The sequence below is a fragment of the Roseomonas elaeocarpi genome (genome assembly GCF_042433915.1).
Classification (GTDB): Bacteria; Pseudomonadota; Alphaproteobacteria; order Acetobacterales; family Acetobacteraceae; genus Roseomonas; species Roseomonas elaeocarpi.
On record NZ_JBHLUN010000036.1, the window covers coordinates 1 to 49,567 of the forward strand.

Here is a 49,567-nt window from a genome sequence, read left to right on the forward strand (position 1 = left end):
CCGCGTCGCGGGCGGCACGCTGGCGCTGACGGGTCAGGGCAGCATCGCGACCTCCGACCGGGTGGTGGCGGATGCGACCTTCGACATCTCCGGCACCGACACCGGCGCGTCGATCAACAGCCTGGCCGGCTCCGGCTCGGTGGTGCTGGGCGATCGCGTGCTCACGGTCACCGGCGGCCACGACAGCTTCGCCGGCAACATCTCCGGCAACGGCGTGCTGGCGGTGAGCGGCGGCGTGCAGGCGATCAACGGCACCAACAGCTACACCGGCGAGACCCGTGTCGCGGGTGGCACGCTGGCGCTGACGGGTCAGGGCAGCATCGCGACCTCCGACCGGGTGGTGGCGGATGCGACCTTCGACATCTCCGGCACCGACACCGGCGCGTCGATCAACAGCCTGGCGGGCTCCGGCTCGGTGGTGCTGGGCGATCGCGTGCTCACGGTCACCGGCGGCCATGACAGCTTCGCCGGCAACATCTCCGGCAACGGCACCTTCGCCGTCAGCGGCGGTGTTCAGGAACTCACCGGCATCAATACCCAGGCCGGCGGTACGCTGATCAACGGCGGCACGCTGGTGGTGGGCACGGACTCGGCGCTGGGTGCTTCCTCCGGCCGCCTTGCCATGAGCAACGGCACGCTGGTCACCACCGCGCCGCTGAGCACGGCTCGGTCGATCGGGCTGAGCGGTGTCAACACGCTCAACACCAACAGCCAGGCCGTGGCTTTGTCGGGCACCGTCAGCGGCTCCGGCGCGCTGGTGGCGGACGGCGGCGGCACGCTGACGCTGTCGGGTCAGAACACCTATTCCGGTGGCACGCTGGTTACCGGCAAGACCACCCTCGCCGTGGCGGCCGACTCGGCACTGGGCGATCCGTCCGGTGCGCTGGTGATCGACAGCGGCAAGCTGCTGGCGCTCGACAGCTTCTCGAGCAATCGCGCCATCTCGGTGCATGTTGATGGCGTGATCGACAGCAACGGCTACGTCCTGGACCTCAACGGCCCCATCACACAGCAGATGAGCGCCACCTCCGCCACGGAAACGATGGTGTTCGACGGCACCGCCAAGGTGAACGGTTCCCTCACCCTCAACAACAGCGGCCTGACGGTGGAGCGCAACGCCAGCCTGCGGGGTACCGGCACGGTTTACCGGCCGACGCTGGTGCTGGGCACGCTGGCGCCGGGCAACAGCCCGGGCACGCTGGTCTTCACTGCGCCGGTGACCATGGCCGAAGGGTCGATGCTCTCGCTCGACATCGACGGCACCGGGACGGAGAAGGGTGCCGGCAACTTCAGCCGCGTGCTGGTGCAGGGCACTGACTCGTCCTTCACCGCCGACGGCACGCTGCGCCCGCACCTGCGTGGCATCACCGGCAATGCCAGCAACACCTACACCCCGCCCGTGGGCCAGGGCTTCCGGGTGGTGGAAGCGGAGGGCGGCGTCGAGGGCAGCTTCGCGACGCTGGAGCAGCCGACCGACGCGCTGCTGCCGGGCAGCCGCTTCGACGTGCTCTACACGCCGAACACGGTGGATCTGTACGTCACGCCGCAGAGCTACACCGACCTCACGCCCTTCGGCGTCGGGCTGACCGCCAACCAGACGGCGGTGGCGCGCGGCCTCGACGCCCTGCGCCCCGTGGATGCGGAGCGCGTGAGTGCCGCGGCGACCGCGGTGCTGGGTACGCTGTACTCGCAGGTGCCACAGGCCCTGCCCCAGGTGATGAACACGCTGGGCGGCACGGTTTACGGCGACGCGCTGATGGCCGGCCTGTCGCGGGACCGCGCCTTCGGTGCCGCGATCGCCGACCAGGCCTCGCTGCGCCGCAGCGACCGCGCGGCGGAGGCGCGGACCTACACCCCCTGGATCAGCGGGCTGGGCGAGCAGCTGCACGTGGGTGCCAGCGGCAACACCGGCTACCGCTCCTCCGCGGGCGGCTTCGCGGCGGGTGCCGACATGCGCCTGGGGGCCGGTCTGCTGGCGGGCCTCGCGGTCGGCTACAGCGAGGGCAAGGTCACCGCTTCCGACACGGGCGGGCAGACGCGGCTGGGCATGCTCCACCTCGCGGCCTACGGTTCCTGGAACCGGGACCGCTTCTTCGTCGACGCACAGGGCGGACTGAACAACACCGACGCCAAGACCAAGCGCGACCTGCCGACCTTCGGGCTGGTGGCACGCGGGCGGGACAGTTCCTGGGGCGGCAGCGCCGCGGTGGAAACCGGCGGCCGGTTCGAGTTCGCGAACTGGCGCGTGCAGCCGGGCGTGGGCCTGCGGGTCGACACGATCGACCGCGACGCGCTGACGGAGCGCGGCGCCAGCGTGCTGTCGCTGCGGGTGGGCGACGACAGCGCCACCAGCCTGCGCGGCACCGTGGGCTTCCGGGCCGAGGCGCGGCTGCGGCTGGCGGAGGGCTACGACTTCCTGCCCAACATCCGCGCGCACTACGCCCATGACTTCGCCGACGTGACGACCACCACGAGCGCGGCCTTCACCGGCGCGCCCGATACCGGCATCCGCCTCGCCTCGGCGCGGACCGGGCGTGACGGCGCACTGCTGGGCGCTGGCTTCGCGGTGTCGCTGCCGGTGGGGGCGAGCCTGTATGCCAACTACAGCGCCGACCTGCGCTCCAACGCTTCGGCGCAGTCGGTCACCGGCGGCCTGCGGTGGTCCTGGTGAGGCGCGGGCGGATCGGGAGCGCGCCGGTGCGCGCCCTCCTCGCCCGGCCCGGCCGAAAGGGCTGGGTCGCCCTCGCCGCGGTGGCGCTGCTGGGCGCCGCGGTGCCGCCGCTGGCGGGCTCGGCGGGAACCCTGCCGCTGCCGCCACCCCCGGCGCCCGGGATGCCGGCGGCGGCCGGCATGGCCCCGGGAACGGCGGCCGGCACGGCTGCTGCGGCATCCCCGGCGGCCCTGCAGTTGGCGGCCGCGAACCCCGCGGTCGTCGGCCCAGCGCCGGGGGCTTCGTCTCAGGCTGCATCGTCCCCGGGAACAGCGGCCAAAACCGCGGCATCCGCGGGGGCAACGGCCCAGGCCGCCGCCGCCCAGGCGGCGGCGCAGCGGACCGCGACGCCGTTCGGCGACTGGTCGCTGATCTGCACCGCCCGTCCGGCCGGGGGGCGCGGCTGCGAGGCCGCCGCCGCCGTGGTGACCAAGGAAGGAAAGCCGCTGGTGCTGGCGGCGCTGGGACGCTCGGAACCCAAGGCGCCGCTGCGCCTGGTGCTGCAGGTCCCGGTCAACGCCCGGGTGGATCAGCCCCTGCGCCTCCTGCCGGCGCAGGGCGAGGCCTCGCTGCTGCCCTTCCGCTCCTGCAATGCCCTGGGTTGCTTCGCGGAGATCACGCTGGAGCAGGGTGGGCTGCCCGCCGGGCTGCGCGCTCAGACCGCGGAACAGCCGCTGCGGGTCGAGTGGCAGGATGCGGCCGGCAACCGGGTGGCGCTGCCGCTGTCCTGGCGCGGCTTCAACGCCGCGGCCGAGGCGCTGGAGCGTTCCGGCACCTGAGCCTCACGGGGGCGGCCGGTGCCGCCCCTGCTTTCCTGCCGCACTGCACATTGCTAAAACGTCATCTCCTGCCCGGAGATGATCTTTGCCCTGGCGCGACACGCCCCTTCGCTACGGCCTCGTCAGCCGTGCCCTGCACTGGTCCATGGCGCTGCTGTTCGCTTGGCAATTTGCCGGCATGGCCATCCGCCTCACGGTCGGCCGCTCACCGCTGACGGCGTTCATGGTTGGCACCCACGCCCCGCTCGGCACGCTGCTGCTTCTGCTGGTGTTGCTTCGCGGGGCCTGGGGGTTGCTGAACCTCGGCCGCCGGCCGGGGCACGGTCCCGGCGCGGTGGGGCGCCTCGCCAACCTCGGCCACCTCGCGCTCTACGGGCTGATGCTGGTTGTGCCGTTGCTGGCGCTGCTGCGGCAATACGGCTCGGGCCGCGCCTTCGCCCCTTTCGGCGTTCCGCTGATGCCGGGCTTCGAGGGGCGGATCGAGGCGCTGGTGGCGCCCGCCAACGCCGCGCACGGGCTGCTGGCCTGGACACTGCTGGCGCTGGTGGGCGGGCACGTCCTGATGGTGCTGGTGCATCGCTTCCTTTGGCGCGACGACGTGCTGTCGCGCATGGCCGGGCGCGCCGGGGGTGAGTCCCGCGCGGCGCCCCTGCCCCAGCGGGCGCCGCTCCCCGCCGGGGCGGAAACGGCATCGTCCTGATCCGCCGGCTGGGTGAGACCCATGCGTCGCCTTTGCCCCAGCGGGCGCGACCCGGTGGCGCCGCCGACGCGGAAGCGGCGCCGTCGTGATCCGCCAACCGGTTGACCACCCCGGATGATCGCACCGGCCCGGCGGCCGCCCGGCCTCCGGGCCGGGGCCGCCGGGATGTGCCCCGTTCTCCGGCTCAGCCGGCCGGGTCCTCCCAGCCGATCGCCTGCCGCAGGAAGCGCATGCCCAGCGCCGAGAAGGTCGCGATCTCGGTGCTGTCCTTGCCGTAGCCGTGGCCGCCGGCCGCCGGCTCGTAGAAACCGGCGTCGTAGCCCAGGGCCTGGAGGCGGGCCGCCATCTTGCGCGCGTGCGCCGGGTGCACCCGGTCGTCGCGCCTGGCGGTGGCGAGCAGGATCGGCGGGTAGGGACGCCCGGCCTCGACGTGGTGATAGGCGGAAATCTCGCCCAGGAATGCCCAGTCCTCGGGCTTGTCCGGGTCGCCGTACTCGGCCACCCAGCTCGCGCCCGCCAGCAGCTTGGTGTAGCGGCGCATGTCCACCAGCGGGATGGTGCAGAACAGCGCCCCGAAGCGCTCCGGGTAGCGCGTCAGCATGTTGGCGATCAGCAGGCCGCCGTTGGAGCCGCCTTCCGCCGCGATCCGCCCCGGCCGCGTCACGCCACGCTCCACGAGGTCCTTGGCCACCGCCGCGAAGTCGTCGTGCGACAGCCGCTTGCGCGCCAGGCGCCCAGCCTCGTGCCAGCGGGTGCCGAACTCGCCGCCGCCGCGCAGGTGGGTGATCACGCCGGTGCCGCCGCGCTCGAGCCAGAGCTGCCCCAGGCGCGCCGAGTAGTAGGGCTGCACCGAAACCTGGAAGCCGCCGTAGCCGGTCATGTGAACCGGCGCCTCACCCGTGGTGTCGGCGGGGCCGATCTGGACGTAGGGGATGCGCTCACCGTCGGTGGACACCGCCTCGTGCCGCGACACCACCAGCCCCGTGGCGTCGAACAGCGCCGGGGACTGGCGCAGCGGCTCGGGCACCGCCTGGCCTTCGCGCGTGAGAAGCAGCGTCGGCGGGGTGATCGGGTCCTGCACGCTGGCCAGCAGCGTGCCGTCGGTCTCGTCCGGTTCGGCATCGAGGGGCCAGACCGACACCACGCCGATCTCCGGCAGGCCGGCGAGGCGGCTTTCGCGCCATCCCTCGGCCGGGACGCGCACGGTGACCACCGGCCGCAGGTCGTCCAGCACCGAGAGCAGCAGCCGGTCGCCGTACCAGCGGAAGCTTTGCAGCGCCCGGCGCGGCGCCGGCTCGAAGAGCGGCACCAGCGCGCGGCCGCCGCCGAGGAAATCCTCGAAGCCGATGCCCAGCACCGTGTCGGCGGCCCAGACCGTGCCCGCCACCGTCCAGTCGGTGCGCGGCTGCAGCACCAGCCAGCCGTGCGACCAGTCCGCGCGCATGTCGGTGGGCAGGTCGAGCACGCGCCGCATCCCGGCCGCGTCGCCCAGGTGCAGGCGCACGTCGAAGAAGCCCAGCTGTTCGCGCACCACGACCTCGCCCCGGTCGCGGTCCCAGCCGCCCCAGGCGCCCATGTTGCCGGGGGCGGTGCGGAAGATCTCGGCCGCCGCCTCGGGTGCCGTGCCGCGCCGCCACACGCGCACCGTGGCGGGGTAGCCGCTGTCGGTCACCATCCCCTCGCCCAGCGCGGCCGAGAGCAGGATCGTGTCCCGGTCGATCCAGTCCACGCCGCCCTTGCATTCGGGCAGGTCGAAGCCGCCCGGAACGAAGGTGCGGGTGGCGAGGTCGAATTCGCGGATCACGTGCGCGTCGCCGCCGCCGCGCGACAGGCTCAGCATGGCGCGCTCATGCGCCGGCGCCAGCGTGTCGGCGCCGTGCCAGACCCAGTCCTCGCCCTCGGTGGTCGCCAGCGCGTCGAGGTCGAGCAGCACCTCCCAGGCCGTGGCCTCGGGTGCGTCGCGGTAGCTGTCCAGCGTGGTGCGGCGCCACAGCCCGCGCGGGTGCTCCGCGTCCTGCCAGAAGTTGTAGAGCAGCCCGCCCCGCCGGGTGACGTGGGGGATGCGGTCGGGCCGGTCCATCGCGGATTTCAGCGCGTCGCGGTCGCGCTCGAAGCCCGGGCCGCTCAGGCGCGCCAGCGTGTCGCGGTTGCGCGCCTCCACCCAGTCCAGCGCCCGCTCGCCATCGACCTCCTCCAGCCAGATCCACGGGTCCTCGTCCGGATGCGCCAGGCTGGGGCGGCTGGGGTCGGGATGGGTGCGGTCAGCATGGGCGGCGTCGGCCGGGGTGGGGGCAGGCTGGGTGGGGTCGGAATGGGCGGGGTCGCTGGCCGTCATGCGGGTGCTGTCCTGCGGGCTGGGTCGGGCAGGACGATAGCGGCTGCCCGCCGGCGCGGCGAGCGGGGCCGCCCGGCCACCCCGGACCCGCCACGGGCGGTGCGGGCGGCGATGCCCGCCGTCGCGACGCGGCCCCGGCGGCCTCCGGCCGCGACACGGGCCCCGGCGGCCGGGCCGCCCGCCACGGGCCGGTGCGGCGCGAGGTCCGGCCGTCTCGCCGCCCGCGGCCGGGGGCGACGCAGGGCCCGGCAACGGCCGCCGCGGGCGCGGCGTTGAGTCCCGGAGTGCTTCGCGGCCGCCCCCTGCCGTATCGTTGCGGGAGGGAGATGCGCGCGGCCCCGATCGTGCCTATATTACACCCATGTCAGATTCCATCCGGGAAGGAACCCCCATGCGTCGTTCCCCGCAGCGAGCCGCCCGCTGCCTCGCCGCCGTGGCCGCGCTGGCCCTTGCCCTGGCACCAGCCCTCGCCCCCATCCCAGCCGAGGCCCGGCCGGGCGGCGGGTTTTCCTCGGGCAGCCGCGGCAGCCGCACCTACAGCGCGCCGCCGATGACGCGCACCGCGCCGGGCGGCAGCACCGGCACCTTCGACCGCACCGAAACCCCGCGCGGCACCTACGGCAACCCGGGTGCTGCCACGCCGGGCTACGGCCAGGCGGCGCCCACCTATCGCCCGGCACCGGCCGGCGGCGGTCTGGGCGGCGGCTTCATGAGCGGGCTGATGGGCGGTCTGCTGGGCGCCGGTATTGCCGGGATGCTGTTCGGCCATGGCGGCTTCGGCGGCATGTCGGGCGGCGCGGGCTTCCTGGGCTTCCTGCTGCAGATCGGGCTGCTGGCGCTCATCGCCATGTTCGTGGTGCGCTTCCTGCGCCGTCGTGCCCTCGGCGGCGCTTCGGGCGGCATGATGGGCGGGGCGAGGCCCGCGATGGCCGGCGGCGTCGCGGGGGGCAACGGCTATGCCCGCGCGATGGACAACGGCAACGGCGCCCAGCGGGGTCCCGCCGGCGGCCGTGCGCCGGTTGGCACGCCGATCGAGGTCGGCGCGGCGGATTTCGACCAGTTCGGCCGCTCGCTGCTCGAGATCAACGCGGCCTGGTCGCGCGGTGACCGCGCCGCGCTGACCCGCCTCACGACGCCGGAGATGGCGCGCTACTTCACCGGCGACCTCGACGACCTCGCCGCGCGCGGCTGGCGCAACGAGACGCGCGACGTGCAGCTGGAGTCGGGCGACCTCGCGGAAGCCTGGCGCGAGAACGGCACCGACTACGCCACGGCCGCCATGCGCTTCAGCCTGGTGGACGTGACCCGCGACGCCTCTGGCCGCGTGGTGGAGGGCGACCCGCAGGCGCGGCAGGTGGTGACCGAGCTCTGGACCTTCGCGCGCCGCAACAACGGCCCCTGGCTGCTGTCGGCGATCCAGCAGGCGCGCTGAGGCAGGCCAGGTCGGGCGGAACCGGGATGGTTCCGCCCGAAGGCCCGTGTTTCCAACAGTTGTTCTTCCAAAGGTTGGTTTTTCCCGGGCGGGGTTCTCCGCCCCCTGGTTTGGGCCCTGCCCCGAGCGTCGCAGGCTCAACTCGATCACGGCGCCGCCCCTGAGCGGCCGGCGCTGCCGCCGGAAGGTGAAGGCGCGGCGGGTTCCGACCATGCCCCGCCGGCGCCTGCCGGAACGGTGATCCCTCGCAGGCTTCCTTCGTGGCGCCTGCCCCCGTGCCGTTTGCTTGCGTGGCGACCGGCGCCGCCGACCGGCACCTCGACCTCTCAGTCCTCCGCGAAGGCGGTGCCGTCGGGCTGCGAGCCGGTGGGGATATCGTGGCTGTTCGGATCGTCGCCGCGACCGTTCAGGTTGTTCCCGGACGCCCGCCAGTCCCTTCGCACATCGCCGGATCGCCCCGGCGCAGGGGGAGGCGCGGAGAGATCCGGCGCTGCGGTGCGGCGTGGAAGCTATTTGACAGGCTTTCGCCGGGGGAATTAGCTGCTCACCAACGGGTGCGAAAACCCGACAGGTGGGATGGATGCGGCACCGAGAACCTGCGCCCGGCGGCCTCGACCCGACGAGCGCGCCCGGCTCCGTGGCGGAGCGCTAGCGCTTGCGGCGCGTGCTGATCACCGGCGCCGCGGGCCGCATCGGACGATCCTTGTGCGACCTCCTGCCCCGGACGGGGCGGCAGCTGCGCCTCTTCGACCTTCATCCCCCTGCTCCGGTGGCGCCGGATGACGAGGCGGTCACCGGCGACATGCTCGACCCCGCGACGCTGGCGGCGGCGATGGCCGGCTGCGACGCGGTGGTGCACCTCGCCGGCGACAAGCGCGCCTTCGACGACGATCATGCCTCGGTGCTGCGGCTGAACTGCGAGGGTGCGCAGGCGGTGTTCGAGGCCGCACGGCGCGCCGGGGTGCGCCGCTTCGTCTACGCCTCCAGCCACTACGCGATGGGGGAATACCCGATCGGCAGCCCCGTGCCGCCCGACGCGCCGCCGCGGCCCGACGGCCTCTACGGCGCCAGCAAGGTCTTCGGCGAGGCGCTGGGGCAGTTCCACGCGGATGTCCATGGCATGGCGGTGGTGTCGATCCGCATCGGCGCCTTTCAGGACCGGCCGTCCACGCCGCGGCAGCTCGTGGTCTGGATCAGCCCGCGCGACATGGCAGCGCTGGTGGACCGGGCGCTCAGCGCGGAGATCACCGGCCACCTGGCGGTCTACGGCTACTCGAACAATCCGGCGAACCCGACGCGGGACCCGGGCTGGGCGAGGCTCGGCTACGCGCCGCAGGACTCCGCGGCGTCGGACGATCTCGTGCCGCCCGCGCCGGCAACGCGGCTGGGCGGGAGGGCGCCACCCTAGCGGCGCGCCAGCACGGAACTGCCTCGGGAGGAAAGGAAGAACATGAAAATCGAGAGCATCGGGGTCCGCGTCTTCACCCATACCGTCAAGACGATGCGCGACATCGACGGCCACACGCATCCGGGCCCGGCGCGGCAAACGCGCTCGGCATTGCTGACGATCACCGCCGATGACGGCACGGAAGGACACGTCGTCGGCTCGGCCGAGCTGCTGCGGCCCCACCTGCTCGACGGCTTCATCCGCCCGACCCTGATCGGGCAGGACCCCTTCCTGCGCGAGAAGCTGTGGCTGGAGCTGACGCACTGGCAGCGCGGCAGCACCGGGCAGCTGACGGACCGCACCGTGGCGCTGGTAGAGCTGGCGCTGTGGGACCTCGCCGGTCGTGCCCTGGGTCAGCCCGTGTGGAAGCTGATCGGCGGTTATCGCGACAAGGTCGCGGCCTATGGCAGCACCATGTGCGGCGACGAAATCCCCGGCGGTCTCGCCACGCCCGAGGATTACGGCCGCTTCGGCGAGCAGCTGATCGCCAAGGGCTACAAGGCCATCAAGCTGCACACCTGGATGCCGCCGGTCAGCTTCGCGCCCTCCGTCGCCATGGACATCAAGGCCTGCGCCGCGGTGCGCGAGGCGGTGGGGCCGGACGTGCCGCTGATGCTGGACGCCAACCACTGGTACAGCCGCACGGAGGCGCTGGAGCTCGGCCGCGCCCTGCAGAAGCTGAACTACTACTGGTTCGAGGAGCCGATGGAGGAAAGCTCCATGTCCTCCTACGCCTGGCTGGCGCGGGAGCTCGAGATTCCGGTGATCGGGCCGGAAAGCGCGGCCGGGCGCGGCCATGTGCGCGGCGAGTGGATCAAGGCGGATGCCTGCGACATCCTGCGCACGGGCGTGCACGACGTGGGCGGCATCACCCCGGCGCTGAAGAACTGCCACCTTGCGGAGTCCTTCAACATGGACTGCGAGATCCATGGCGGCGGCGCCGGCAACCTGACGCTGGCGGCCTGCATCAGCAACGGCCGCTGGTACGAGCGCGGGCTGCTGCACCCGCATTTCGACTATGACGAGGTGCCGGAATACCTCCATAGCCTGTCCGACCCGATGGACGAGGAAGGCTTCGTGCACCTGTCCGCCAAGCCCGGCATCGGCGAGGACGTGAACCTCGACTGGGTGACGGAGCACACGGTGTCCCAGCACTGAGGCCCGACGGTGGCGCGCCGCCCCGGTGCGCCACCGAAAGAAGTTGACCGCACGGCACGCCAGCCGCCATTTTGTCTGACAAGTAAAAGATAAAGAATATAACAAGCCGGAGGCGCGGCGAACGCACCCCGGCGGGAGGAATACGGGGATGCGCACCAGGAGGGATTTCCTCGGGGTTGCCGGCGCGACGCTGCTCGTTTCCACGTCTCTGCGAGCACAGACCGCCCCCACGGGGTCGCCAGCGGCATCGAAGGAAGCGCCCGCCCTCGCGGCGCGGGTCGGCCGCGGCGAGCTGCCGCCGGTGGCCGAGCGCGTCGGCGCGGAGCCGCTGGTGATCACGCCGCATGACGGCGTGGCGCGCTATGGCGGGACGCTGCGCAGCGCGCTGCGTGGCGGCGGCGACCACAACGCCATCCTGCGCCTGGTCGGCAACCAGGGGCTGGTGCGCTGGAACCTCGCGATGTCCGAGGTCGAGCCCTGCGTCGCCAAGTCCTGGACCGTCAGCGACGATGCCACGACCTATACCTTCACCCTGCGTCGCGGCATGCGCTGGTCGGACGGCACGCCGTTTACCGCCGACGACGTGCTGTTCTCCTGCAACGACCTCCTGTTCAACCGCGAGTTCATGCCTTCCGTGCCGGCGCGCTACGTCAATGCCGGGCAGCCGATGAAGGTGGAGAAGCTGGACGACACCACGGTGCGGATGACCTTCGCCGCGCCGAACGGACGCTTCCTTCAGGAACTGGCGACGCCGCTGGGGCAGCATCCCGTGCTCTACCAGAAGCGCTACGGCTCGCAGTTCCACCCGGCCTACACGGAGGCGGCGAAGCTGCAGGCGCTGATCGCGCAGTCCGGGGTGAACGACTGGCCGGGCCTCCTGCGGCAGCGCTGCGGCGACATCGAGATCCCCGCCCGCTGGCAGAACCCGGCGCGGCCGACGCTGGACCCCTGGACCACGGTGGAGCCCTATACCGGCGGCGTCACGCGCGTGACGCTGCAGCGCAACCCGTATTTCTGGCAGGTGGATGGGAACGGCAACCAGCTGCCCTACATCGACGGGCTGGTGTTTCCCATCATCTCCGACATCGAGACCATCCTCTTGCGCGCCATGGGCGGCGAGCTGGACCTGCAGCTGCGCCATATCGTGCAGGTGCAGAACCGCCCCATCATGGAGGAGAACAAGGCCCGCGGCCGCTACGAGATCGTGGACCTGCTCAGCACCCAGTCCAACGTTTGCGCCCTCTGGTTCAACCAGACGGCCAAGGATGGGCGGCTGCGCGAGCTGTTCCGCAACAAGGATTTCCGCATCGCCGTCAGCCACGCGCTGAACCGCGAGGAGATCATCGAGAGCGTGTATCTCGGCCAGGCCGAGCCCTACCAGGTTGGGCCGGTGCCGCAGCACCCGCTCTACAACGAGCAGCTCGGCACGCAGTACCTCGAATACGACAAGGCCCAGGCGGCGAAGATGCTCGACGCGATCGGGCTGACGCGCAAGGACGCGCAGGGCTTCCGCCTTTGGCCGGACGGCCGGCGCGTCTTCTTCACCGCCGATGCCTCCGTGTCGGACCCGGCGCGCATCGACGCGGCCAACCTGATCAAGCGCGACCTCGCCGCGGTCGGGCTGGACATGGGCATCAACACCATGGAGCGCTCGCTCTACTACGAGCGCGCCCAGCGCAACGAGCACGAGATCTGCATCGACGCCGTGCCGGGCGGGCTGGACGTGCTGCAGGAGCTGCGCGCGGTGGTGGCCGAACATTCGCTGGACAGCCGCCAAAGCCTGGAATGGCAGAAGTGGTACGAGTCCGGCGGCAAGCTCGGCGAGGAGCCGACGGAAAGCATGAAGCGCCGTTTCGTGCTGCTCACCAAGTGGCGGGAAACCGGCAAGGCGGATGAGCAGGAAAAGCTGTTCCGCCAGCTGTTGCAGGAAGCGGCGGACGCCTTCGAGATCGTGGGCATCGGCCGGCCGCTCGGCGTGCCCGGAATCCGCGCCGCGCGGCTGCGCAACGTGCCCAGCCCGATGATCGATTCCTGGAGCTACCCGACGCCCGGGGCGACCCTGCCGCAGCAGTATTCCTACCAGTCCTGACCAGGGGGATCGCCGTGCTCCGCTTCATCGGCCGCCGACTGCTCGCGATGATCCCCTTCCTGGCGCTGACCTCGGTGACGGTCTTCGCGCTGATCCAGCTGCCGCCCGGCGACTACCTGTCGAACTACGCGGCGCAGCTGGCCGAAAGCTCCGAGACCATCGACAAGGCGGCGCTCGACAACCTGCGCGAACGCTACGGGTTGGGGCAGCCGCTGCCGGTGCAGTACGTCAAGTGGATGGGCGGCGTGCTGCGCGGTGATTTCGGCCAGTCCTTCGAATGGCAGCAGCCGGTCTGGCCGCTGATCCGCGAGCGGCTTGGGCTGACGCTGCTGGTGACGCTGTCCTCGCTGCTGTTCACCTGGGCGGTGGCGCTGCCGATCGGCATCTACTCGGCGGTGCGGAAGTATTCCGTCGCCGACTACGTCTTCACCTTCCTGGGCTTCATCGGCCTCGCCGTGCCGGGCTTCCTGCTGGGGCTGGCGGTGATGTACGTCGCGGTGACCTGGTTCGGGCAGAGCGTCGGCGGCCTGTTTTCCGAAGGCTACGAGGGCGCGCCCTGGAGCCTGGGCAAGGTGCTCGACCTCCTCTCGCATCTCTGGATCCCCATGGTGGTGATCGGGTTGTCCGGCACGGCCAGCCTGATCCGCGTGATGCGCGCCAACCTGCTGGACGAGTTGAACAAGCCCTACGTCGAGACCGCGCGCGCCAAGGGGCTGCCGGAATGGAAGCTGCTGCTGCGCTATCCCGTGCGCGCGGCGCTGAACCCCTTCGTCAGCACGCTGGGCTGGATCCTGCCGCACCTCATCTCGGGCTCGGTGATCGTGGCGGTGGTGCTCAACCTGCCCATCGCCGGGCCGCTGCTGCTGCAGTCGCTGTTGTCGCAGGACATGTTCCTGGCCGGCGCCTTCCTGCTGCTGCTGTGCTGCCTGACGGTGCTGGGCACGCTGCTCTCCGACATCCTGCTGGCGCTGCTCGATCCGCGCGTCCGCTTCGACTGAGGCCGCCGTGAGCACCACCACCGCCACCGAAGCCCCCGTCATCCTCGCGCCGCGCGACCTGACGCCGCGGCAGCTGATGTGGCTGCGCTTCCGCCGCCACCACCTGGCCATGGCAGGCCTCGCGATCGTGGTGCTGATCTACCTCCTCGCCGCCTTTGCCGAGTTCCTCTCACCCATGGACCCGGAGCGCGCGTCCTCGCGCTACGCGCTGCATCCGCCGCAATCCGTCACCTGGTTCGAGAGCGACGATGCCGGCTGGCGCTTCCGGCCTTCCGTGCAGGCCTTCCGGCTGGAGCGCGACCGCCGCACGCTGCAGGCGCGCTTCGTGCCCGATCCGGGCCGGCGGACCTACCTGCGCTTCTTCGCCGAGGGCGACCCGTATCGCTTCTGGGGACTGTTCCCGGGCAGCCGGCACCTGCTGGCGCCGGAAAGGCCGGGCGATCCGGTGTTTCTGGTGGGCGCCGACCGCCTCGGGCGCGACATGCTGTCGCGCACGCTTTACGGCGCGCGCATCTCCATGACGGTGGGGCTGGTGGGCGTGGCGCTCAGCCTGATCCTCGGCATCGGCATCGGCGGGGTGGCCGGCTACTACGGCGGGCGGGTGGACTGGGTGGTGCAGCGGCTGACGGAATACGTCATCTCCCTGCCCACCATCCCCGTCTGGATGGCGCTGGCCGCCGCCGTCCCGCGCGACTGGCCGCCGCTGACCATCTACTTCCTGATCACCCTGATCGTGTCGCTGATCGGCTGGACGGAGCTGGCGCGCGTGGTGCGCGGCCGCTTCCTGAGCCTCAGGACGGAGGATTTCGTCACCGCCGCGCGCATCGACGGCTGTTCCGAGGGCCGGGTGATCTTCCGGCACATGCTGCCTTCCTTCGCCTCGCACATCATCGCCTCGGTGACGCTGGCGATCCCGCTGATGATCCTGGCGGAAACCTCGCTCTCCTTCCTGGGCCTCGGCCTGCAGCCGCCCACCATCTCCTGGGGCGTGCTGCTGAAGGAAGCGCAGAACGTCCGCTCCATCGCCGCCGCGCCCTGGCTCTTCCTGCCCGGTGCGGCGGTGGTGCTGGCGGTGCTGGCGCTGAACTTCCTGGGGGACGGCCTGCGCGACGCCGCCGACCCGCATGCCTGAGGGTGTGGCGACCGGCAGCGCCCCGGGCGCGCTGCTCCGGCTCCCGGTGCTGGAGGTGCGCAACCTCACGGTGAGCTTTCCGCTGCGCCACGCCGTGCTGCGCGCCGTGGACGGGGTGGATTTCGACCTCCATGCCGGCCGGACCCTGTGCCTGGTGGGCGAGAGCGGCAGCGGCAAGAGCGCCACGGCGCGCGCCATCCTGCGCATCATCCCCCGCCCGGGCCGGCTGGAGCCCGGCTCCAGCATGATCTATCGCGGCGGCGGCGGGGAGCTGGACATCGCCTCGCTGGACCCGGCCGGGCGACAGGCCCGGGCGATCCGCGGCGGCGAGATCGCGATGATCTTCCAGGAGCCGATGACCAGCCTGTCACCGATGCACACCATCGGCTTCCAGATCGTCGAGGCGATCCGGCTGCACACCCCGATGGACCGCCGCGCCGCGCGGCGTCGGGCGATCGAGCTGCTCAACCGCGTCGAGGTGCCGGGCGCCGAGGCCGCCTTCGACAAGTACCCCTTCGAATATTCCGGCGGCATGCGCCAGCGCGCGATGATCGCCATGGCCCTGGCCTGCAACCCCAAGGTCCTGATCGCCGACGAGCCGACCACGGCGCTCGACGTCACCACCCAGGCCGAGATCCTGGACCTCCTGCGCGAGCTGCAGCGCGACTTCGGCATGGCGGTGCTGTTCATCACCCACGACATGGGCGTGGTGGCCGAGATCGCCGACGAAGTGGCGGTGATGCACCGCGGCAAGCTGGTGGAACGCGGCCCGGTGGAGGAAATCTTTCTCCGCCCGCAGGCGCCCTATTCGCGCATGCTGATCCGGTCGGTGCAGCAGCTGGAACAGCCGGCGCCGCAGCGGCGCGACCGCGAACGCACCCTGGCCGATGCCCCCGTGCTGCTGCGGGTGGAAGGGCTCAGCAAGGTCTTCGCGCCGCGCAAGGGAATGTTCCGGCGTGGCGGCAGCGCGGTGCAGGCGGTGGCCGGGGTGGCGCTGGATCTGCGCGAAGGGGAAACGCTGGGCATCGTGGGCGAGAGCGGTTCGGGCAAGACCACGCTCGGCCGCTGCATCATGCGCATCCTGGAGCCCGACGGCGGCAGCATCCGGCTGCGCCGCCGCGACGGCACGGTGAGCGAGCTGACCGCGCTGGACCGCGCCGGGATGCGGCAGGCCTGGCGCGACATGCGGATGATCTTTCAGGACCCCTACGGCTCGCTCAACCCGCGCATGACGGTGGGTGAGGTGGTGGGCGAGCCGCTGCTGGTGAACGGGCTCTTGTCGGGCGAGGCGCTGCGCCGCCGGGTGGCGGAGCTGCTGGAGATGGTGGGCATGCCCGCCGGCGCCGCCGAGCGCTACCCGCACGCCTTTTCCGGCGGGCAGCGGCAGCGCATCAGCATCGCCCGCGCCGTGGCGCTGGAGCCGCGGCTGATCGTGGCGGACGAGGCGACCTCGGCGCTCGACGTCAGCATCCGCGCCCAGGTGCTCGACCTGCTGCTGGAGATGCAGGAGCGCCTGCGGCTGAGCTTCCTGTTCGTCAGCCACGACATCGGCGTGGTGCGCTACTTCTGCGACCGGATGGCGGTGATGTATCGCGGCCGGATCGTCGAGACCGGGCCCACGGAACGGATCTGCGCGGCGCCGGAGCACGACTACACCCGCGCGCTGCTCTCGGCCGTGCCGCGCCCCGACCCGCGGCAGCGCGGGCTGGGGCAGCGCTCGCGCTATCGCGGCGGGTGAGCGCGGGGCCGCGCGCCCGCTCCCCAGCCCGGTGCGGGGAGCCCCCCTGCGCAACACGACGGGCGGGCACCGGCCGCACTCCTCGCCGTGTGGCGCCGCAACCGCTGGCGGGCGCCGCGTCCCGCGCAGCGGGCTAGGTGGGCAGCCGGCTGAAGCGGTAGGCGATGCTGTGCCGGTAGGTGTCGCCGGGGTCGAGGCGCGTCGAGGGGTAGTCCGGCCGGTTGGGCGCGTCCGGCCAGTCCTGCGGCTCCAGGCACAGGGCGTCGGACTGGCGCAGCGGGCGCCCGCCCTTGCCGGCCACACTGCCGTCCAGGAAGTTCCCCGAATAGAACTGCAGCCCTGGCCGGTCGGTCAGCAGGGTCATGGCGCGCCCGCTCGCCGGGTCCTCCAGCCGGGCTGCCTCGCGCAGCGTGCCGTCCCAGCCATCCAGGCAGAAGTTGTGGTCGTAGCCCTGCGCGCGCAGCAGCTGCTCATCCGCCTCGCGGATCCGCCCGCCGATCGGGTGCGCCTGCCGGAAGTCGAAGGGCGTGCCGTCGACCGGTGCGGGGGCGCCGAGTGGGATCAGCGTCGCGTCGGTCGGCAGGTAGCGAGAGGCCGCGATCCGCAGCCGGTGCGCCAGCACGTCGCCGCCACCGCCGCCGAGATGAAAGAAGCTGTGATTGGTCAGGTTCACCACGGTGGGGGCCGTGCTGCGCGCCTCGAAGCGCACCGAAAGCTCCGCATCGCCCGTGACCGCGAAGCTCACGCGGGTGTCCAGCGCGCCGGGGAAGCCGCCCTCGCCGGCCGGGCTCAGGCGGCGCAGCACCAGCCGCGGTTCCGGCGCGGCCGCGACTTCCGCCACCTCCCACAGCTGGCGGTCGAAGCCCTCCGGCCCGCCATGCAGGGTGTGGGGCCCGTTGTTGGTGGGCAGCGTGATGGCGGCGCCGTCCAGCCCGAAGCGGCCGCCACTGATCCGGTTGGCGTAGCGCCCGATCGTGGCGCCGAAGAAGTTCCGCCCCGCCAGGTAGCCGTCCAGCGTGTCGTGCCCCGCCACCACGTCGGACAGGCCGTCGCGCCCGGGCACCAGCAGCGCCTGCAAGGTGGCGCCAAAGGTCAGGACGCGCGCCGCGAAGCCGCCCGCGCCGCGCAGCGTGACGACCTCCACCGGCACGCCGGAGGGCAGGCGCCCGAACTCCGCCCGTTCCGGCATCATCGGAAGGGCGCCGCCTGCCGTCGCCAGGCCCGGTCGATCACGGTTGCCATCCTCGTCTCCACGTCGTTGGCGCAGCCACCCGCCAGGGCTAGCACCATGCGCCGCGCCGCGGCCAGGGCGGCCGCGCGGGGGTGCTTCCCGGATTCCGCGCTCAGGCCGCGGCCTCCCGCCGCCGCGCCGCGCGGCGTTCCGCCAGCGCCGTCAGCCCCTGCTGCAGGGCGATGAACAGGAACAGCAGCAGTCCCGTGGCGATGCGCGCCCACCAGCTCGACAGCGTCCCGTCAAAGGCGATGTAGGTGAGGATCAGGCCCTGGATCAGCACGCCCACGAAGGTGCCGAACAGCATCCCCTGCCCGCCGCTGAGCAACGTGCCGCCGATCACCACCGCGGCGATGGCGTCGAGCTCCACCCCCACGGCCGAGAGCGAGTAGCCGGACGAAGTGTAGAGCGAGAACACGATGCCCGACAGCCCGGCCAGCGTGCTGGACAGGGTGTAGATGGCGATCGTGACCGGCGCCACGCGGATGCCCATCATGGCGGTGGAGGTGCTGTTGCCGCCCAGCGCGAAGACCCGCAGCCCGAAGCGGGTGGCATGCAGCAGCACGCCCACCACGGCGAACACCAGCAGCATGAGGAGGGCCACCGCCGTCAGCCGCCCGCCGCCGGGCACCGGCAGCGCGAAGGCGGAGATGCTGTCGTAGAGCGGCGCTTCCACGGGGATGCTCTCGGTCGAGAGCAGCAGCGCCGCGCCGCGCGCCAGAAACATCCCGGCCAGGGTGATGATGAAGGGCGGCATCCGCAGGTAGTGGATCAGCGCGCCCATGGCCGCGCCGAAACCCGCGCAGGCCCCCAGCACCAGCGCGAAGGCAGCCAGCGGCGGCAAGCCGGCGCGCCCGATCAGCAGCGCCACGGCCACCGAGGTGAAGGCGATCACCGCGCCCACCGACAGGTCGATGCCGCCCGAGATGATCACCACCGTCATGCCCACCGCGATGATGCCCAGGAAGGCGTTGTCGGTCAGCATGTTGGTCACCACGCGGGTGGAGGCGAAGCCCGGGAACTGCGCGCTGCACGCCGCGAAGCCCAGGATCAGCACGGCGGTGGTGAGCAGCACCGGCAGGAAGCGGCTCATGGCCTGGGCCCCCGCCGGCGCGGCAGCAGGGTGGCGAGGCCCGGGGACTGCAGCAGCAGCACGGCCAGCACCACCACGGCCTTGACCACCAGGTTGAACTCCGGCCGCACGCCCGAGAGCAGGATGCCGGTGTTCATGGCCTGGATGATAAAGGCCCCCAGCACCGCCAGCCCCAGGCTGAAGCGCCCACCGAAGAGCGAGGTGCCGCCCACCACCACGGCCAGGATCGCCTCCAGCTCCAGCCACAGCCCGGCATTGTTGGCGTCCGCGCCCTGGATGTCAGCCGCGGCGATCACGCCCGCCAAGGCCGCGCAGAAGCCGCACCAGGTATAGGCCGCGAGCGTGACCGGGCGCGTGCCGATGCCGGCCAGCGTGCTGGCGCGGGCATTGGCGCCGGTGGCCTCCACCATCAGCCCGAGCGCGGTGCCGCGCACCAGGATCGCGGCCAGCGCCAGCAACGCCAGGGTGATGGCCACCGGCGCCGGCACGCCCGCCACGGAGCCGCCGCCGAACCAGGCGAGCGCGGGGGCGTTGAAGGTCACGATCCGCCCTTCCGTGATCAGTTGCGCCACGCCGCGGCCCGCCACCATCAGGATCAACGTGGCGACGATGGGCTGGATGCGCAGCACCGTGACGAGGATGCCGTTCCACAAGCCGCAGACGATCCCGGCCCCCAGCGCCGCCGCGACGGCGACGGCGACCGGCTCTGTCTGCACCAACGTGGCGGCGATGGCGCCGGCGATGGCCATCACCGCGCCCACCGACAGGTCGATGCCGCGCAGCGCGATCACCATGACCATGCCCAGCGCCAGGATCGCCACCGGGGCGCCGCGGTTGAACACGTCCACCAGGCTGCCGAACAGCCGCCCGTTCTGGAAGCGCAGGTCGAAGAACTGCGGCGAGGCGAGGAAGTTCAGCCCCAGCAGCAGCAGGAACGCCAGGAGCTGCGGCAGCCCGGCGCGCGGCAGGCGGATGGTCATGCCGTCTCCTTCGCGGCCGGCGTTCTGGTGGGGGCCTCGGCGATGGCGGCCAGGATGCCCGACACCGAGATGTCGCCGCCCGTGAGCGTCGCGACCTGGGCGCGGTCGCGCAGCACCACCACCTCATCGGCGTAGGTCACGATTTCCTCCAGCTCGGAGGAGATCACCAGCAGTGCCAGCCCTTCCTCGCAGAGCTGGCGCACCAGCCGGATGATCTCGGCATGGGCGCCGACGTCGATGCCGCGCGTCGGCTCGTCCAAGATCAGCAGGCGCGGGTCGGTGGCCAGCCAGCGCGCCAGCAGCGCCTTCTGCTGGTTGCCGCCCGACAGCAGCCCGATCGGCCGGTCCGGATCGGCGGGGCGGATGTCGAGCAGGCGGATGAAGCGCGCGGCGATGCTGTCCTGCTCACGCCGCGACAGGGGCCGCGCGAAGCCCCGCCTGGCCTGCAGCGCCAGCACGATGTTCTCGCGCACCGACAGTTCGGCGACGACGCCCTCGGTCTTGCGTTCCTCCGGACAGTAGCCGGCGCCGAGCGCGATGGCGTCGCGCGGCGAGCGCAGCACCACCGGCCTGCCGTCGAAGCGGGCGGTGCCGGTGGCCGCGCGCTCGGCCCCGAAGACCAGGCGCGCCGTTTCGGTGCGGCCGGAGCCCAGCAGCCCGGCCAGCCCCACCACCCGGCCGCGGTGCAGCGCCAGGTCGAAGGGCTCGACGTAGCCGGCGCGGCCGTAGCCCTGGAAGGCGGCCACCGGCTCCGCGCTTGGGGCGGCGTGCGGGGCGCCCTCCGCCGTGACCTCCGCCAGCTCGTGCCCCAGCATCATCTGGAGGAGCTCCATGCGCGGCAGGGTCGCGGTGTCGCGCTCCCCCACCAGCCGGCCGTTACGCAGCACGGTGATGCGGTCCGAGATCTGGTAGACCTGATCGAGGAAGTGCGTGATCAGGATGATCCCCAGGCCGCGCGCACGGAGGTCGCGCAGCACCGCGAACAGTGTCGCCACCTCGCGCGAGTCCAGGCTCGCCGTCGGCTCATCGAGGATCAGCACGCGCGCCGAAAGATCCACCGCCCGCGCGATGGCGACGAGGTGCTGCACCGCCACCGACAGCGTGCCCAGCGGCGCCGCCGGATCGACCTGGAGGCCGAAGCCCCGCAGCAGCACGGCGGCACGGCGGCGCATCTCGCGCTGGCGCACCAGCCCGAAGCGCGTCGGCTCGCGCCCCAGGAACAGGTTCTCGGCGACGCTGAGGTTGGGCAGGAGGTTGACCTCCTGGTAGACGGCGGCGATCCCGGCGGCCACCGCTTCCTCGGTTTGGCGCGGGTTGATCGGCCGTCCTTCGAGGCGCACCTCGCCGCCGCTGCGCGACAGCACGCCGGTCACCGTCTTGATCAGCGTGGACTTGCCGGCGCCGTTCTCGCCCAGCAGCGCGTGGATCTCGCCCCGGTGCAGGGTGAAGTCCACCCCGTCCAGCGCGCGCAGGCTGCCGAAAACCTTGCTCAGGCCACGAACTTCCAGGAGGGGCTGCAAGCTTGTCCTTCTCCGCCAGCCGTTGCGGGGTGGGGCGCCGGCCAGTTTCCGACGCCACGCAGGTGTCAGTAGCCGAGGCCGCGGCGCGCCTCGTATTCCTTCATCGGCTCGTTCTCGGCGGTGTAGAGCTTCGACTCGGTCTTGATCCACTTGGGCGGCGCCGTCCCGTTCGCCTTAAAGGCGGTCAGGAGATCGAAGGCCGGACCCGCCATGTTGGGCGTCAGCTCCACGGTGGCGTTGGCTTCCCCCGCCGCGATGGCGCGGAAGATGTCGGGCACGCCGTCCACCGAAACGGTGAGGATGTCCTGCCCCGGCTTCAGCCCCGCATCCTTCATCGCCTGGATGGCGCCCACCATCATGTCGTCGTTGTGCGCATAAACGGCGCCGATGTTGCGGCCGCCATTCTCGGCCTTGATGAAGCTTTCCATCACCTCCTTGCCCTTGGCACGGGTGAAGTCGCCCGTCTGGCTGCGCAGCACGCGGATGTTGCCGTGCCCGGCGATGGCCTGGTCGAAGCCGCGCTTGCGGTCGGTGGCGACGCTGGCGCCCACCGTGCCCTGCAGCTCCACCACGTTGACCTGCTTGCTGCCGGCCTGGCGCACCAGCCACTCGCCGGCCACGTTGCCCTCGTGCACGCTGTCGGGCGTCACGGCGGTGAGGTAGAGGTCCTCGTTGCCCTCGATGTTGCGGTCGAGCAGCACCACTGGGATGTTGGCCTGCTTGGCCTCGCGCAGCACCGCGGTCCAGCCCGTGGCCACCACGGGTGCGAGCAGGATGGCGTCCACGCCCTGCGTCACGAAGGTGCGGATGGCGCGGATCTGGTTTTCCTGCCGCTGCTGCGCGTCGTTGAAGCGTAGCGTGATGCCGCGCTTCTGCGCCTCGCTGCGCGTCACGGTGGTTTCCGCCGCGCGCCATCCGGACTCCGAGCCGATCTGCGAGAAGCCGACCGTCATGGCCTGCGCGAAGGCCGTGACCGGCCGCACGGCGGCCAGGGCGGCCGCCACGGTGAGAAACGTCCTGCGGTTCATCCCTGCCGCTTCCTCTTCCCTGTCGCGAGCCGGGCCTTTTGCCCGGCGTTCTTGATTAAAGGGAGCGTGACACGGGCCATTCGGCATCGACAAGCATACGATATGACTAATCGTTGATGCAGTGCAGCACTGCGATGGATCGAAACTCCACCCTGCGCGTCCGCGGGGCCGGCGCTGTCGCGGCGGTCGACGGAAGCGTGCGGCCGGAGTCCGTGGGCGGTCCTGGCAGTCCCGTTCCCGCGGCGTGCGGCACCCCTCCGGCGGGCATGACGGCGCGCAGGGCTCCGCCCCGCAGGCCGGTCGCATCGCGGCTTCGCCTGGTGCTGGCGCGCGGGGCGGGAGCGGGAGATGCTCTCACCCTCCGGACCCGCCCCGGATGTCCGGCGAGGCCACGGCCATCGGGTGGCGGGACTCCGGCAACATGGACCGAGGATGCAGACCATGCCCGACCTCCCCTTTCGCACGGCGCTGATCATCGGGGCCGGCCCCGGCATCAGCGCCTCCCTCGCGCGTGCCCTGCGCGCGGCCGGGCTCGCGGTGGCGATGGCGGCGCGCGACGCCGGCAAGCTGGCGCCGCTGGCGGCCGAAACCGGGGCGGTGCCCTTTGCCGCCGATGCCTCGGACCCCAAGGCCGTGGAGGCCCTGTTCGAGGCGGTGGACGCGCGCATCGGCGCGCCGGAGGTCGTCATCTACAACGCCAGCGCCCGTGCCCAGGGCCCGCTGGCGGAGCTCGACCCGGAGGTGGTGCGCCGGGCGGTCGAGACCACCGCCTTCGGCGGCTTCCTGGCGGTGCGGCAGGCCGCGCGGCGGATGGAGCCCGAGGGACGGGGCGCCATCCTGCTCACGGGCGCCACCGCCAGCGTCAAGGGCTATGCCGGTTCCGCGGCCTTCGCCATGGGCAAGTTCGCCCTGCGCGGCCTGGCGCAGAGCGCGGCCCGGGAACTCGGGCCCAAGGGCATCCACGTGGCGCACGTCGTGATCGACGGCGGCGTCAGGAGCGAGCGGCGGCCGGAGCCGCCCGACCGCCCGGACAGCCTGCTGAGCCCCGATGGCATCGCCCAGACCTACCTCGACCTCCTGCGCCAGCCGCGCGACAGCTGGTCGCTCGAGGTTGAGCTGCGTCCCTGGACGGAGCGGTTCTGACCGGGCCCGGCGACCCGGCGGCACCTCAGCCGCCCGGTGTTGCGCCCCGTGTTTCGCCCGGTGCTTCGCCCCGTTATTCGCTTGGGGGCGCCGTGCCCTCGCGGCGCGCGGCGGAGGCCTCCGTGCTGAAGCCGCCGAGCTGGCGCGACAGCAGCTGCTTCAGCTCCCCCGCGATCGCGAGGTCGAAGCCCTGCCGGACCTCCATCACCACCAGCCGCGTGACCAGCGGCTCCACGATCGGCCGGCTGACCAGGGTTCCGGCCCGGACCTCCGCGCCGATGTTGACCGGCGCGAAGATCGTCCCGCCGAGCCCGGCCATGACCGCCTGCTTGCGCGACACCAGCCCGTCGATCTCGTGCACGATGTCGAGCGGCAGCCCGGCCTGCTGCGCCAGCCGTTCCATCAGGCGCCGGTCGGGCTTGCCGGCCGAGGGCAGGATGAGCCGCTGCGCGCAAAGATCGGCGAAGCGGATCGGCCCCTGCCCCGCGCCCGCGGGCGCCGAGGCGAAGACCATGGTATCGCGGAACATCGGCCGGCCCAGCGACCAGCGATCATCCGCCAGGTTGACCGCGAGGTCGACCTCGCCCCGCTGCACCATGTGGTGGCTGTCGATCGTCCAGGCCTCGGTGACGTAGAGCTCGATCCCCGGCATCTCGCGCGCGGCAAGGGACAGGATGTCCGGCACCCAGGGCGAGAAGGACGGGATCAGCGCCAGCCGCACCAGCCGGCGGGTCGCGCTGGCGATCCGCTTGCGGCGCGCGAATTCCCCTTCGGCGGAGGCGATGGCGTCCAGGATGCGGCGCGCGTGCCCGAGCAGGACCTGTCCCGCCGGCGTCAGGATCACGCCCTGGCGGAGCCGCTCGAAGAGCCGCTCGCCGAGTTCGTTTTCAAGCTCGCGCATGTGGTGGCTGAGGGCCGGCTGCGCGACCGAGAGGCTGCGGGCGGCGCCCGAGAAGGAGCCCGCCTCCGCGATGGCGACGAAGTAGCGGAGCCGGCGGGAGTCCAGCCTCGGGTCCATGAGGAGGCCATACAAGCTTTGTATGGGTGTTTCAATTCTCTCTATTAGGCACGGTCCGCCCCGCTCCCGTAGCCTGCCCGAACAAGAAGAACGCCCGGCGTGACCCACGCGATCATCCGGCCCCGGTTGGGCCGGACATCCCCGCGGGTCGCGACCGGGAAGCAGAAGAACGAACGGGGAGAGAAGACGTGAGGAGTTCCGCAGGTTTTTGCCTGTTGCTGGCGGCGTCGTGCCTGGGCGCCGGCATGGCCCTGCCGCAGGCGGCGCGCGCCGCCTCGGACGACGCGACGATCGTCCTGCCGGTGCCCTTCTCCAACATCGACGCGTGCAACATCAGCTCCGAGAGCGGCATCATCTCGCGCGAGAACATCGTCGAAACGCTGACGCAGCTCGACCCCGTGGACAGCAGCCCCAAGCCCCGCCTGGCGCTGAGCTGGCAGCAGACCGGCCCGCTCACCTGGCGCGTCGTGCTCCGGCAGGGGGTGAAGTTCCACGACGGGGCCAGTTTCGACAGCAAGGCGCTGGCGGCGGCGGTGGACCGGATGCTGGACCCGAAGCTCGAATGCCTGGACCGGCTGCGCTACATGCGCGACGTCGGGCTGACGGTAACGGTGGTCGACGATCACACGGTGGATCTCGGCACCAAGACGCCGCAGCCGCTGATGCCCGTGCTGATGGCCTATATCGGCGTCGGCTCGCCCAATTCCCCGCGCACCCTGTCGCGCGAGCCGGTGGGCACCGGCCCCTTTCGCATCGCCGGCTGGCGGGGCGACCAGCAGCTGACGGTGCAGCGCTTCGACGGCTACTGGGGCGAGAAGCCGGCGCTCGCGCGGGCGACCTACCTGTGGCGCGCCGAGCCCGCGCTGCGCGCGGCCATGGTGCAGGTCGGCGAGGCCGACGTCGCGCTCGCCATCGCGGCCACCGACGCCACCGACAAGCAGACCGACTTCGCTTACCAGAACGGCGAAACCACGCGCCTGCGCTTCGTGATGACCGCGCCGCTGGACGACATCCGCGTGCGCCGCGCGATGAACCTCGCCATCGACCGCGAAGGGCTGCGCGACGGGTTGTTCACCAAGGACTTCCAGATCGCGACGCAGTTCTTCGTGCCGCGCATCGCCGGCTACAACCCCGACCTCAAGCCCTGGCGCTTCGACCCGGCCGAGGCGAAGCGGCTGCTCGCCGCGGCCAAGGCCGACGGCGTTCCGGTGGATCGGGAGATCGTGCTGATCGCGCGCATCGGCTTCTTCCCGCAGGTGCAGGAAGCGATGGAGGCCATGATCCAGATGTGGAGCGATGTCGGGCTGAAGGTGCGGCTGCGCATGATGGATCGCGCGGAGTGGCTCAAGCTCGTCAACAAGCCCTTCGCCGAGAACCGCGGCCCGACCCTGATCCAGGAGCAGCACGACAACACCACCGGCGACGCCAGCTTCACCATGAACTTCCGCTACCGCTCGGACGGGCAGCAGTCGGAGATCGCGGTGCCGGCACTCGACCGCATCCTCGATCAGGCCAACGCGGCCTCGGGCGAGGAGCGGCGGAAGCTTTTCCAGGAGGCGAACCGCATGGCGGCCGAGGACATCGTGCCCGACGTGCTGATGTTCTACATGGTCAACTACATCCGCATCGCGCCACGGCTCGATTTCCGCCCGACCAACGTGAACAGCACGCAGCTCGAACTGTCGGATATCCACGTCCGCAACTGAGGAGAGTCAACCCGGGCGGCGCCCCGCCGGGGCACCGCTTCTTCCGTTGAGAGGACATGATCCGAGATGAAAGCCTACCTCCTCGGGCGAGCGCGCAACAGCGCGATCTCCCTGGCCGGGCTCATCGTGCTGGTCTTCTTTCTGGCGCGGCTGACCGGCAATCCCGCCGATCTTTACCTGCCCCTCGACGTTCCGGCCGAGGTGCGGCACGAGTTCTCCGAGGCGCACGGCTTCAACGACCCGCTGCTGGTGCAGTTCGGCCGCTTCGCGCTGGGCCTGCTGCAGCTCGACTTCGGTGACTCCATGCGCTTCCACGCGCCGGCGCTGACGCTGGTGCTGAACGCCTTTCCCACCAGCCTGGCGCTGGCCGCGCTGTCGATGGGCTTCGCGCTCGCTATCGCCGTGGTCACCGGCTCGCTCGGCGCCTGGCGTCCGGGCGGTGCCTTCGACCGGGTGACCAGCCTCCTGTCGCTGGCCGCCGCCAGCCTGCCGAACTTCTGGGTCGCCATCGTCGGCGTGCTGCTCTTCGCGGTGAACTGGCGGGTGCTGCCGACCTCGGGCACCGGCGGGTGGGAGCACTGGGTGCTGCCGGTGGCGGTGCTGGTGATCCGCCCCGCCGGCCTGCTGGCACAGGTGGTGCGCGGTTCCATGATGGGCACGCTGGGTGCTGGCTTCATCAAGACGGCACGCGCCAAGGGGGTGCAACAGCGCAGGATCATCTTCGTCCATGCGTTGCGCAACGCCATGCTGCCGGCGGTCACCGTCGCGGGCGACCAGGCCGCCGGGCTGATCAACGGCGCGGTGGTGGTGGAGGTGATCTTCGGCTTTCCCGGCATCGGCAAGCTGATGATCGACGCCATCACCTATCGCGACTTCACGGTGATCCAGGCCGGCGTGCTGGTGACCGCGGTGGCGATCTTCGTGCTGAACACCGCGGTGGACCTGTTCTACGCCCTTCTCGACCCCCGCATCAGGCACGCCTGAGATGAGCGACCATGCCCCCGCTCTCCCCATGCTGCCGGTCCTGCCGCACCGCCGCCCCGGTGCCCTGCGCGGTGCCTTCCTGCTGCTGTGGCGCGACAAGTTCGCCTTCGCGGCCGCGCTGTTCCTCGTGTTGCTGGCGCTCACGGCTATCGTCGGGCCGGAGCTGGTCGGCCGCGAGGCGCTGGCGATCAACCTGCGCGGCCGCAACATCGGCCCTTTCTCGGGCCAGGGCGGCTGGCTCTACGTGCTGGGCGCCGACAGCCTGGGCCGCTCCATCTTGGCCCGGCTGATCGTGGGCAGCCGCACCACGCTCTCCATCGCCGGCGGGGCGGTGCTCGGCGCGCTGATGATCGGCGGCGCGCTCGGCTTCGTGGCCGGCTTCGCGCGGGGTGCGCTCAGCAGCGTCATCCTGCGCATCGCCGACGTCGTGATGAGCTTCCCCTCGCTGCTGCTGGCGCTGATCGTGCTCTACGTGCTGGAGCCGCGGGTGGCCAACGTGGTGCTGGTGCTGATCGTCAGCCGCATCCCGATCTACCTGCGCACCGCGCGCGCCGAAACGCTGGAGGTGCGAGAGCGGATGTTCGTCGCCGCCGCCCGCGTGCTCGGCGCCTCGCCGGGGCGGCTGGTGCGGCGCCACGTCATGCCGATCGTGCTGCCCACGCTGATCACCGTGGCGACGCTGGAATTCGCCTTCGTGATGCTCTCGGAATCCAGCCTCAGCTTCCTGGGGCTCGGCGTGCAGGCGCCGGGCATCACCTGGGGGCTGATGGTGGCCGACGGGCGGGGCACGCTGGGCACGGCCTGGTGGCGCTCCTTCTGGCCGGGCCTCGCCATCACGCTGACGGCCATCTCCATCAACCTCGTCGCCAACTGGGTGCGCGTCCTCACCGACCCCGCCCAGCGCTGGCGCCTGGAAGCCCGGGCGGACACCGATGCCTGACACCACGCCTCACCTGCTCGCCGTCGAGAACCTGGCGGTGGAGTTCCACACCTCGGCCGGCCGCGTGCGCGCCGTGCGCGGCGTGAGCTGGCACCTCGATCGCGGCGAGACGCTGGCGATCCTGGGCGAGAGCGGCTCGGGCAAGAGCGTCAGCGCCGCGGCGGTGATGGGGCTGATCGACAGCCCGCCCGGCCACGTCACTGCCGGCCACGTCTTGTTCGAGGGCCGCGACCTCCTCACGATTACGGAGGAGGAGCGGCGCGGGATCAACGGGCGCCGCATCGCGATGGTGTTCCAGGACACGCTGGCGGCCCTCAACCCCGTGTATTCCGTAGGCTGGCAGATCACCGAGGCCTTCCGCGTCCACGGCGTTCCCCGGGCGCAAGGACGTGCCAGGGCGCTCGCGCTGCTGGAGCGCGTCGGCATCCCCGAGGCGGCGCACCGCTTCGACGACTACCCGCACCAGTTCTCCGGCGGGCAGCGGCAGCGCGTGATGATCGCCATGGCCCTCGCGCTGCGCCCCGACCTGCTGCTGGCGGACGAGCCGACCTCGGCGCTGGACGTCACGGTGCAGGCCGGCATCCTGGCGCTGCTGAAGGAGCTGCAGGCGGAAACCGGGATGGGCATCCTGCTCATCACTCACGACCTCGGCATCGTCGCGGAATTCGCCGACCGGGTGGCGGTGATGAACGGCGGCGAGGTGGTGGAAACCGGCACCGCCGCCGCCATCCTGCGGGCACCCCAGCATCCCTACACCAAGCGCCTGCTCGCCGCCCTGCCCGGCCGCGGTCCGCTGCCCGCGCCGCGCGCCCATGCGGAGGAACCGCTGCTGCGCGTCCACGAGCTGTCCAAGCACTACCTGGTCCGGCGCGGCATGTTCGGCGGTACGACGGGCGAAGTGTTCCGCGCGGTGGAGGGCGTCAGCTTCGAGCTGCGGCAGGGCGAGACGCTGGGCGTGGTGGGCGAGAGCGGCTCGGGCAAGTCCACCGTGGCGCGCACGCTGCTGGGGCTGGAAACACCCACGGGCGGGCAGATGCTCTACCGCGGCCAGGACATCGCGCACGCCACGCCGGCGGAGATGCGGCGCCTGCGCCGGCAGGTGCAGGTGGTGTTCCAGGATCCCACCGCCTCGCTGAACCCGCGCATGCGCATCGGCGAGATCATCGCCGAGCCCTGGGAGATCCATCCCGGCGTGCTGCCGCCATCCCAGCGCCCGGCGCGCGTGGCGGAGCTGCTGGAACAGGTGGGCCTGCGCCCGGAGCACGCACGGCGCTATCCGCACCAGTTCTCCGGCGGGCAACGGCAGCGCATCGCCATTGCCCGCGCCCTGGCGCTGCGGCCGGAGCTGATCATCTGCGACGAGGCGGTGTCGGCGCTGGACGTGTCCGTGCAGGCGCAGGTGATCGACCTGCTCAAGCAGCTGCGCGCGGAATACGGCCTGTCCTTCATCTTCATCGCGCACGACCTGCCCGTGGTGCGCGACTTCGCCGACCGGGTGCTGGTGATGCACCGTGGCCGCATCGTCGAGCAGGGCCCGACCGCGCAGATCTTCGGCAACCCGCGCGAGGCCTACACGCGCAACCTGATCTCGGCGAGCCCGTCGCTCGAGACCGGCCGGCGCCACGCGCCCCCCGCATCCCTGGCGAGCCCGATCCATGCTGCTTGATGACGACGCGGCGTTCCCGGCCGAGGAGGCCGCCGCCTTTCTCCACGCGCTGCGCCGGGACGGGCGCACCGTCGCGACCCTGCCGGAGATGCTGCAGCCGCGCAGCCTCGCCCAGGCCTATGCCGTGCAGGACGCCGCGCTGCGTCGCCTGGGGCCCGTGGGCGGCTGGAAGGTCGGGCCGCCCAAGCCGGACGGGCAGATCTTCTGCGCTCCCGTGCCGCAGTCGCTGGTGTTCCACGCCCCCGCAGCACTGCCCGTGCTGGCGCCGTCGCTGGAAGCGGAGGTGGAGGTCGGGCTGGTGCTGGGGCGCGACCTCGTTGCGGCGGATGCCGGGCTGGAGCCGGCGGCGCTCCGCGCGGCGGTCGCCACCGTGCACGTGGCGGTGGAGCTCCTCGCCTCGCGCTTCCGGGACCGCCGCGCCGTGGACAGCCTGCTGCCCCTCGCCGATGCGCAGAGCAACGCCGCGATCGTGCTGGGCCCCGCGCTCGGCGACGGTGCCCTGCTGGCGTTCGAGCAGCTGGACGCCGCGCTGTGGATCGACGGCCAGCCCGCCGGCAGCAGCCGGCGCGGCCCGTCGGGTGCTGCCATCCTGCGCAGCCTCGCTTGGCTGATCGGCCATGCGGCGGAGCGTGGCGTGGCGCTGCGCGCGGGCCAGGCGCTCGTCACCGGGGCCCGCGTGGGGCCCGTGCCGGTGCCGCACGGCGCCTTGCTGGAGGCCGAGCTCAGCCCGGGCGGCCGGATGTCGCTGCGCCTGCCGGCGCTGCAGGGCGCTGGCTAGCCAGGAGCTTTAGCCAGGGGCTCCCTGTCAAGGGACGCGCCATCCTGCGGGGTGGCGAGACAATCCCGGGACGGCGCGGCCGCTGGTCGCAGCCGCCCCGGGCAACAACAGGAGGAACAGCATGAATCTCGGTTTTCGCATCAAGGCGAACATGGAGCGCGTGAACCCGTCGCTCGTGTCTCGCGCGGCCGCCCTGCCGGTCGCCAATATCGGCGACGTGGCCTTTCGCATGCAGGCGATGCGCGGCGGCTTCCGCGGCTATGGCGGGCGGCGCACCGTTGCCGGACCGGCCCTGACCGTGCGGGCCCGCGCGGGCGACAACCTGATGCTGCACCGGGCGCTGGACCTGGCCGAGCCGGGCGACGTGGTGGTGTGCGACGGCGGCGGTGAGCTCGGCATCGCGCTGATGGGCGACATCATGGCGCGTCACGCGGTGTCGCGCGGCATCGCGGCCATCATCGTCGACGGCGCCGTGCGCGACATCGCCGAGCTGCAGCAGCTCGACCTCGGCGTCTGGGCGCGCGGCGCCACGCCGGCCGGCCCCTTCAAGGAAGGACCCGGCGAGGTCGGCTATCCCACTTCCTGCGGCGGGATCGTGGTCATGCCGGGCGACCTCGTGGCGGCGGATGGGGACGGCATCGTCGTGATCCCGCGCGCCGATGCCGGCACCATCGTCGCCGCGGCCGAGCGCCACGCCGAGAAGGAAGCCCGGTCGATCGCCGCGATCGCCGAGGGCAGGGCCGAGCGGGGCTGGGTCGAGGACACGCTGCGCAGCAAGGGCTGCCCCACCTGCGCCTCGTGAACCCCGGCCGCGCTGCCGCGGCGACGAGAAGCGGCGCCGGACCGGCAGTCGGCGCAGCTGATCCGCGCCGCCCGCCGGGCACCTGGGCCTGCAGCGGCGGCCAAGGGGGCGTCTAGGCACGCGTCGGTGGCGTCCGCGCGAAGCGCCGCGGAGGGGACGCGGCGACCGTGGTCAGCCGCCGCTCAGGCGCCTTGGCTGGCGCTGTCGCACGACGCACGGCGCCCAGGCATCACCCCGGGACACCCAAAGGACAGGCGGAGACGGGCGGGACGCCGGCTCCGCCTCCCGGGTCAGCGCACCACGCGTCCCGGCACCGGCGGCGCGCCGGTCGGACCAGGGCAAAGGCAGCGGCTGCCGGCCGGCTGCGGCCGCGCGATGTCGCAGATCAGCTGCTGCCGCCCCCAGTGGGATTCGATCGGGGCGTCGCAATGCAGGCCCACCGGCACGCGCGGCGGCGGTCCGTAGCCCGGGCCCGGCGGCGGGTAGTACCCCGGAGGTGGTGGGGGCGGCGGGTAGTAGCCCGGCGGAGGCGGCGGTGGCGGGGCATAGGGCGGCGCGTAGCCCGGTGGCCCGTAGCCGGGCGGCGGGTAATAGGGTTGTGCCACGGCCGTGCCGCCGGCCATCCCGGCCAGGAGCACCGCGAGCAGCAGGGGACGAGAACGCATCAGCCTTCCTTTCCGGGCGCCCCGGCGCATGACCCGCCGACGGGGCGAGGCTTTAAGCGTGATCGCCGGCCCCGGGTTGCGGAGATGGGGGTTGCGGGGGCGGAGATGCGCCTCCCCCGTGACCCTGGGCCGCCGCCGTGCTAGCCCGGCGATCCGATGCTCAAAGCCCTGCTGCGGCACCCCACGACGCTCGCCGCGGCGGCGCACCTGATCGGCCTCTACCTGGCCTTCGTCTACGCGACCACGCGCTGGACCTGGCTCGGCGTGCCCGCGATCACCGCCACGGCCGAGAGCGGCCAGCCCTTCATCGTGTCCTTCTGGCACGAGCGCCTGCCGATGATGCCGATGCTCTGGCGCCTCGCGCGGGGGCGCTTCCCGGCGCTGCGGCCGAAGCGCGCACACGTGCTGGTGTCGCGCCACCGCGACGGGCGCTTCATCGGCGACATCATCGGTCGCTTCCAACTGGACACGGTGCACGGCTCGACCTCGCGCGGCGGGGCCGCGGGGATGGTGGCGCTGCTGCGGCTGCTCGAGGCGGGCGACCTCGGTGCCATCACGCCCGACGGGCCGCGCGGGCCGCGCCGGCAGGCGGCCGCCGGCGTCGCGCAGATCGCCGCCACGGCCGGGGTGCCGGTGATCCCCTGCGCCGCTTCCACCACCCGCCGCCGCGTGCTGCGCTCCTGGGACCGCATGGTGCTGCCGCTGCCCTTCGGCCGCGGCGTGGTGGTGGTCTGCCCGCCCGTCACCGTGCGGCGCGACGAGGTGGAGGCCGGCCTCGCCGCCATCACCGCCGGCATGAACGAGGCCTGCGCGCTGGCCGACCGCTGGGTGGCCGCCGGCGGGCGGGACGCGGCCTGATGCGGCCCCTCCCCCGAGGGCAAGGAGTGCCGGGACAGGGGGTACCGGCCTCGCGGCCCGTGCCGCGCCGCCCGCGCCTCCGGCCGTCCCGCCCGGCCCCGGCACCCCTGTGCCGCCGCCCCGCCGCGCCGTCGCCCGACCCGCAGGCCGTCGCGGGCCCGCGGCGCGCTTGGGGCCGATCGCGGAGGAGCGCTCGCTGACGCCCGCGGGCCTCGCCTGGGCCGTGCTCGCCACCGCCACCGCGCCCTTGTGGCGGCTGCACCTCCGCCGCCGGCTGCGCCAGGGCAAGGAGCTTCCCGGCCGGCTGCCCGAGCGCTGGGGCGAGGATGCCGCGCGCCCGCCGGGCACGCTGCTGTGGCTCCACGCCGCCAGCGTGGGTGAAAGCCTGTCGCTGCTGCCGCTGCTGGAACAACTGCTGCCGGCACGACCGGACCTGCACTTCCTGGTCACCACCGGCACCGTCACCTCGGCCCGGCTGCTGCTGGAGCGCCTGCCACCGGCCCTGCGACCGCGCGTGATCCACCGCTTCGTGCCGCTGGACGTGCCGCGCTGGGCCGCGCGCTTCCTCCGGAACTGGCGGCCGGACGCGGGGGTCTTCGTGGAAAGCGAGCTCTGGCCCAACCTGCTCCGCGCCACGCGGCGGGCGGGCCTGCCGATGGTGCTGGTGAACGCCCGGCTGTCGGAAGGCTCGGCGCGCGGCTGGCGCTGGGCGCCGGGCCTGGCGCGCGAGGCACTGGGCGCCTTTCGCGCCGTGCTGACCCAGGGCGAGGAGGATGCGCGCCGCTTCCGGGCGCTGGGCGCCGGAACGGTCGTGGTCGCGGGCAACCTCAAATACGCGGCCGAGGCCCTGCCGGCCGACCCTGAGGCGCTGCGGCGGCTGCGCGACGCCCTGGGCGACCGCCCGGTGCTGCTGGCCGCCAGCACCCATCCTGGCGAGGAAGCGATCGTGGCAGCGGCCCATGCCCGGCTGCGGGAACGGCTGCCGAGGCTGCTGACGGTGATCGCCCCTCGCCATCCCGAGCGCGGCGAGGAGCTGGCGCGCGCCCTGCCCGGTACCCCGCGCCGCTCGGCCGGTGTTCTGCCGGCGCCGGGGGACGGGCTGTTCCTGGCCGACACGCTGGGCGAGCTCGGGCTGTTCTACCGCGTGGCGGGGGCGGCGCTGGTGGGGCGCTCGCTGCTGCCTCCCGGTGGCGGGCAGAACCCGCTGGAGCCCGCCCGCCTCGGCTGCCCGGTGATCCTCGGGCCCCATATGGGCAACTTCCGCGACATCACCGCCGCCCTGCTGGAGGCCGGCGGGGCGGTGCAGCTCGTCGTTCCCCACTTCCCGACCCAGGCGCCAGAGGCGCCCGTCGCCGAAGCGCTGGCCGAGGTCGCGGGCGACGTGCTAACCGATACGGATTGTGCCAGCCGGTTGCGCGATGCCGCGGCCGGGGTGGCGAGCGGCGCGGCCGGCGTGGCGGAGCGGATCGCGGAGGCGATCCTGCCGCTGCTGCCCGCCGCCAGCTGAACGGCGGCAGGCGCCGCGGATAAGGAAAAGGAACAAGCCAGGCCGATGCGTGCCCCCGAGTTCTGGAGCGGGGACGGAGGTGGCGTCCTGCCCTTCCTCCTGTCCCCCCTGGCGGCGCTCTATGCCGGCGCCACCGCGCGGCGCGTGCGGCAGCCCGGCTGGAACGCCCCCGTGCCGGTCATCTGCTGCGGCAACGTCACCGCCGGCGGGGCCGGCAAGACCACCCTGGCACTGGACCTCGGGCAGCGGCTGGCCCATCGCGGCGTGGCGGTGCACTTCCTGTCGCGCGGCTACGGCGGCGCGCTCAAGGGCCCGCTGCGCGTCGATCCCGCCAAGCACGACAGCCGCGACGTGGGCGACGAGGCGCTGCTGCTGGCGGCCGAGCAGCCGGCCTGGATCTCGGCCGACCGCGCGGCCGGTGCCCGGGCGGCGATCGCGGCCGGCGCCCAGGCGATCGTGCTGGATGACGGGCTGCAGAACCCGACGCTGGACAAGGACCTGTCGCTGCTGACGATCGACGGCTCCTACGGCTTCGGCAACGGCCGCGTGATCCCGGCCGGTCCCTTGCGCGAACCCGTGGCCAGTGCCGCCGCGCGCGCCCGGGCCGCGGTGCTGATCGGCGACGACGCGACCGGTGCCGTGGCGCAGCTGCCGCCGGGCCTGCCGGTGCTGCGCGCGCGCCTCATCCCCGGCCCCGAGGCGAAGATGCTGCGCGGCCAGCCGGTCTTCGCCTTCTGCGGCATCGGCAACCCGCGCAAGTTCTTCACCAGCCTGCAGGAAGCCGGCGCGGTGATCGCCGGCCGCGCGCCCTATGCCGACCACTACCCCTTCGATGCCGGCGACCTGCGCGACCTGCTGGCCGAGGCGGAGCGGCTGCGCGCCATTCCCGTGACCACCAAGAAGGACTTCGTGCGCCTGCCCCAGGCCTTCCGGGCGCGGGTCACGGTGCTGACCATCACCCTGCAGTGGGAAGAGCCGGCCTCGATCGAGATACTGCTCGACCCGCTGGCCGGCCGGGTGCCCGTTCCGGCCTGAGGCGCGGTTTCGGGCAACGGCCCTGAGCGCCACGGGCGAAGGAACCATCCCCCTGCCCGGCCGGCTGCCCGCCGCATCGGCGGGGCAGGCCGGGTGGCGGGCGGCCACGGCGGATGGGGTCGCCCGGCGGACACCGGCGCGGCAGCACGGGTGCAACAGCAAAGGCGCAACAACACCCGTGCGCCGGCGGAGGATCGCGCCCTGCCTCGCCGGCCGGGCACGCATGGAAACCGTTCCCGCCCTTTTCGCAGGCAGGCCACCGGAACGACGCCGCGCGACCGCACGCCCTGGCGGCAGAACGGCGCGCATGGCTGATCTGGCTTCGGCCGGGATGGGTTCTGCGCCTCGCGGCGGAGGTCCATAAGGCCCGCCAGTGGCCGGCGGGGAGTGCGCCGGAGCCCCGCCGGGAGTGTTGCGCCATCACGATGCCCGCCCAGACCACCGCCGCCGGCACCCGGCCCGCCGACGGCGCCGACCTCGACCTGGCCGCCGAGGCCGCGCAGATGCGCTACGCCTGGCGCGTCTTCTCGGTCACGACGCTGGGCGTGATGCTGGTGTTCATCAACAGCTCGACCCTCAACGTCGCGCTGCCAGTGGTGTCGCGGCACTTCGGCGCGACGCCGGGCCAGGCGAGCTGGATCCTGCTGTCCTACATGCTGGTGAACACCATCTTCATCCTGGTGTTCGGGCGGCTGGCCGACCTGATCGGCAGGCGGCGGCTCTACCTGCTGGGCCTCGCGGTCTTCGTGCTGGGCGGCTGCGCCTGCGGCTTCGCGCCTTCCGCCAACTGGCTCATCGCCTTTCGCGTGGTGCAGGCGATCGGCGGCGCCGCGATCATCACCAACACCACCGCGCTGCTGACCGACGCCTTCCCCAAGCACGCGCTGAGCATCGGGCTCGGCATGAATTCCTCGGCCGCGGCGGCCGCGCAGGTTCTGGGGCCGGTGGTGGGCGGCGCGGTGGCGACGTGGTTCGGATGGCGCGCGGTGTTCCTGTTCAACCTGCCGATCGGCCTCGTGGCGCTGGTCTGGGCCGGCATGACGCTGCGCGGCGTGCGCTTCCGCACCGAGGAACGCTTCGACCTGCTGGGCGCGGTGCTGTCGCTGCTGATGCTGGGCGGCTTCATCGTGGCGTTGTCGATGGGCGGCTCGCAGGGCTGGGACAGCGCGGTGGTGATCCTGGGCGCGCTGGTGGCGGTTCTGGTCGCGCCGGTCTTCCTGCTGTCGCAGCTGCGCCGGCGCGACCCGCTGGTGGACCTGTCGCTGTTTCGCGACCGCGACCGCGGCTTCGCCTACGTCACCACGACGCTGATGCCGCTGGTGACCGCGGGCACGGTGCTGATCAGCTCACTGTTTCTGCAGGCGGTGCAGGGCTACGATGCCTTCGGGGCGGGCTGGCGGGTGATGCCGGCGGCGCTGGGCACCATGACGGCGGCGCTGTGCTCCGGCCGGCTGCTGCGGCGCTTCTCCTCCTCGACCCTGTGCGCCACGGGCATGAGCCTTGCGGGCGTGGGGCTGGCGGTGCTGCTGGTGAACCTGCGCGCCGACATCCCCTACCCGCTGGTGGGCGCCGGGCTGCTGCTGCTGGGCCTGGGGTCGGGCACCTTCCTCACCCCCAATACCAGCAGCATCATGATCAGCGTGCCGTCCAACCGGCGCGGCATCGCCAACGGCATCCGCTCGATGCTGCAGAACACCGGGCAGGTGTCGGGCGCGGCGCTGTCGCTGGCCATCATCACCAGCCCGCTGGCGATCGAGGCCAAGCGGGCGGTCTACAGCGGCGCGGTGCGGCACTTCACGGCGGAAGACCTGGCGGCGCTGCTGGGCAGCTACCGCGTGGCGCTGTCGGTGCTGCTGTTCTTCTGCGTCCTGGGCGCGGTGCTGTCGCTGCTGCGCCGGACCCGCCGCTGAGGTCCGGGCGGAACGGGCTGGCCTTTCGCGCGCCCGCGTAAGCTCCGGGCGCGACGCGGGCGGTCCGGTGAGGCAGTCCGGTGGGGCGGCGTCCTGCGCCCGGCCGTGCGCAGCCGGCCTCCGGAATCGGTCCCACTGTGGCAACCGGAAAATCTTTTTTTATTCTCTTGTCGTAATTAATAGGGGATGTCACGTTTCCGCGAACAAAGGACGGTGAATGTTTGCTGACGGAAGCCCGAAGCGCCGATCGGTGCCGGCTGCCCTGAGCGCGACTGTCCCGCCCGGAGCGCAGGAGCACGTTTGATGAACGGCAGCAACGTGGACTTCCAATCGCTGACCTACGGTTACGAGCAGAGCTCGGCTTATAAGTTCGGGACGCTGGATTATTATGACCGGGTCACCCCCGCCGATGGCAACGGGCTGAACTTCCACGTTTATCATCTGCCGCCGCAACCGGACGGGCAATACAGCCAGTTCACGGTCACCATGACCGAGCCCAGCACGAGCACGGTCGATATCTGGGAACACCAGCCTTCCGCGCCGGATTGGCCGGGAAATCATTCCACGGGTTATATCTCCTACCATTCGGGGGATGCCTTCGTCGTCAACGCTTATCAGGGCACCGCGCTGTTTCAGTACCTGTTCACCAATGCCCCGATCGGTGACGGGGCCGTGACGGTTTACCCCAACAACAGCGCCCAGGCCGGCACCTTCACGCCCCCCTGCTACGCCGCCGGCAGCCATATCCTGACGAGCCGGGGCGGGGTGGCGGTGGAGGCGCTGCGGGAGGGTGACCTCGTGGTGACGCATGACGGCGCGCTGCGGCCGGTGACCTGGATCGGCCACCGCAGGGTCGACCCGGCGCGCATGCCGCGGCCCGAGGATGCCTGCCCGACCCGCATCCGCGCCCACGCCTTCGGCGAGGGCCTCCCGCACCGCGACCTGCGCCTGTCGCCCAATCATTCCGTGTTCGTGGACGGCGCGCTGGTGCCCATCCGCCATCTCGTCAACGGCGTCACCATCCTGCGGGAACCGGCCCTGCCGGTGACCTACTACCACGTGGAACTGCCCGAGCACGCCATCCTGCTGGCGGAGGGCCTGCCGGCCGAAAGCTACCTCGATACCGGCAACCGCTTCGCCTTCGGCAGCGGTGGCCCGGTGGTCTCGCTCCATCCGCTGTCGGCGCAGGACCTGTGGGAGGCCAGGGCCTGCGCGCCGAAGCTGGACAGCGGCCCCGGGCTCGACGCGCTGCGCCGGAAGCTGATCGCGCGGGCGGAGGAACTCGGCTTCGCCTCGACCAGCGATCCCGACACGAGGCTGGTGCTGGACGGGACGGAGATCGCGCCCGCGTGGCAGGACCGCGACGTGATCGTGTTCAACCTGCCGGCGGGGTGCTGGCACGACATCCAGCTGCGCTCGCGCGCGGAGGTGTCGGCCTGGATCCACGGCAATGCCGACGACCGCAGGCTCGGCCTCGCGCTGGAACAGCTCGTGCTGCGCGGCCCGCATGCCGAGATGGTGATCGGCGCGCATGCCGACGAGTTGTGCATCGGCTTCCACGGCCCCGAAGCGAATGACGGGTATCGCTGGCGCTGGACGGATGGCGAGGCGCGGCTGCCGACCGGCCCCTTCACACTCTTTCCCGCGGGCTGCCAGCTCACGATCCGGCTCCGCACCGGCATGACCTACTGGCTGGCCGGAACGGCGAACATGCCGGAGGAGGATCGGCAGCGGCAGGCCGTCTGAGCCCGCCGTCCGGGCGCAGAAGGTTCTGGGGGGTTCCACCGGCGCACTCCGCCGGCCCGCCTGGCCGGCACCCTCGCTTCCGGGCGGCCGGTCATGGTGCAGGGTGACCCAGGGAGCACGCCGGCTCCGGCGGGCAGCATCCACTTCGGCCGGCCGAGTTCGACCTCCGCGCCTTTCCCGGGCCCGCGTCGGCAGTGTCGAAAAACCTGCCGGCGCTTCCGCGCGTTCGCGCGCGCCCTGTCACGCTGCGCGCCAGAGCGATTTCCATCGCCCGGCTGCCAGAAATCGCTCTAGGCTTTTGTTTTCCCGAGCATCTTCACCCGACCGGGATCTGTTCTAGGCCGCTGCCCTGCGGCGGCGCGCGGCAGCTAGGCCGAGCAGCCCGACGCCCATGAGCGAGAGCGAGGCGGGTTCCGGCACCGCAACGCTGACCCCGCCGCCGTTGTAGTCCAGGCTGGTGCTCGCAGTCGCGAGGGCGATGCCGTAATCCGCGACCCCGCTCGGGTCGGCGCCGTTGCTCCAGATATCCACCACCGAGCCGCCGCCGATATCGAGCATCAGCCCGTAGATATCGAACACCCCGCCGCTCGGCGGATAATCCGTGGCCGTCTGCACCGAGCCGCCGGGCCAGTACAGGTTGTCGTAGGTGAGCGCCCCGTGACTGACTGGCGAAAGGCCCGTCGCGACGAAGAAGCGGCTGAAACTGTTCGGCGCCAGCAGGTTTCCGGCTTCCGGCGTGGCGAAGTTGACGGGAACCAGCCCGAGCACGGGAGTATCGACGATGTTGAGGCCGGCATTCGTGTCGGTGAAGGTGCCGCTGACACCGGTGATCTGCAGCGCCTGCGGGTACTTGGCATCGGCGGCCGTGCCATAGGTCAGCACCAGCGAGGCACTGACATTCGCACCGCTGAAATCGAGGTTCACCGTTTCGGCACGAGCCCTGCCCGCCGATATCCCGGCCAGACCGGCAATTGCGGCGAGGACGAGGTAGGCTCTTCTCATCGCATTTATCCTGATCTCATGGGAATGGCCGGTATTCGGCCACTCCGATTGCGGATTTTCCGGTCCGACCCGAATTCCCGGTTTTCGGGGAAAGAACCTCGTCGGGAAAAACAGCAATCCCCATGCCAAATCGCAGAACATTGGAGTTATTGGATTTTCCGGAACCCGCCGTTTCGGATTGTCATGTCGCCCTTACACGACGCTCCCGCGCCGGTGCGTCGTGGCGACCAGAAACCGGCGCGGTCCCACGCCTCAGCGAGCTCGGGTGGCAGGGGAAGGACCGCCCCCTCGACCCGGGCGGTCCGGGCCGGCAGCGGCCGCTCCGACGGGGCCGAGTCCGCTGGGGTGTTGTCCGTCAGCGCCGCGTCCCCAGGGCCGTGTCAGGCCACGCGCGCCTCTACCCGCCGAGGTAGCGCCGGCGCAGGTGCGCCTGGAAATCCTCCGGGTCGAGCGGCTTGCCGGTGGCGCGCCGCAGCAGCTCCTGGAAGCCGAGGCTGGCGCCGTGGGAATGCACCGCGCTGCGCAGCCATCCGATCAGCGGCGTGAACTCGCCCCGACCCAGCGCCTCGTCCAGCCCGGGCACCGCCAGCCGCGCCGCCGCCATCAGCTGCGCCGCCGCCATGGCGCCCAGCGTGTAGGACGGGAAGTAGCCGAAGCCGCCGTCGTACCAATGGATGTCCTGCAGGCAGCCGCGCGCGTCGTCGGGCGGCGTGATGCCGAGCAGGCGGTGGAAGCCCTCGTTCCAGGCGCCCGGCAGGTCGGCGACACGGAGGTCACCCGCGATCAGCGCCCGCTCCAGCCGGAAGCGCAGGATGACGTGGGCGGGATAGGTCATCTCGTCCGCCTCGACGCGGATGAAGCTCCGCTCCACGTGCCGCCACAGCCGCGCGAGGTTGGCGCCATCGTAAGGTTCCGCAGCGCCGCCGAAGGAGGCGTGCAGCTCCGGCCCCAGCCAGCGGAGGAAGCTGTCGGAGCGGCAGGCCTGCATCTCCACGATGAGGGACTGGGATTCATGCGCCGCCATGCCCGCGGCCTCGCCCACCGGCTGTCGCGCCCAGGCCTCCGGCAGCCCGCGCTCGTAGAGGGCGTGGCCGGTCTCGTGCGCCACGCCCATCAGCGCCTGCCCGACGTTGCGCTCGTCGTAGCGGGTGGTGATGCGCGCATCCGCCGGCGTGCCGCCGCTGAAGGGGTGCGCGCTCTCATCCAGGCGGGCGTGCTCGTAGTCGAGGCCGATGCGCTCCGACAGGCGGCGGCACAGGGCGCGCTGGATTTCCACCGGGAAAGGGCCGGGCAGCGGCAGGGCGGCGGGCCTCGAGGCCTGGATCGCCTCGGCGCGCGGCAGGGCGTCGGCGAGGAAGTGCTCATAGGCGGCGAAGACCGGCTCCACGTCGCCCGCGGTGATGCCGCGCTGGTAGCCGTCCATCAGCGCGTCGTAGGGGCTGAGGCCGGTGGCCTCCGACAGCGCCGCCGCTTCCTCACGCGCGAGGCGGATCACCTCCTCCAGCAGCGGGCGGACCAGGGCGAAGTCGCTCGTGGCGCGGGCATGGCGCCACACCTTCTCGCAGGCGCTGTTGGCGCGGGTCGCGGCCTCCACCAGCTCGGTCGGCAGGGCCGAGGCGCGGCGGAAGGCGCGGCGCATCAGTTGGAGGTTCTGCTCGTCCCAGAAGTCGCCCTCGGCCGTGCCCTGCGACTCGGCGGCCGCGAGGTCGTCGGCCACGGCGGGCGCGGTCAGCAGCTCGTGCGACAGGCCGGCCAGCACCGCCAGCTGTTCCCCGCGCGAGGCGGCGCCGCCCTCGGGCATCATTGCCGAGGCATCCCAGCCCAGGATCGCCGAGGCCTCGCCCAGCGCGCCGATGCGGTTGAAGCGGGCCTTGAGGCGGCCGTAGGGGTCGTTCATGCGGGGATCTCTCGCGAGGTCGAAGGTGTGGGGGCACGCAGCCGGCGCGCGACGAAGGCGGCGTAAACGCCCACCAGCGCGGCGGCGATGCCGTACCAGGTGATGGCGTAGCCCAGGTGCGGGTCGTCGGGCCGGGGCATCGCTTCCGACGGGGCGGGCAGTTCGGCCGGCACCCGGTCCGCCGGCCGTGCCGGGGCGGCGGCGCGGTTCGCCGGCGCCGGGTTCGCCAGCGCCACGACGGCGTAGGGCTCGACCGCCGGCAGGCCCAGGGCCTGGCCGATCGTGCCGGGCACGAAGCTGTAGAAGCGCCGCTTCGCCACGTCGTCGGTGGCGCTGAAGCTGCTGGTGGTGTCGGGCGGGCGCACCCAGCCGGTCACCGAAACCTCGCCCGCCGGCCGGTTCACGGGGCCCTGCGGCTCCAGCGGCACCCAGCCGCGGTTCACCAGCACCGGCGGCCCGCCCGCCCATTCCAGCGGCGTCACCAGCGCCCCGCCCAGCACCGCGCCGCGCACCTCCAGCCCGACGATCGCTTCCCGGTCATGGAGGAAGCGGCCGGTCACCGTCACCTTGGTGATCGGCTCCGGCGGGTCGCGCAACGGCGTCGGCGGGCCGGCCTCGGCGGCGGCGATCTGCCGCAGGATCGCGTGCTTCCAGTGCATCCGCCGCACCTGCCAGGAGCCCAGGCCCAGTAGGATCGCCAGCACCGGCAGCATGAGCAGGGTGGGCAGGAACAGCGGGCGCAGGCGGGCGGCGGAGGTCATGACGGGGGAACCCGGGAAAGGAGCCGCAGGGTGGGCGGCATCGCAGGGGCCGGCAAGGTAGCGGCGGGCGGGCTCAGCGGCCAGGAGCGCCCCGCCCTTCGCGGCCCCACCGGTCACGGCCCGGCCGGCATAGGTCCGGGCGGCGTGGGCGCGGATGGTATGGGTCCGGGCGGCATGGGCACGGATGGCATGGGCACGGGTGGCATGGGTCCGAGTAGCCCGTTCTCGGTCTTGCGCAGGGGCGCCCCGACAGAAGGTGTGCCCAAGCGACCGGGCGGTGTCCGGCGAAGGGGGGCGGAACAGGGCGGGGACGGCAAGGCCACGCCGCCCCCCGGCGGGAGGGGAGCGGGTGCCCCCGGAGCGGAGCCTCAGTGGGCCGCGACCTCGCCGGAGCCGAAGACGTAGATGCACACGAACAGGAACAGCCACACCACGTCCACGAAGTGCCAGTACCAGGCGGCCGCCTCGAAGCCGAAGTGGCGGGTGGGGGTGAACTGCCCGGCCCTCGCCCGGAACCAGCAGACCGCCAGGAAGATCGTGCCCACGATCACGTGGAAGCCGTGGAAGCCCGTGGCCAGGAAGAAGGTCGAAGGATACACGCCGCCGGTAAAGGCGAAGGGCGCCTCGGAATATTCCCAGAACTGGAAGAACGAGAAGGAAAGGCCCAGCAGCACCGTCAGCCCCAGGCCCTGCAGCACGCCGCGGCGGTCGCCTTCCAGCATCGCGTGGTGCGCCCAGGTCACCGTGCAGCCCGACAGCAGCAGGATCATGGTGTTGAGGAAGGGCAGGCCGAAGGCGTCGAAGGTGACCACCCCGGGCGGCGGCCAGACCGCGGGCGCCGCCTCGCCCGCCACGTGGTCGGGATACAGCGCGAAGTGGAAGTAGGCCCAGAAGAAGGCCACGAAGAACATCACCTCGGAGGCGATGAACAGCGACATGCCGTAGCGCAGGCTGAGGCGCACGATCGGGGTGTGCAGCCCGGGCGTGCGCGACTCGCGCACGATGTCGCGGAACCAGACGAACATGCTGGCCAGGAGGCCCAGGATGCCGAGGCCCAGCACCCAGTGCACGTTGTAGTGCGCGAAGGCGATGATGCCGTAGAGCATCACGCCTGCCGAGAGCGCCGTGGTCAGCGGCCAGGGCGAGGGATCGACCAGCTGGTAGGGATGCTTGTGCGGCGGCGGCGCGTCGGGGATTTCCACGCCGAGCGGCGTTCCCACGGGGGTGACGGTCGTCTGCAAGCTGGCCATGGAACGTCCCGTTGCACGTGTGCCGCGGCCGGGGGCCGTGGCGCCGGTTTTGCAACATCAATCCCGCGAAACGCCCCGTCGATCAAGCCGCTGCCGGCACGACCGGGCACAAGGCGGCGTGACGGGGGCTCCGGCCGGTTCTCCCCCGCAGGCCTTAAGGCGCAGCGCCGAGGCGGCCGACATGCGGGCCGGCGCTGGCCAGCACCCCCGCCTTCTGGGCGTCGTCGAGCGTGCGGAAGAAGGTGTAGCTCAGCGTGACGCTGCGGATGTCGCGGGTGTTCGGGTCCTCGAACATCGCCGGGTCGACCCAGAAGGTCACCGGCATGTCGACCTTCTGGCCAGGCTGCAGCGTTTGCGCGTCGAAGCAGAAGCAGGCCGTCTTGTGGAAGTAGGCGCCCATGACCTCGGGCGTGACGTTGTAGACCGCGATGCCCTGCACCGGCGTGGCAGCCTGGTTCTCGGCCTCGTAGAAGGCCATGCCCTGGTCGCCGGGCTTGAGCGGCATGGACACCTGCTGCGGCGCGAAGCGCCAGGGCAGGTTGGGCGCGGTGGCGGCGGCGAAGCGCACGGTCACGCTGCGCTCGCCGGCCGGGGCGCCGGGTGCCGCCGGGCCGCCGAGCTGCGGCGTGCCGTTGAAGCCGGTGACCTGGCAGAAGACCCGGTAGAGCGGCACCGCCGCGAAGGAGGCGCCCACCATCAGCCCCGCGACCCCCAGCATCGAGAGGCCGAGAACACGGTTGCGGCGGCGAAGCGGGCTCGTCATGCGGAGGGAGCTAGCGCCCGTTTCCCAAGCGTTTCAAGGCGGAGAAGTGTTTCAGGGGACGGGCGGCGCCCCTGCCCGCCGGCGGCTTCAGCCCGTCTGCGACATCCGGGCGATGGCGATGAGGTAGAACAGCACCACCAGCCCCAGCAGCGCCGCCATGACGGCCCAGTTGCGGGCCCGCCGGCGGCGCAGCATCGCGGCTTCCTCGGCCGGGGTCATGCGCGCCTCAGCCCAGGATCAGGCGGTCGGCGGCCAGCGCCGCGAAGAGCACAGCCAGGTGCAGCAGCGAGAAGCGGAAGGCCTTCTTGGCGGGCGCATCGCCGGTCAGGGAACGGCCCGCCGCGTCCTGCCGGTCGCGCAGCACCCGTGTCGCGTGCCACAGGAAGCCCAGCCCCATCACCAGGGCCGCCGCGCCGTAGATCGGCCCGGCAAGGCCCAGGAACCAGGGCGAAAGGGCCAGCGGAAACAGCCCCACGGTGTAGAGCATCACCTGCCGGCGCGTTTCCCGCGGCCCCGCCACCACGGGCAGCATCGGCACGCCGGCACGCTCGTAGTCGGAGTGCGCCCAAAGGGAGAGCGACCAGAAGTGCGGCGGCGTCCAGGCGAAGACGATCGCGAAGAGCAGCAGCGGCAGCACGTCCACCCCGCCCGTCACCGCCGCCCAGCCGATCACCGGCGGAAAGGCGCCGGCGGCGCCGCCGATCACGATGTTCTGCGGCGTGCGGCGCTTCAGCCACATGGTGTAGATGAAGACGTAGAAGCCGATCGAGCCCGCGAGCCAGCCGGCGGCCACGAAGTTCGTGGCCAACCCCATCACCACCACCGAGCCCAGCGCCAGCACGATGCCGAAGCTCAGCGCTTCCTCGGGCCGGATGCGGCCGGCCGGGATCGGGCGGTTGACCGTGCGGCGCATCACCGCGTCGATGTCTCGGTCGTACCACATGTTGATGGCGCCCGCCGCCCCGGCGGCGACCGCAATGCACAGCACCGCCACCGCGCCCAGCAGCGGGTTGATGTGCCCGGGCGCCACCACCATGCCGATCAGCCCGGTGAAGACGACCAGCGTCATCACCCGCGGCTTGAGCAGGGCGAGCCAGTCCCGGACCTCGGAGAAATCGGGGGTAGATGTGCTGAAGGGGGCCGCAGCCCCCTCCTCGCCGATGGCACTCTGGCTCATCGCAATTCCTTACTGGATGCGCGGCAGCTCGTCGAAGGTGTGGAAGGGCGGCGGGCTGCTCACCTGCCATTCCAGGGTGGTCGCCCCTTCGCCCCAGGGGTTCGCCGCCACCTTTACGCCCTGACGGAAGGTCAGGAAAATCACGTAGAAGAACAGCAGGAACGAGAGGCCGGAGATAAAGGCGCCGATCGAGGCCACCATGTTCCACCCGGCGAAGGCGTCAGGATAGTCCGGATACCGCCGCGGCATGCCCTGCGCCCCCAGGAAATGCATGGGGAAGAAGGTCAGGTTCACGCCGATGAAGGTCATCCAGAAGTGCACCTTGCCCCAGAATTCGGGGTACTGGTACCCGCTCATCTTGCCGATCCAGTAGTAGAATCCTGCATAGAGGGAGAACACCGCGCCCAGGCTCAGCACGTAGTGGAAGTGGGCGATCACGTAGTAGGTGTTGTGCAGGATCACGTCGACGGAAGCGTTGCTCAGCTTCACGCCGGTGACGCCGCCCACCGTGAACAGGAACACGAAGCCGACCGCGAACAGCATCGGCGTCTTGAACTCGATCGAGCCGCCCCACATCGTCGCGATCCAGGAGAAGATCTTGATGCCCGTCGGCACCGCGATGATCATCGTGGCGGCCATGAAGTAGGCCCTGGTGTCCACCGAAATGCCGGAGGTGAACATGTGGTGCGCCCAGACCACGAAGCCCACCACCCCGATCGCGATCATGGCGTAGGCCATGCCGAGGTAGCCGAAGACCGGCTTGCGCGAGAAGGTCGAGATCACGTGGCTGACCATGCCGAAGCCCGGCAGGATCATGATGTAGACCTCGGGGTGGCCGAAGAACCAGAACAGGTGCTGGAACAGCACCGGGTCGCCGCCGCCGTCGGGCTTGAAGAAGGCGGTGCCGAAGTTGCGGTCGGTGATCAGCATGGTGATGGCGCCGCCGAGCACCGGCAGCGACAGCAGCAGCAGGAAGGCGGTCACCAGCATCGACCACACGAAGAGCGGCATCTTGTGCAGGGTCATGCCCGGCGCGCGCATGTTGAAGATGGTGGTGATGAAGTTGGCCGCACCCAGGATCGAGCTGGCGCCTGCCAGGTGCAGGCCGAACAGCGCCATGTCGACGCCGGCGGAACCCTGGTAGGCGCTGTCGGAGAGCGGCGGGTAGAGCGTCCAGCCGGTGCCGGCGCCGCCCACGAAGAGGCTGGCCACCGTCAGGATCGTGGCCGGCACCATCAGCCAGAAGGAAATGTTGTTCAGGCGGGGGAAGGCCATGTCGGGCGCGCCGATCATGATTGGCACGAACCAGTTGCCGAAGCCGCCGATCATCGCCGGCATGATGACGTAGAACACCATCAGCACGCCGTGCGCCGTGACGGCCACGTTCCAGGTCTGGCCGTCGGCGAAGTATTGCAGCCCCGGTTCCATCAGTTCGAGCCGCATCAGCATCGAGATGCCGATGCCCACCAGCGCCATCACCAGCGCCAGGATCAGGTAGAGGGTGCCGATGTCCTTGTGGTTGGTGCTGAACAGCCAGCGCGCCACGAAGCCGGGCTTGTGGTCGTGGTGGTCGTGCGCGCCCGGGTGGGCCGCGCCGGAATGCGTGTCAGTGACGCCTGCCATGGGTTTCCGCCTCCGCCGCCCTTACGGGCGGTTCTCCGCAACGGTGGTGCGCAGTTCCTCGGGCCAGCCCGGGCCCTCGTTGCGCGCGAACCTGGTCCGGGCCTCGGCCACCCAGGCATCGAATTCGGGGCGTGACACCACGCGCACCGCGATCGGCATGAACCAGTGGTTGGTGCCGCAGATCTGGTTGCACTGGCCGTAGAAGGTGCCTTCGCGGTCCGCCTCGAACCAGGTTTCCATCGACCGGCCGGGGATCGAGTACTTCTGCACGCCCAGCGAGGGCACGAAGAAGGAGTGGATCACGTCGTGGCCCGTGGTCAGCACCCGCACCTTGGCGCCCACCGGCACCACCAGCGGGTTGTCCACCGCGAGGTTGCGCAACTGGCCGGGCTTCAGGTCGGCCTCGGCGACGGGGTAGCTGTCGAACTCGAAGTTGCCGTTGTCCGGGTAGCCGTAGTGCCAGTACCACTGCCGCCCCTGCACCGCGATCGTCATGTCCGGCTCCACCGCCCGGTCCTCGTAGTAGATGAGGCGGAAGGAGGGGATGGCGATCACCAGCAGGATCAGCACCGGCAGCACCGTCCAGGCGATCTCGAGATAGGTATGGTGGCTGGTGCGGGACGGCACCGGGTTGCGCCGGGCGTTGTAGCGCCAGATCACCCAGAGCAGCAGGATGCCCACGAAGGCCGTGATGGCGATGATGATCCACAGCACCAGGTCGTTGAAGTTGTGGATCGCCTCCTTGACCGGCCCCGCCGCCTCCTGCAGGCCCAGGCCCCAGTTGTGCGGCGCCCCGATCATGGCCGGGCCATGGGTCAGCCCCGCATCCGCCGCGGAACCGGCACCCTGCGTCGCCGCGGTGCCCGCCACCGGGGGCGAGCCCGCCGCCACGTCACCCGGCGTCCCCGCGCCTTGAGCCAGCGCCGCGGCGAAGGGAGCGGCCGCGGCCCCCAGAGCGCCGCCGGTCAGTGCCAGTGCCGTCGCGATGATCCGCCGCATGCCCCGCCCCGAATGTTTTTTGCCGGAGGTCACGGGCCCACCAGGCCCACGCCTCCGTGGCTCCGCCCCCGGCCCATTCCGTTCCGCCACGCCGGTGCGCTGCGGAAGTGTGACCAATGTCGCGGCGCCCTGTCATCATAGCCGGGCCGCGATGACCCGTCATTTCGGGGTTAAACATGCGTCACGCCACCGCACAAGATGTGCCCTGCGTGCGCCGCGCGGTTCGGCTGCCGCGCACCGGCCCCAGGGGTGCCGCCACCCGGGTCACCCTTGGGTCGTCCCTGGGCCACCGCGCGTGCTGCCTTTGGGCCGCCCTTGAACCGCCCGGCGCTCATTGCGGGTCCGACTCGGCCGCGCTGGCTCCGGCGCCGGTGTTGCAGCCCCCGAAGTGGACGTGACCCCGCGGCGGCGGCCCCGCGCCCGGCTCCCGGCCGGATTACACGCCCTTCAGGTGGGGCCGGTTTCCCGCGCCGGCTCGGCGGCCTCGGCCTCGCCTTCCGCCTCGCCCTCGAGCTCCTCGGTGACGTGGTCGCTCATGTCCGTCAGCATGGAGCGGACATGGGCGTCGCCCACCACGTAGAAGACCTGGCGCCCGCGGCGTTCCGCCTGCAGCAGCCGCGCCGCGCGCAGGAGGCGCAGGTGGTGCGACACCAGGCTGCCGGACAGGCCCAGCCGGTCGGCCATGTCGCCCACCGACACCGCCGAGTCGAGGCAGGAGAGGATGATGCGCAGGCGCGTGGGATCGCTCATCAGCCGAAACGTTTCGGCGAGTTCCACGACCTGATCCTCGCCGATGCGCCCGCGCCCGTTCCACATGGGTCGCAATCTCCACTCCGCCGCCATGCAAGGCAAGCGCCCCGTCGCGAGCGTCCGCCCGAGATCCCGCCGCTGCGCATGGGCTGATGCGCCGGGCACGCGGGGCGCCAGGGGATTTCCCAGGGGGTTTCCCGGGGGGGGGGGGGGGGGT

Annotated in this window: 40 protein-coding genes; 22 read left to right on the forward strand and 18 right to left on the reverse strand. The window is 71.9% G+C overall.

What is annotated here, in order from left to right; genetic code table 11:
* The 3 genes from ACFFGY_RS22405 to ACFFGY_RS22415 all read left to right on the forward strand — a co-directional run.
* The coding region (locus ACFFGY_RS22405) for an autotransporter outer membrane beta-barrel domain-containing protein (protein WP_377046763.1) at nucleotides 1-2,671 on the forward strand (2,671 nt) is incomplete at its 5' end.
* A 26-nt stretch (nucleotides 2,672-2,697) separates the two neighbouring features.
* Nucleotides 2,698-3,489 carry an invasion associated locus B family protein gene (locus ACFFGY_RS22410; RefSeq protein ID WP_377046764.1) on the forward strand — a complete coding sequence of 264 codons (792 nt, stop codon included), beginning with the start codon at nucleotides 2,698-2,700 and terminating at the stop codon, nucleotides 3,487-3,489.
* A gap of 85 nt (nucleotides 3,490-3,574) precedes the next feature.
* Nucleotides 3,575-4,189: a cytochrome b gene (locus ACFFGY_RS22415; RefSeq protein WP_377046765.1), complete on the forward strand. Its 615-nt coding sequence runs from the start codon at nucleotides 3,575-3,577 to the stop codon at nucleotides 4,187-4,189.
* Between the two features lie 184 nt (nucleotides 4,190-4,373).
* Here the strand turns inward: ACFFGY_RS22415 and ACFFGY_RS22420 are convergent, their stop codons facing one another.
* Nucleotides 4,374-6,524, reverse strand: a complete 2,151-nt coding sequence (locus ACFFGY_RS22420; protein WP_377046766.1) for a prolyl oligopeptidase family serine peptidase — start codon at nucleotides 6,522-6,524, stop codon at nucleotides 4,374-4,376.
* A 391-nt stretch (nucleotides 6,525-6,915) separates the two neighbouring features.
* Here ACFFGY_RS22420 and ACFFGY_RS22425 point away from each other — a divergent pair, with 391 nt between their 5' ends.
* The 7 genes from ACFFGY_RS22425 (at nucleotide 6,916) to ACFFGY_RS22455 (ending at nucleotide 16,518) form a co-directional block, all read left to right on the forward strand.
* Nucleotides 6,916-7,956, forward strand: coding sequence for a Tim44 domain-containing protein (locus tag ACFFGY_RS22425; RefSeq protein ID WP_377046767.1), 1,041 nt, complete (start codon nucleotides 6,916-6,918; stop codon nucleotides 7,954-7,956).
* Nucleotides 7,957-8,620: 664 nt separating this feature from the next.
* Nucleotides 8,621-9,364 carry an NAD-dependent epimerase/dehydratase family protein gene (locus tag ACFFGY_RS22430; protein ID WP_377046803.1) on the forward strand — a complete coding sequence of 248 codons (744 nt, stop codon included), beginning with the start codon at nucleotides 8,621-8,623 and terminating at the stop codon, nucleotides 9,362-9,364.
* A 42-nt stretch (nucleotides 9,365-9,406) separates the two neighbouring features.
* Nucleotides 9,407-10,561, forward strand: a complete 1,155-nt coding sequence (locus tag ACFFGY_RS22435) for a mandelate racemase family protein (RefSeq protein WP_377046768.1) — start codon at nucleotides 9,407-9,409, stop codon at nucleotides 10,559-10,561.
* A gap of 148 nt (nucleotides 10,562-10,709) precedes the next feature.
* On the forward strand, nucleotides 10,710-12,650 hold the full coding sequence (locus tag ACFFGY_RS22440) for an ABC transporter substrate-binding protein (protein ID WP_377046769.1): 1,941 nt from the start codon (nucleotides 10,710-10,712) through the stop codon (nucleotides 12,648-12,650).
* Nucleotides 12,651-12,664: 14 nt separating this feature from the next.
* On the forward strand, nucleotides 12,665-13,648 hold the full coding sequence (locus tag ACFFGY_RS22445; protein ID WP_377046770.1) for an ABC transporter permease: 984 nt from the start codon (nucleotides 12,665-12,667) through the stop codon (nucleotides 13,646-13,648).
* Between the two features lie 7 nt (nucleotides 13,649-13,655).
* Entirely contained in the window at nucleotides 13,656-14,780 is a 1,125-nt protein-coding gene (locus ACFFGY_RS22450; RefSeq protein ID WP_377046771.1) for an ABC transporter permease, read from the forward strand.
* Nucleotides 14,773-16,518, forward strand: coding sequence for an ABC transporter ATP-binding protein (locus ACFFGY_RS22455; RefSeq protein WP_377046772.1), 1,746 nt, complete (start codon nucleotides 14,773-14,775; stop codon nucleotides 16,516-16,518). Before ACFFGY_RS22450 ends, ACFFGY_RS22455 begins: the two co-directional genes overlap by 8 nt.
* Before the next feature lie 133 nt (nucleotides 16,519-16,651).
* On the opposite strand, the gene ACFFGY_RS22460 is transcribed toward ACFFGY_RS22455, so the two are convergent.
* From ACFFGY_RS22460 to ytfQ, 5 genes are all read right to left on the reverse strand, one after another.
* Entirely contained in the window at nucleotides 16,652-17,710 is a 1,059-nt protein-coding gene (locus ACFFGY_RS22460) for an aldose epimerase family protein (RefSeq protein WP_377046773.1), read from the reverse strand.
* 151 nt (nucleotides 17,711-17,861) lie between these two features.
* A complete protein-coding gene (gene yjfF, locus ACFFGY_RS22465) occupies nucleotides 17,862-18,842 on the reverse strand; it encodes a galactofuranose ABC transporter, permease protein YjfF (RefSeq protein WP_377046774.1) in 981 nt (326 codons plus the stop codon).
* Nucleotides 18,839-19,822: an ABC transporter permease gene (locus ACFFGY_RS22470; RefSeq protein ID WP_377046775.1), complete on the reverse strand. Its 984-nt coding sequence runs from the start codon at nucleotides 19,820-19,822 to the stop codon at nucleotides 18,839-18,841. The genes yjfF and ACFFGY_RS22470 overlap by 4 nt, the downstream gene beginning before the upstream one ends.
* Nucleotides 19,819-21,342: a sugar ABC transporter ATP-binding protein gene (locus tag ACFFGY_RS22475; RefSeq protein ID WP_377046776.1), complete on the reverse strand. Its 1,524-nt coding sequence runs from the start codon at nucleotides 21,340-21,342 to the stop codon at nucleotides 19,819-19,821. The genes ACFFGY_RS22470 and ACFFGY_RS22475 overlap by 4 nt, the downstream gene beginning before the upstream one ends.
* Nucleotides 21,343-21,407: 65 nt before the next feature.
* Entirely contained in the window at nucleotides 21,408-22,370 is a 963-nt protein-coding gene (ytfQ, locus tag ACFFGY_RS22480; RefSeq protein ID WP_377046777.1) for a galactofuranose ABC transporter, galactofuranose-binding protein YtfQ, read from the reverse strand.
* A 441-nt stretch (nucleotides 22,371-22,811) separates the two neighbouring features.
* Here ytfQ and ACFFGY_RS22485 point away from each other — a divergent pair, with 441 nt between their 5' ends.
* On the forward strand, nucleotides 22,812-23,513 hold the full coding sequence (locus ACFFGY_RS22485) for an SDR family NAD(P)-dependent oxidoreductase (RefSeq protein WP_377046778.1): 702 nt from the start codon (nucleotides 22,812-22,814) through the stop codon (nucleotides 23,511-23,513).
* A 73-nt stretch (nucleotides 23,514-23,586) separates the two neighbouring features.
* On the opposite strand, the gene ACFFGY_RS22490 is transcribed toward ACFFGY_RS22485, so the two are convergent.
* Nucleotides 23,587-24,531, reverse strand: coding sequence for a LysR family transcriptional regulator (locus ACFFGY_RS22490; protein ID WP_377046779.1), 945 nt, complete (start codon nucleotides 24,529-24,531; stop codon nucleotides 23,587-23,589).
* Between the two features lie 188 nt (nucleotides 24,532-24,719).
* Here ACFFGY_RS22490 and ACFFGY_RS22495 point away from each other — a divergent pair, with 188 nt between their 5' ends.
* The 6 genes from ACFFGY_RS22495 to ACFFGY_RS22520 all read left to right on the forward strand — a co-directional run bounded on the left by ACFFGY_RS22495 (nucleotide 24,720) and on the right by ACFFGY_RS22520 (nucleotide 31,407).
* Nucleotides 24,720-26,237 (forward strand): ABC transporter substrate-binding protein, encoded by a 1,518-nt coding sequence (locus ACFFGY_RS22495; RefSeq protein ID WP_377046780.1) that lies wholly within the window; start codon nucleotides 24,720-24,722, stop codon nucleotides 26,235-26,237.
* A 66-nt stretch (nucleotides 26,238-26,303) separates the two neighbouring features.
* Nucleotides 26,304-27,221, forward strand: coding sequence for an ABC transporter permease (locus tag ACFFGY_RS22500; protein WP_377046781.1), 918 nt, complete (start codon nucleotides 26,304-26,306; stop codon nucleotides 27,219-27,221).
* A gap of 1 nt (nucleotide 27,222) precedes the next feature.
* Nucleotides 27,223-28,161 carry an ABC transporter permease gene (locus ACFFGY_RS22505; protein ID WP_377046782.1) on the forward strand — a complete coding sequence of 313 codons (939 nt, stop codon included), beginning with the start codon at nucleotides 27,223-27,225 and terminating at the stop codon, nucleotides 28,159-28,161.
* Nucleotides 28,154-29,827, forward strand: a complete 1,674-nt coding sequence (locus ACFFGY_RS22510; RefSeq protein WP_377046783.1) for an ABC transporter ATP-binding protein — start codon at nucleotides 28,154-28,156, stop codon at nucleotides 29,825-29,827. Before ACFFGY_RS22505 ends, ACFFGY_RS22510 begins: the two co-directional genes overlap by 8 nt.
* Nucleotides 29,817-30,605, forward strand: coding sequence for a fumarylacetoacetate hydrolase family protein (locus ACFFGY_RS22515; protein ID WP_377046784.1), 789 nt, complete (start codon nucleotides 29,817-29,819; stop codon nucleotides 30,603-30,605). The genes ACFFGY_RS22510 and ACFFGY_RS22515 overlap by 11 nt, the downstream gene beginning before the upstream one ends.
* Before the next feature lie 121 nt (nucleotides 30,606-30,726).
* Nucleotides 30,727-31,407: an RraA family protein gene (locus ACFFGY_RS22520; protein WP_377046785.1), complete on the forward strand. Its 681-nt coding sequence runs from the start codon at nucleotides 30,727-30,729 to the stop codon at nucleotides 31,405-31,407.
* Nucleotides 31,408-31,697: 290 nt separating this feature from the next.
* Here the strand turns inward: ACFFGY_RS22520 and ACFFGY_RS22525 are convergent, their stop codons facing one another.
* On the reverse strand, nucleotides 31,698-32,072 hold the full coding sequence (locus ACFFGY_RS22525) for a hypothetical protein (RefSeq protein WP_377046787.1): 375 nt from the start codon (nucleotides 32,070-32,072) through the stop codon (nucleotides 31,698-31,700).
* Between the two features lie 156 nt (nucleotides 32,073-32,228).
* Here ACFFGY_RS22525 and ACFFGY_RS22530 point away from each other — a divergent pair, with 156 nt between their 5' ends.
* From ACFFGY_RS22530 to ACFFGY_RS22550, 5 genes are all read left to right on the forward strand, one after another.
* Nucleotides 32,229-32,930 carry a lysophospholipid acyltransferase family protein gene (locus tag ACFFGY_RS22530; RefSeq protein WP_377046788.1) on the forward strand — a complete coding sequence of 234 codons (702 nt, stop codon included), beginning with the start codon at nucleotides 32,229-32,231 and terminating at the stop codon, nucleotides 32,928-32,930.
* Nucleotides 32,931-33,099: 169 nt separating this feature from the next.
* Nucleotides 33,100-34,437, forward strand: coding sequence for a 3-deoxy-D-manno-octulosonic acid transferase (locus ACFFGY_RS22535; protein ID WP_377046789.1), 1,338 nt, complete (start codon nucleotides 33,100-33,102; stop codon nucleotides 34,435-34,437).
* A gap of 45 nt (nucleotides 34,438-34,482) precedes the next feature.
* Nucleotides 34,483-35,472, forward strand: coding sequence for a tetraacyldisaccharide 4'-kinase (gene lpxK, locus ACFFGY_RS22540; protein ID WP_377046790.1), 990 nt, complete (start codon nucleotides 34,483-34,485; stop codon nucleotides 35,470-35,472).
* A 425-nt stretch (nucleotides 35,473-35,897) separates the two neighbouring features.
* The gene (locus tag ACFFGY_RS22545) at nucleotides 35,898-37,382 is read left to right on the forward strand and encodes an MFS transporter (RefSeq protein WP_377046791.1); all 1,485 of its coding nucleotides are present in this window, start codon (nucleotides 35,898-35,900) and stop codon (nucleotides 37,380-37,382) included.
* A gap of 303 nt (nucleotides 37,383-37,685) precedes the next feature.
* Complete coding sequence (locus ACFFGY_RS22550; RefSeq protein ID WP_377046792.1) at nucleotides 37,686-39,128, forward strand: Hint domain-containing protein; 1,443 nt, start codon at nucleotides 37,686-37,688, stop codon at nucleotides 39,126-39,128.
* A gap of 336 nt (nucleotides 39,129-39,464) precedes the next feature.
* Here ACFFGY_RS22550 and ACFFGY_RS22555 read toward each other — a convergent pair whose 3' ends face one another.
* From ACFFGY_RS22555 to ACFFGY_RS22600, 10 genes are all read right to left on the reverse strand, one after another.
* Nucleotides 39,465-40,271, reverse strand: a complete 807-nt coding sequence (locus ACFFGY_RS22555) for a PEP-CTERM sorting domain-containing protein (RefSeq protein WP_377046793.1) — start codon at nucleotides 40,269-40,271, stop codon at nucleotides 39,465-39,467.
* Nucleotides 40,272-40,527: 256 nt separating this feature from the next.
* Nucleotides 40,528-42,027, reverse strand: a complete 1,500-nt coding sequence (locus ACFFGY_RS22560; RefSeq protein WP_377046794.1) for a carboxypeptidase M32 — start codon at nucleotides 42,025-42,027, stop codon at nucleotides 40,528-40,530.
* A complete protein-coding gene (locus ACFFGY_RS22565) occupies nucleotides 42,024-42,788 on the reverse strand; it encodes an SURF1 family protein (RefSeq protein ID WP_377046795.1) in 765 nt (254 codons plus the stop codon). The genes ACFFGY_RS22560 and ACFFGY_RS22565 overlap by 4 nt, the downstream gene beginning before the upstream one ends.
* Nucleotides 42,789-43,156: 368 nt before the next feature.
* Nucleotides 43,157-44,038, reverse strand: coding sequence for a cytochrome c oxidase subunit 3 (locus ACFFGY_RS22570; protein WP_377046796.1), 882 nt, complete (start codon nucleotides 44,036-44,038; stop codon nucleotides 43,157-43,159).
* 154 nt (nucleotides 44,039-44,192) lie between these two features.
* Nucleotides 44,193-44,801: a cytochrome c oxidase assembly protein gene (locus ACFFGY_RS22575; protein WP_377046797.1), complete on the reverse strand. Its 609-nt coding sequence runs from the start codon at nucleotides 44,799-44,801 to the stop codon at nucleotides 44,193-44,195.
* Nucleotides 44,802-44,888: 87 nt separating this feature from the next.
* A complete protein-coding gene (locus ACFFGY_RS22580) occupies nucleotides 44,889-45,020 on the reverse strand; it encodes a hypothetical protein (RefSeq protein WP_377046798.1) in 132 nt (43 codons plus the stop codon).
* Nucleotides 45,021-45,027: 7 nt separating this feature from the next.
* On the reverse strand, nucleotides 45,028-45,978 hold the full coding sequence (locus tag ACFFGY_RS22585) for a heme o synthase (protein ID WP_377046799.1): 951 nt from the start codon (nucleotides 45,976-45,978) through the stop codon (nucleotides 45,028-45,030).
* Nucleotides 45,979-45,987: 9 nt separating this feature from the next.
* Nucleotides 45,988-47,601 carry a cytochrome c oxidase subunit I gene (gene ctaD, locus ACFFGY_RS22590; RefSeq protein WP_377046800.1) on the reverse strand — a complete coding sequence of 538 codons (1,614 nt, stop codon included), beginning with the start codon at nucleotides 47,599-47,601 and terminating at the stop codon, nucleotides 45,988-45,990.
* A gap of 21 nt (nucleotides 47,602-47,622) precedes the next feature.
* Nucleotides 47,623-48,600, reverse strand: a complete 978-nt coding sequence (gene coxB, locus ACFFGY_RS22595) for a cytochrome c oxidase subunit II (RefSeq protein ID WP_377046801.1) — start codon at nucleotides 48,598-48,600, stop codon at nucleotides 47,623-47,625.
* A 447-nt stretch (nucleotides 48,601-49,047) separates the two neighbouring features.
* Nucleotides 49,048-49,416, reverse strand: a complete 369-nt coding sequence (locus ACFFGY_RS22600; protein ID WP_377046802.1) for an ArsR/SmtB family transcription factor — start codon at nucleotides 49,414-49,416, stop codon at nucleotides 49,048-49,050.
* Between the last annotated feature and the right edge of the window lie 151 nt (nucleotides 49,417-49,567).

What these genes read in the sequence shown, in the direction of transcription:
- ACFFGY_RS22440 (WP_377046769.1), top strand. Translation starts at nt 10,710, where the DNA reads ATGCGCACCAGGAGGGATTTCCTCGGGGTTGCCGGCGCGACGCTGCTC.
- ACFFGY_RS22455 (WP_377046772.1), top strand. Translation starts at nt 14,773, where the DNA reads ATGCCTGAGGGTGTGGCGACCGGCAGCGCCCCGGGCGCGCTGCTCCGG.
- ACFFGY_RS22570 (WP_377046796.1), bottom strand. Translation starts at nt 44,038, where the DNA reads ATGGCCAGCTTGCAGACGACCGTCACCCCCGTGGGAACGCCGCTCGGC.
- ACFFGY_RS22515 (WP_377046784.1), top strand. Translation starts at nt 29,817, where the DNA reads ATGCTGCTTGATGACGACGCGGCGTTCCCGGCCGAGGAGGCCGCCGCC.
- ACFFGY_RS22600 (WP_377046802.1), bottom strand. Translation starts at nt 49,416, where the DNA reads ATGTGGAACGGGCGCGGGCGCATCGGCGAGGATCAGGTCGTGGAACTC.
- ACFFGY_RS22530 (WP_377046788.1), top strand. Translation starts at nt 32,229, where the DNA reads ATGCTCAAAGCCCTGCTGCGGCACCCCACGACGCTCGCCGCGGCGGCG.
- ACFFGY_RS22505 (WP_377046782.1), top strand. Translation starts at nt 27,223, where the DNA reads ATGAGCGACCATGCCCCCGCTCTCCCCATGCTGCCGGTCCTGCCGCAC.
- ACFFGY_RS22510 (WP_377046783.1), top strand. Translation starts at nt 28,154, where the DNA reads ATGCCTGACACCACGCCTCACCTGCTCGCCGTCGAGAACCTGGCGGTG.
- ACFFGY_RS22560 (WP_377046794.1), bottom strand. Translation starts at nt 42,027, where the DNA reads ATGAACGACCCCTACGGCCGCCTCAAGGCCCGCTTCAACCGCATCGGC.
- ACFFGY_RS22545 (WP_377046791.1), top strand. Translation starts at nt 35,898, where the DNA reads ATGCCCGCCCAGACCACCGCCGCCGGCACCCGGCCCGCCGACGGCGCC.
- yjfF (WP_377046774.1), bottom strand. Translation starts at nt 18,842, where the DNA reads ATGAGCCGCTTCCTGCCGGTGCTGCTCACCACCGCCGTGCTGATCCTG.
- ACFFGY_RS22460 (WP_377046773.1), bottom strand. Translation starts at nt 17,710, where the DNA reads ATGATGCCGGAACGGGCGGAGTTCGGGCGCCTGCCCTCCGGCGTGCCG.
- ACFFGY_RS22470 (WP_377046775.1), bottom strand. Translation starts at nt 19,822, where the DNA reads ATGACCATCCGCCTGCCGCGCGCCGGGCTGCCGCAGCTCCTGGCGTTC.
- ytfQ (WP_377046777.1), bottom strand. Translation starts at nt 22,370, where the DNA reads ATGAACCGCAGGACGTTTCTCACCGTGGCGGCCGCCCTGGCCGCCGTG.
- coxB (WP_377046801.1), bottom strand. Translation starts at nt 48,600, where the DNA reads ATGCGGCGGATCATCGCGACGGCACTGGCACTGACCGGCGGCGCTCTG.
- ACFFGY_RS22585 (WP_377046799.1), bottom strand. Translation starts at nt 45,978, where the DNA reads ATGAGCCAGAGTGCCATCGGCGAGGAGGGGGCTGCGGCCCCCTTCAGC.
- ACFFGY_RS22550 (WP_377046792.1), top strand. Translation starts at nt 37,686, where the DNA reads ATGAACGGCAGCAACGTGGACTTCCAATCGCTGACCTACGGTTACGAG.
- ACFFGY_RS22525 (WP_377046787.1), bottom strand. Translation starts at nt 32,072, where the DNA reads ATGCGTTCTCGTCCCCTGCTGCTCGCGGTGCTCCTGGCCGGGATGGCC.
- ACFFGY_RS22575 (WP_377046797.1), bottom strand. Translation starts at nt 44,801, where the DNA reads ATGACGAGCCCGCTTCGCCGCCGCAACCGTGTTCTCGGCCTCTCGATG.
- ctaD (WP_377046800.1), bottom strand. Translation starts at nt 47,601, where the DNA reads ATGGCAGGCGTCACTGACACGCATTCCGGCGCGGCCCACCCGGGCGCG.
- ACFFGY_RS22420 (WP_377046766.1), bottom strand. Translation starts at nt 6,524, where the DNA reads ATGACGGCCAGCGACCCCGCCCATTCCGACCCCACCCAGCCTGCCCCC.
- ACFFGY_RS22520 (WP_377046785.1), top strand. Translation starts at nt 30,727, where the DNA reads ATGAATCTCGGTTTTCGCATCAAGGCGAACATGGAGCGCGTGAACCCG.
- ACFFGY_RS22425 (WP_377046767.1), top strand. Translation starts at nt 6,916, where the DNA reads ATGCGTCGTTCCCCGCAGCGAGCCGCCCGCTGCCTCGCCGCCGTGGCC.
- ACFFGY_RS22580 (WP_377046798.1), bottom strand. Translation starts at nt 45,020, where the DNA reads ATGACCCCGGCCGAGGAAGCCGCGATGCTGCGCCGCCGGCGGGCCCGC.
- ACFFGY_RS22500 (WP_377046781.1), top strand. Translation starts at nt 26,304, where the DNA reads ATGAAAGCCTACCTCCTCGGGCGAGCGCGCAACAGCGCGATCTCCCTG.
- lpxK (WP_377046790.1), top strand. Translation starts at nt 34,483, where the DNA reads ATGCGTGCCCCCGAGTTCTGGAGCGGGGACGGAGGTGGCGTCCTGCCC.
- ACFFGY_RS22485 (WP_377046778.1), top strand. Translation starts at nt 22,812, where the DNA reads ATGCCCGACCTCCCCTTTCGCACGGCGCTGATCATCGGGGCCGGCCCC.
- ACFFGY_RS22490 (WP_377046779.1), bottom strand. Translation starts at nt 24,531, where the DNA reads ATGGACCCGAGGCTGGACTCCCGCCGGCTCCGCTACTTCGTCGCCATC.
- ACFFGY_RS22435 (WP_377046768.1), top strand. Translation starts at nt 9,407, where the DNA reads ATGAAAATCGAGAGCATCGGGGTCCGCGTCTTCACCCATACCGTCAAG.
- ACFFGY_RS22565 (WP_377046795.1), bottom strand. Translation starts at nt 42,788, where the DNA reads ATGACCTCCGCCGCCCGCCTGCGCCCGCTGTTCCTGCCCACCCTGCTC.
- ACFFGY_RS22555 (WP_377046793.1), bottom strand. Translation starts at nt 40,271, where the DNA reads ATGTTCTGCGATTTGGCATGGGGATTGCTGTTTTTCCCGACGAGGTTC.